Annotated in this window: 48 protein-coding genes, 2 pseudogenes and 1 riboswitch; of the genes and pseudogenes, 22 read left to right on the forward strand and 28 right to left on the reverse strand. The window is 69.8% G+C overall.

What is annotated here, in order from left to right; translation table 11 throughout:
- Positions 1-413 precede the first annotated feature (413 nt).
- Complete coding sequence (locus tag AB0L53_RS32660) at positions 414-698, reverse strand: hypothetical protein (protein ID WP_358544845.1); 285 nt, start codon at positions 696-698, stop codon at positions 414-416.
- A 302-nt stretch (positions 699-1,000) separates the two neighbouring features.
- On the opposite strand from AB0L53_RS32660, the gene AB0L53_RS32665 reads away from it, so the two are divergent.
- The 7 genes from AB0L53_RS32665 (at position 1,001) to AB0L53_RS32695 (ending at position 8,539) form a co-directional block, all read left to right on the forward strand.
- Entirely contained in the window at positions 1,001-2,527 is a 1,527-nt protein-coding gene (locus AB0L53_RS32665) for an XRE family transcriptional regulator (protein WP_364002079.1), read from the forward strand.
- Positions 2,524-3,045 carry a GNAT family N-acetyltransferase gene (locus tag AB0L53_RS32670; RefSeq protein ID WP_364002082.1) on the forward strand — a complete coding sequence of 174 codons (522 nt, stop codon included), beginning with the start codon at positions 2,524-2,526 and terminating at the stop codon, positions 3,043-3,045. The genes AB0L53_RS32665 and AB0L53_RS32670 overlap by 4 nt, the downstream gene beginning before the upstream one ends.
- Before the next feature lie 227 nt (positions 3,046-3,272).
- Positions 3,273-4,520 carry a DMT family transporter gene (locus AB0L53_RS32675; protein ID WP_364002085.1) on the forward strand — a complete coding sequence of 416 codons (1,248 nt, stop codon included), beginning with the start codon at positions 3,273-3,275 and terminating at the stop codon, positions 4,518-4,520.
- A gap of 195 nt (positions 4,521-4,715) precedes the next feature.
- On the forward strand, positions 4,716-6,440 hold the full coding sequence (locus AB0L53_RS32680) for a tetratricopeptide repeat protein (RefSeq protein WP_364002088.1): 1,725 nt from the start codon (positions 4,716-4,718) through the stop codon (positions 6,438-6,440).
- 22 nt (positions 6,441-6,462) lie between these two features.
- Complete coding sequence (locus AB0L53_RS32685) at positions 6,463-6,918, forward strand: hypothetical protein (RefSeq protein ID WP_364002091.1); 456 nt, start codon at positions 6,463-6,465, stop codon at positions 6,916-6,918.
- Between the two features lie 73 nt (positions 6,919-6,991).
- Entirely contained in the window at positions 6,992-7,774 is a 783-nt protein-coding gene (locus AB0L53_RS32690) for a hypothetical protein (protein ID WP_364002093.1), read from the forward strand.
- A 21-nt stretch (positions 7,775-7,795) separates the two neighbouring features.
- Entirely contained in the window at positions 7,796-8,539 is a 744-nt protein-coding gene (locus AB0L53_RS32695; protein WP_364002095.1) for an MBL fold metallo-hydrolase, read from the forward strand.
- 7 nt (positions 8,540-8,546) lie between these two features.
- Here AB0L53_RS32695 and AB0L53_RS32700 read toward each other — a convergent pair whose 3' ends face one another.
- Genes AB0L53_RS32700 through AB0L53_RS32710 form a run of 3 tightly spaced genes read right to left on the reverse strand, consistent with a single transcriptional unit; the run spans position 8,547 to position 10,596 of the window.
- Positions 8,547-9,002 carry an NUDIX domain-containing protein gene (locus AB0L53_RS32700; protein WP_364002098.1) on the reverse strand — a complete coding sequence of 152 codons (456 nt, stop codon included), beginning with the start codon at positions 9,000-9,002 and terminating at the stop codon, positions 8,547-8,549.
- A gap of 26 nt (positions 9,003-9,028) precedes the next feature.
- Positions 9,029-9,661, reverse strand: a complete 633-nt coding sequence (locus AB0L53_RS32705) for a DUF47 family protein (RefSeq protein WP_364002101.1) — start codon at positions 9,659-9,661, stop codon at positions 9,029-9,031.
- Positions 9,658-10,596, reverse strand: coding sequence for an inorganic phosphate transporter (locus tag AB0L53_RS32710; RefSeq protein ID WP_364002104.1), 939 nt, complete (start codon positions 10,594-10,596; stop codon positions 9,658-9,660). Before AB0L53_RS32710 ends, AB0L53_RS32705 begins: the two co-directional genes overlap by 4 nt.
- Positions 10,597-10,767: 171 nt before the next feature.
- Here AB0L53_RS32710 and purU point away from each other — a divergent pair, with 171 nt between their 5' ends.
- Positions 10,768-11,619 carry a formyltetrahydrofolate deformylase gene (gene purU, locus AB0L53_RS32715; RefSeq protein WP_364002107.1) on the forward strand — a complete coding sequence of 284 codons (852 nt, stop codon included), beginning with the start codon at positions 10,768-10,770 and terminating at the stop codon, positions 11,617-11,619.
- A gap of 32 nt (positions 11,620-11,651) precedes the next feature.
- On the opposite strand, the gene AB0L53_RS32720 is transcribed toward purU, so the two are convergent.
- Positions 11,652-13,715, reverse strand: a complete 2,064-nt coding sequence (locus AB0L53_RS32720) for a prolyl oligopeptidase family serine peptidase (protein WP_364002110.1) — start codon at positions 13,713-13,715, stop codon at positions 11,652-11,654.
- A gap of 278 nt (positions 13,716-13,993) precedes the next feature.
- Here AB0L53_RS32720 and AB0L53_RS32725 point away from each other — a divergent pair, with 278 nt between their 5' ends.
- The 3 genes from AB0L53_RS32725 to AB0L53_RS32735 all read left to right on the forward strand — a co-directional run bounded on the left by AB0L53_RS32725 (position 13,994) and on the right by AB0L53_RS32735 (position 15,613).
- Complete coding sequence (locus AB0L53_RS32725; protein ID WP_357953539.1) at positions 13,994-14,503, forward strand: HNH endonuclease; 510 nt, start codon at positions 13,994-13,996, stop codon at positions 14,501-14,503.
- Positions 14,504-14,580: 77 nt separating this feature from the next.
- Positions 14,581-15,390 carry a GNAT family N-acetyltransferase gene (locus tag AB0L53_RS32730; RefSeq protein ID WP_364002114.1) on the forward strand — a complete coding sequence of 270 codons (810 nt, stop codon included), beginning with the start codon at positions 14,581-14,583 and terminating at the stop codon, positions 15,388-15,390.
- Between the two features lie 25 nt (positions 15,391-15,415).
- The gene (locus AB0L53_RS32735) at positions 15,416-15,613 is read left to right on the forward strand and encodes a zinc ribbon domain-containing protein (RefSeq protein ID WP_357953535.1); all 198 of its coding nucleotides are present in this window, start codon (positions 15,416-15,418) and stop codon (positions 15,611-15,613) included.
- 106 nt (positions 15,614-15,719) lie between these two features.
- Here AB0L53_RS32735 and AB0L53_RS32740 read toward each other — a convergent pair whose 3' ends face one another.
- The 3 genes from AB0L53_RS32740 to AB0L53_RS32750 all read right to left on the reverse strand — a co-directional run bounded on the left by AB0L53_RS32740 (position 15,720) and on the right by AB0L53_RS32750 (position 19,296).
- A complete protein-coding gene (locus tag AB0L53_RS32740; RefSeq protein WP_358544863.1) occupies positions 15,720-16,214 on the reverse strand; it encodes a WYL domain-containing protein in 495 nt (164 codons plus the stop codon).
- 228 nt (positions 16,215-16,442) lie between these two features.
- Positions 16,443-18,281 carry a dihydroxy-acid dehydratase gene (gene ilvD, locus AB0L53_RS32745; RefSeq protein ID WP_364002119.1) on the reverse strand — a complete coding sequence of 613 codons (1,839 nt, stop codon included), beginning with the start codon at positions 18,279-18,281 and terminating at the stop codon, positions 16,443-16,445.
- A 190-nt stretch (positions 18,282-18,471) separates the two neighbouring features.
- Positions 18,472-19,296, reverse strand: coding sequence for a nuclease-related domain-containing protein (locus tag AB0L53_RS32750; protein ID WP_364002122.1), 825 nt, complete (start codon positions 19,294-19,296; stop codon positions 18,472-18,474).
- Between the two features lie 140 nt (positions 19,297-19,436).
- Here AB0L53_RS32750 and AB0L53_RS32755 point away from each other — a divergent pair.
- A pseudogene (locus AB0L53_RS32755) lies at positions 19,437-20,222 on the forward strand (amidase); the annotation flags it as partial.
- 388 nt (positions 20,223-20,610) lie between these two features.
- Positions 20,611-20,835: pseudogene (locus AB0L53_RS32760) on the forward strand (hypothetical protein); the annotation flags it as partial.
- A gap of 16 nt (positions 20,836-20,851) precedes the next feature.
- Here AB0L53_RS32760 and AB0L53_RS32765 read toward each other — a convergent pair.
- Positions 20,852-22,933, reverse strand: coding sequence for a protein kinase (locus AB0L53_RS32765; RefSeq protein ID WP_364002125.1), 2,082 nt, complete (start codon positions 22,931-22,933; stop codon positions 20,852-20,854).
- Between the two features lie 91 nt (positions 22,934-23,024).
- Here AB0L53_RS32765 and AB0L53_RS32770 point away from each other — a divergent pair, with 91 nt between their 5' ends.
- Positions 23,025-23,315, forward strand: coding sequence for a hypothetical protein (locus AB0L53_RS32770; RefSeq protein ID WP_357953528.1), 291 nt, complete (start codon positions 23,025-23,027; stop codon positions 23,313-23,315).
- A gap of 5 nt (positions 23,316-23,320) precedes the next feature.
- On the forward strand, positions 23,321-23,683 hold the full coding sequence (locus tag AB0L53_RS32775; protein WP_357953526.1) for a DUF5130 family protein: 363 nt from the start codon (positions 23,321-23,323) through the stop codon (positions 23,681-23,683).
- A 149-nt stretch (positions 23,684-23,832) separates the two neighbouring features.
- Here the strand turns inward: AB0L53_RS32775 and AB0L53_RS32780 are convergent, their stop codons facing one another.
- The 11 genes from AB0L53_RS32780 to pepN form a co-directional block, all read right to left on the reverse strand.
- A complete protein-coding gene (locus AB0L53_RS32780; RefSeq protein ID WP_364002129.1) occupies positions 23,833-24,780 on the reverse strand; it encodes a hypothetical protein in 948 nt (315 codons plus the stop codon).
- Positions 24,781-24,840: 60 nt separating this feature from the next.
- Positions 24,841-26,133, reverse strand: coding sequence for a serine/threonine-protein kinase (locus AB0L53_RS32785; protein ID WP_364002132.1), 1,293 nt, complete (start codon positions 26,131-26,133; stop codon positions 24,841-24,843).
- Between the two features lie 49 nt (positions 26,134-26,182).
- Positions 26,183-29,011 carry a TIM-barrel domain-containing protein gene (locus AB0L53_RS32790; protein ID WP_364002135.1) on the reverse strand — a complete coding sequence of 943 codons (2,829 nt, stop codon included), beginning with the start codon at positions 29,009-29,011 and terminating at the stop codon, positions 26,183-26,185.
- Positions 29,008-32,280, reverse strand: a complete 3,273-nt coding sequence (locus AB0L53_RS32795; protein WP_364002138.1) for a TIM-barrel domain-containing protein — start codon at positions 32,278-32,280, stop codon at positions 29,008-29,010. Before AB0L53_RS32795 ends, AB0L53_RS32790 begins: the two co-directional genes overlap by 4 nt.
- Positions 32,281-32,293: 13 nt before the next feature.
- On the reverse strand, positions 32,294-34,546 hold the full coding sequence (locus AB0L53_RS32800) for a TIM-barrel domain-containing protein (RefSeq protein ID WP_364002141.1): 2,253 nt from the start codon (positions 34,544-34,546) through the stop codon (positions 32,294-32,296).
- A complete protein-coding gene (locus AB0L53_RS32805; RefSeq protein WP_364002144.1) occupies positions 34,543-35,670 on the reverse strand; it encodes a glycoside hydrolase family 15 protein in 1,128 nt (375 codons plus the stop codon). The genes AB0L53_RS32800 and AB0L53_RS32805 overlap by 4 nt, the downstream gene beginning before the upstream one ends.
- Positions 35,671-35,679: 9 nt before the next feature.
- Positions 35,680-36,942 carry a sugar ABC transporter substrate-binding protein gene (locus AB0L53_RS32810; RefSeq protein ID WP_364002147.1) on the reverse strand — a complete coding sequence of 421 codons (1,263 nt, stop codon included), beginning with the start codon at positions 36,940-36,942 and terminating at the stop codon, positions 35,680-35,682.
- A 27-nt stretch (positions 36,943-36,969) separates the two neighbouring features.
- The gene (locus AB0L53_RS32815; RefSeq protein ID WP_358183134.1) at positions 36,970-37,776 is read right to left on the reverse strand and encodes a carbohydrate ABC transporter permease; all 807 of its coding nucleotides are present in this window, start codon (positions 37,774-37,776) and stop codon (positions 36,970-36,972) included.
- A complete protein-coding gene (locus AB0L53_RS32820; protein ID WP_364002150.1) occupies positions 37,769-38,698 on the reverse strand; it encodes a sugar ABC transporter permease in 930 nt (309 codons plus the stop codon). The genes AB0L53_RS32815 and AB0L53_RS32820 overlap by 8 nt, the downstream gene beginning before the upstream one ends.
- 23 nt (positions 38,699-38,721) lie before the next feature.
- A complete protein-coding gene (locus AB0L53_RS32825; protein WP_364002153.1) occupies positions 38,722-39,906 on the reverse strand; it encodes an ROK family transcriptional regulator in 1,185 nt (394 codons plus the stop codon).
- Positions 39,907-40,037: 131 nt separating this feature from the next.
- Positions 40,038-42,596 (reverse strand): aminopeptidase N, encoded by a 2,559-nt coding sequence (gene pepN / locus AB0L53_RS32830; protein WP_364002156.1) that lies wholly within the window; start codon positions 42,594-42,596, stop codon positions 40,038-40,040.
- A gap of 220 nt (positions 42,597-42,816) precedes the next feature.
- On the opposite strand from pepN, the gene AB0L53_RS32835 reads away from it, so the two are divergent.
- Both AB0L53_RS32835 and AB0L53_RS32840 read left to right on the forward strand, forming a co-directional pair.
- Positions 42,817-43,320 (forward strand): disulfide bond formation protein DsbA, encoded by a 504-nt coding sequence (locus AB0L53_RS32835; RefSeq protein WP_364002159.1) that lies wholly within the window; start codon positions 42,817-42,819, stop codon positions 43,318-43,320.
- A 167-nt stretch (positions 43,321-43,487) separates the two neighbouring features.
- Positions 43,488-44,891 (forward strand): aldehyde dehydrogenase family protein, encoded by a 1,404-nt coding sequence (locus AB0L53_RS32840; protein ID WP_364002162.1) that lies wholly within the window; start codon positions 43,488-43,490, stop codon positions 44,889-44,891.
- A 31-nt stretch (positions 44,892-44,922) separates the two neighbouring features.
- Here the strand turns inward: AB0L53_RS32840 and AB0L53_RS32845 are convergent, their stop codons facing one another.
- Both AB0L53_RS32845 and def read right to left on the reverse strand, forming a co-directional pair.
- The gene (locus AB0L53_RS32845; RefSeq protein WP_364002165.1) at positions 44,923-45,666 is read right to left on the reverse strand and encodes an SDR family oxidoreductase; all 744 of its coding nucleotides are present in this window, start codon (positions 45,664-45,666) and stop codon (positions 44,923-44,925) included.
- A 9-nt stretch (positions 45,667-45,675) separates the two neighbouring features.
- Complete coding sequence (def, locus tag AB0L53_RS32850) at positions 45,676-46,161, reverse strand: peptide deformylase (protein ID WP_364002168.1); 486 nt, start codon at positions 46,159-46,161, stop codon at positions 45,676-45,678.
- A gap of 104 nt (positions 46,162-46,265) precedes the next feature.
- Between def and AB0L53_RS32855 the strand changes: the two genes are divergently transcribed.
- Positions 46,266-46,733, forward strand: coding sequence for a ribose-5-phosphate isomerase (locus tag AB0L53_RS32855; protein WP_358447749.1), 468 nt, complete (start codon positions 46,266-46,268; stop codon positions 46,731-46,733).
- On the opposite strand, the gene AB0L53_RS32860 is transcribed toward AB0L53_RS32855, so the two are convergent.
- Entirely contained in the window at positions 46,730-46,876 is a 147-nt protein-coding gene (locus AB0L53_RS32860; RefSeq protein WP_357953492.1) for a hypothetical protein, read from the reverse strand. The two genes, AB0L53_RS32855 and AB0L53_RS32860, sit on opposite strands and share 4 nt — an antisense overlap.
- A 118-nt stretch (positions 46,877-46,994) precedes the next feature.
- A complete protein-coding gene (locus AB0L53_RS32865) occupies positions 46,995-48,221 on the reverse strand; it encodes a GNAT family N-acetyltransferase (RefSeq protein WP_364002172.1) in 1,227 nt (408 codons plus the stop codon).
- 118 nt (positions 48,222-48,339) lie between these two features.
- On the opposite strand from AB0L53_RS32865, the gene AB0L53_RS32870 reads away from it, so the two are divergent.
- A complete protein-coding gene (locus AB0L53_RS32870) occupies positions 48,340-49,455 on the forward strand; it encodes a PP2C family protein-serine/threonine phosphatase (RefSeq protein WP_358556421.1) in 1,116 nt (371 codons plus the stop codon).
- 135 nt (positions 49,456-49,590) lie between these two features.
- Here the strand turns inward: AB0L53_RS32870 and AB0L53_RS32875 are convergent, their stop codons facing one another.
- The gene (locus AB0L53_RS32875) at positions 49,591-50,190 is read right to left on the reverse strand and encodes a response regulator transcription factor (RefSeq protein ID WP_364002176.1); all 600 of its coding nucleotides are present in this window, start codon (positions 50,188-50,190) and stop codon (positions 49,591-49,593) included.
- A 157-nt stretch (positions 50,191-50,347) separates the two neighbouring features.
- On the opposite strand from AB0L53_RS32875, the gene AB0L53_RS32880 reads away from it, so the two are divergent.
- The 3 genes from AB0L53_RS32880 to AB0L53_RS32890 all read left to right on the forward strand — a co-directional run bounded on the left by AB0L53_RS32880 (position 50,348) and on the right by AB0L53_RS32890 (position 54,236).
- Positions 50,348-51,652 (forward strand): site-2 protease family protein, encoded by a 1,305-nt coding sequence (locus tag AB0L53_RS32880; RefSeq protein WP_364002179.1) that lies wholly within the window; start codon positions 50,348-50,350, stop codon positions 51,650-51,652.
- 212 nt (positions 51,653-51,864) lie between these two features.
- Positions 51,865-53,403, forward strand: a complete 1,539-nt coding sequence (locus AB0L53_RS32885) for a serine hydrolase domain-containing protein (RefSeq protein ID WP_364002182.1) — start codon at positions 51,865-51,867, stop codon at positions 53,401-53,403.
- Between the two features lie 50 nt (positions 53,404-53,453).
- Entirely contained in the window at positions 53,454-54,236 is a 783-nt protein-coding gene (locus tag AB0L53_RS32890; protein WP_364002185.1) for a MerR family transcriptional regulator, read from the forward strand.
- A gap of 31 nt (positions 54,237-54,267) precedes the next feature.
- On the opposite strand, the gene AB0L53_RS32895 is transcribed toward AB0L53_RS32890, so the two are convergent.
- The 3 genes from AB0L53_RS32895 to AB0L53_RS32905 form a co-directional block, all read right to left on the reverse strand.
- Positions 54,268-55,233, reverse strand: a complete 966-nt coding sequence (locus AB0L53_RS32895) for a hypothetical protein (RefSeq protein ID WP_364002188.1) — start codon at positions 55,231-55,233, stop codon at positions 54,268-54,270.
- A 4-nt stretch (positions 55,234-55,237) separates the two neighbouring features.
- Positions 55,238-55,378: riboswitch (cyclic di-AMP (ydaO/yuaA leader) on the reverse strand.
- 69 nt (positions 55,379-55,447) lie between these two features.
- On the reverse strand, positions 55,448-56,518 hold the full coding sequence (gene galT, locus AB0L53_RS32900) for a galactose-1-phosphate uridylyltransferase (RefSeq protein WP_364002191.1): 1,071 nt from the start codon (positions 56,516-56,518) through the stop codon (positions 55,448-55,450).
- Positions 56,515-57,294, reverse strand: coding sequence for a DeoR/GlpR family DNA-binding transcription regulator (locus AB0L53_RS32905; RefSeq protein ID WP_364002194.1), 780 nt, complete (start codon positions 57,292-57,294; stop codon positions 56,515-56,517). Before AB0L53_RS32905 ends, galT begins: the two co-directional genes overlap by 4 nt.
- Positions 57,295-57,317: the final 23 nt, after the last annotated feature.

Consider the following 57,317-nt stretch of genomic DNA (forward strand, 5'->3'; position numbering starts at 1 on the left):
GTTCGGGCGACGGACTTTTCGAGCGGAACGCTCAAAAAGATACCGCCGACCGAACCGGCCGCAGTCACATCACGCCGGGGAAGACGGGGACATCAGGCCCCTTGGGCCGCGGAGGGCGAGGCCTGACGCTCCGGTGACGTACGGCTCGGCTGGGACACACACCCGGAAGCATGTCCCAAGCCGTTTCCGGGAGGGGTCCCCCGAACACCCTCCAGGCGGACCTGGAGGGCATCTCCTGTGTACGGCTGGCTCGCCGTACAAGCACGAGTCCCGCGAGAAGCGGAACCGGCGGGATGGCCAGAGCCCCTGCGGTGTGCAGGAGACCCTCCGCACCGACCACCCCGCCGGCTCCGAGAAGCCGCCATGGATGCGGTGAGCCGTGGTGGCTGCGCTCCACCCGGACCACCGCGTCATCATTCCCCCACGGCGGCGAGTACGCGTGCGACCTTGGTCGCCGCACCAGCCGGGTCGTCGGCCGTATGCATGCGCTCACCCCAGGACCAGCAGTACCACCAGTCCGGAAGCTCAGCGACCGCAGTGGGCCGGCAGGTGACGCTCTCGGTCAGGCTGGTCGCGTTCGGGTTGATCACCCGGACGAACATCCGCCCGTTCTGGGTCCGAACCACTCGTGCGAGCAACCCACGAGCGTCGAGTTCCGACACCAAACGCTCCAGGTGCCCGAAGTTGTCGTCCCCCACCTTTCGTCCCTCCCTTGAATCGTTGCTGGTGGGCCAAAGATGACTCAAGTCAACGGACTGCGCAACGCGAGGTTTCTGCTCACGGGGCGCCGGTTCTCACTCATAGGTGATAAGAAACAGTCCGCCGGAGGACGATCCTTAACCGGAACCTCCAAGAAGGCGTTTCCAACCCCTCATCAATGCGCCATAGTCATTGGTAGGCGCAGCGCGACCTTAACGCTACGCTCAGTTAGCAGTTTCGGACCGGCGGGACTTGCGTGAGAGGGGCCGGGATGTCCGGCAGGCAGCACAGAGAGACGGAGATGGCGCGGCGGATCCGGGCCAGAGGGCTCGCGACCGGGCGCACCTCCGCTCAGATCGCTGAGGAGATCCACGAGCACTGTGGACCCCAGTTCGGCACGACCAGGATCAAGGGACATCGCCTCTCGCACGGCATCGCCCTGGCCGACGTCATCGAGCAGGTCAGAGCCCTGTTCGAGCGCGATGGCAAGACCCAGCCCGGCATCGGCGAAACTCTGCTGTCCGCCTACGAGAGCGGGCTCAAACGGCCCGGCCCCGAATATCTCCACTACCTCTGCACGGTCTACCGGGTCGAGCCGGGCGCGCTCGGTTACGAAGGGCCGTGCATCTGTGGCCACGGCCACCGGATGCCCGGGGTGGTCGCCGCCGACGTCAAGGAGCGGCTTCCCGCCGCGAGCCCGCAGCGCGAGCTGCTGGTGCCGCCGGAGAAGACGACGCCGGCCCCCTCCGACGAGGAGGACGAGAACATCCTGCGCCGCACGCTGCTGAACATGCTGTCCAAGGGCCCCCAGGCCGGCCAGTTCGAGGGCCCGGTGCTGGGCGCCTGCGAGGGCATCAGACGGCGGATGGACGCCATGCTGGTGTCGGCCACCGTCTCTCCCGCCATGCTCGATCAGTGGGAGGAGGCCACGCTGGCCTTCGGGCGCCAATACACCACCACCGCGCCGCTACGGCTGCTGTGCGACGTGCTGCTCGAACTCAGCTCCGTCCACAGCGCCATGTCCTGCCGCCAGCCCATCGACCTGCAGGAGCGCCTGTGCCGCATGGCCGCGCAGCTGTCCGGGCTGAGCGGCATGATCATGATCAACCTCGGCGACCACCGGCTGGCCCGCTCCTTCTTCCGCACCGGCCGCACGGCCGCCGACGAGACCGGCGACCGCGCGCTGCGCGCCTGGGTGACGGCTCGTGAGGCGCTCGTCCCGCTCTACTACGGCGACGCCCGCGAGGCGCTCAACCTGGCCAAGAAGAGCCGCGACCTGGCCGGCCAGACACCGTGCGCCGCGCAGGCGATGGCGCCGGTCGTCGAGGCCCGCGCGCTGGCGATGATCTCGGGCGTCGACAGTAAGAAGGAGGTCGTCGACCAGGCCAAACGCGCTCTGGCGCGGGCCAGGAACGCTTTCTCGCACATGAAATCGCACGAGCGTGAGGACATGGCCTTCGGTTACACCGAACGGCAGCTCTACTTCTACCAGGGCGACGTGCTCACGAAGCTCGGACAGACCCTCGAAGCCGAGGTGGTGCTCGACCAGGCACTCGACAAATATCAAGATCACATCATCGACCAGACGCTGATCAGGCTGGACCGCGCACAGTGCCGCCTGATCGAGGGGGACGTCGATGAGGCCATCGCCATGGGCAGGGCGGCGATGCGCCTGCTCGGCCCCGAATACCGCACCGATTTCATCATGCGCCCGGCTGTCGCGCTCGCACAGGCGATCAAGGCGCGCGACGCGAATCATCCCGACCTGGCCGCGTTCCTGGAGGAACTGCGTCCTTCTGAGCTGGCCACCGGGGAAGGGAGTGCATGAAGCTGAAGATCCGACGTTATCGTTGGTCTGACCTCGACACCATCCTCGCCCTGCACCGGATCTCCCTCGCCGAGGTGGGACTGGCGCCGGGCGACGGTGTTTACTACGACGACGACTTCCCTCGCATCCAGGAGCTCTACCTGGCGTGCGGCGGTGACTTCCTCGTCGGCGAGCTCGGCTCGCGGGTCGTGGCCATGGGCGGCCTGAGACCCATCGACTCGCAGACGGCCGAGGTGTGCCGGCTGCGGGTCCATCCGGGCTTCCAGCGGCGCGGGTTCGGCGCCACCATGCTGCGGGCCTTGGAGAAACGGGCGGTGGAGCTGGGATTCCACCACGTCCGCGGAGACACGACGCTCAACCAGGGGGCCGCCCTGGCGCTGTACGAGCGCCACGGCTGGCGGGAGATCGCCCGGCGGCAGGTCGGCGACCTCGTCGTCGTCTATGGCGAGAAGCGCCTGGTGCCGGAGGAGGATGACCTCCGGCGGGTCGTCGAGTCGGCCGACGCGCTCGAATCGTAGTGCCATAACCCTGTGCCTGCCCGGGCCGAAGTGCGCGGGCAGGCACACTCCGTAGTCGCGAGGTCGGTCCGGGCGAGCGGATGTGACGGAAATGGTGCTCTGGAGACTCCTGCGGATAGGGATGTACGCACCCGCGGGTGAGGCTCGTTCCTCTCGGTGGTAGAGGAACATCACCGGCTGCTGCCTGTACACCGATGGCTGCTGATTGTAGTGAGATGCTTTTTGGCATGGCCGTTGTGCCCGCTCCCCGGCCCCTCCTGGGAGCCGTGCTCCTGTTGTTCGTCAGCGCCGCCTGGGGGTCGGCGTTCCCGCTGATGAAAGATCTCATCCTCCGGTTACCTGTCGAGGATCTGCTCGCCGAGCGATATCTCCTCGCGGCGCTCACCCTCCTCCTGCTCCGGCCGCGCAGCCTCCGGCGCCTGCCGCGGAGGACCTGGGTCAACGGGGTCATCCTGGGGGTCATGTTCGGCGTCGGGCAGTGCGCCCAGGCCATCGCGCTCGACAGTCTCCCGTCGGCGGTCTCGGGATTCGCCGTCGGGTGCAACGTGGTCATCACCCCGATCCTGGCCCTGGTGGTGTTCCGGGCCAAAGTGCTCAGCCGGGTCTGGGTGGGCGTGGGACTCGCCTTGGCGGGCATGACCGTATTCACGTTGATGCGCGGCACGGAGGGCCGGGAGATCTCCTTGCTCGCGCTCGGAGTGACGCTCGGTGCCGCCGCTCTCTACTCCGGTCACACGCTGTACCTCTCGCGGCTCTCGGGCGGCGAGAAGGTCTTCGACGCCTACGCGCTCACCGTCATCCAGCTCGCCACGATCGGCGCCATGGCCGGCGTGCTGGCCGTGCGCGGCGGGTTCGCGGTGCCGGCCACCCTGTCCGACTGGGGGATACTCGCCCACCTCTCCGTCGTCTCGTGCGCTCTGGGCTTCCTGGCCCGCTCGTACGGCCAGGCGCACGTGCCGGCCATCCCCAGTGCCGTGCTGATGTCGTCCCAGCCACTCTGGGTGACGGCGATCGCGGTGATCTGGTTCCACGAGCAGGTGGGCCTGAGCATGATCGTGGGCGGCGGGCTGATGGCGGCCGCGATGCTGCTGGCCGTGCCCAGCAGGGGCTCGCCGCGAGAGGTGGGCGACCGGGCCCTGGTCATGGTGACCAGGAGGGCCAGGAGGGTGCTGGCCGACCTGAAGATCAAGCGGGACGATCCGCTGAAGCTGGAGCGGCGCGCCGTTTCGTACCCCGCCAAGACCGCCTGTACGCGCCCCGAGGCGTGCCCGTGGAACGACCGTTCGCACAAGGGGGCGAGGGAGCCCAGCCTCGATCGGCTGATCGAGCAGGCCACCGACATCGTCCGAGCGAAGAACCTTTCTCACGACGGTTGTCCATCGGATGGTCTCGTCGGCCGTTGTTTGTGCGCGTTGGTCGAGGAATCTGGACAGAAGAGGTCGGTGTCAATCTCCCGCTGGTTTCGGTCCCAATAGGCCCCTAATCGCAGTCAAAAAACCAGGGGTTCTTATTGATTGACCGCTCACTTATTCGCCAGAAATCTTGATATTCGCTGAGGTGTCCGATAATGGTGAGTAAACCCAAAGTGAGAGGTTCATCATGAAGCGCATCGCCGTCCGCAAGCCTGGCACCGCGAGGCTTGCCGGGACCTCCAGCGTCATACATAAGGGGTGATCGAGGGGAGATCCCATCTCAGGGCTCGGGGGGGCCCGCCCGACCGATGGGAGGCCGTACACCTGCTGATGCCGGTGATCGACGGGCACAGACGGCCCCTGGGCCCCTACACCGTCGGATCCGCGCTGCTGCACCACCTGGTCCCCGCCGCCTTGGACAGCTCCAAGGAGCTCGTGGCGGCCCATGACATCGAGATCCGAGCAGTGGCACCCGGTCTGTGCGACCGGGTGCCCCTCCGCAGGATGGCCCTGGACGCGGGGCTGTCCGACGACGAGCGCATTCTGGTGCCCGCGCCGCGCCGCTCACTGCGGCTGGCCAACGGGATCGCGGAGTTCGTCCGCGCGGTGGTGCCGCCCGGCTGCACGCTGGCCGTGTGCAACGCCGACGCGGCCGATCCCACCGATGCCGAACTGCTCGACGTGCTGACGCGCAGGATCCCGCCGGACATCCTGACGATCATGGTCTACTCCGGCGGGCCGGAGCCGCCCGAGGATTCGCGCGATGCCGAGGAGCTGTGGGAGCTGGTCGATCGCTGTACGAGGGAGGGCTTCCTGCACGCGCTGGTCGAGCTGGGCCAGCTCGGCCTCGCGCGCACCGAGCCCGGCAGCCACCGGTGGTGGCTCTTCGCGCAGCGCACCGCGACCGCGCTCGGCGCGCTCGGCCAGACGCTCGAGGCCCGCGTGCTGTGGGAGGCCGCCCGGCGTTCCAGCCAGGATCCCGCCGTCCACTCCGCCAGCGCGTACGGCACCGCCATGCTCGACGCCCGCCACCCCGACGCCGCCCAGCGCGACCTGGGCCGGGCCACGGGCTGGATCAACCAGGCGATAGCCATCTCCAGCCTGCTGCCTGACCCCATGGAACGCGCCTTCAAACTCGGCTTCGACCGCAACGGGCTCGCGCTGATCGAGTTGCGCCAAGGCCGTCCCGAGGCCGCGCTCGCGCTGGTGGACTCCGCCCTCGACCTGGCCCGTGAGCTGGGTGAGCGGCACCCGGTGCACCGGATGGTGCTGCTGGCCAACCGTGCCCAGCTGCTGGCCTCGCTCGGGCGGGTCAAGGAGGCGCTGGAGGAGTACGGGGCGGCCATCGCGATCGACCCGATGTTCCCCGACTACTACCTCGACCGCGGCAACCTGCTCTTCCGGCTCGGGCGGCACGGGGAGGCGCTGGCCGACTACGAGTGGGCGATGCGGGCCGGGCCGCCGCTGCCGGAGGTGTACTACAACCGGGCCGAGCTGCGCGTCGTCTGCGACGATCTCGACGGCGCCCTCATGGACCTCGGCCGGGTGATCGAGCTGGACCCGGACTACCTCGACGCCTACATCAACCGGGCGGGCCTGCTGGCCATGCTGGAGCGGGATGAGGAGGCCAGGGCCGATGTGACGGTCGGGCTCGGTCAGTCGCCGGGCAACCCGTACCTGCTGGTCGTGCTGGGCCAGCTGGATACCGCGGCCGGTCGGCTGGGCGAGGCCCGCCGGGCGCTGGACCTGGCGGTCGGCGCGGCGCCCGAGCTGGCGTCGGCCTGGGGCAACCGCGGCGTGCTGCGGTACGAGTCGGGGGACTGGGCGGGCGCGCTGGCCGACCTGACGCAGGCCATCACGCTCGAACCCCAGCAGCCGACCCTCTACGACAACCGCGCCGTGGTCCATCGCGCCCTCGGCCACGCGGCCGAGGCGGCGGCCGACGACGAGCGGGCGGCCCGTCTCCGGTCGGCCAGCGTGTAGGGCATCGGCCAGTATGGAGGACATGTCGAAGCAACGGGCGGCCAGGGCGGCGGCGGTCTACGCGGCCCTGGGCGTTCTCTGGTGGGCCACCGCCCGCATCGGATGGACGGCCGTCGGCTGTGAGGCGTGGAACTGCTTGCCTCCGGCGCTCGGCACCCTCCTGGTGATCACCGTGGGCACGTTCGCCCTGTCGGCCGTGGCGCTCAACCGGGTGGAGGTACGCCCGGGCTTCCGCGTGGCCTGGGTGACAGCCGCCATGCTGGTGGTTTTCCGGGTGGCGGGTGAGATGCTCCCCTCCTCGTCGTCCAGGTTCGCCCACGTGGTGATGTCGGCGGTGGCGTTCGCGGTGGCGGGCGCCGTGGCGGCCTTCGCGACGGACACGGAGGTCGCCAAGAGGAGGCGGCTGCTCGTGTCGCTCGGTGTTCCGGCGCTGGTGCTCGTCGGGATCATGGCGGCCTGGTGGTGGCGCGGGCCTTGATCCGGCGACCCGCCGGACGCGGAGTGGCACGAAGGGCGCTGGCAGAGCCCCTCCTACGGCTACGGTTGGACCCGTGGCCTTTGACGAGCTGTTGCGCGACCTCCAGGAAGGAGCCAGCGCTCAGGCGGCGGGCATCAGGCGCGGCTATGGTGGCCCGCCCGCCCGCGCGGTGAGCGTCCGCTCCGGCCTGGCCCGGCTGCGCTGCGCCTCGCTGCTCAAGCCGCTGTACGCGTGGGTGGCGGCCGCGCACATCCCCGACGCCGAGCGCTGGCGCCGGCACGCAGAGCCCGCGGTGGTCGTCTCGTCCAACGCCGACACGCTCAACCTCTGGCTCGCGGTCGGGCCACGGGTCATCCTGGACGACATCTACCAGCGCACGGGCGTCGTCTGGGCGCCGCCCAACGGAGATCCGTCGCGCTTCGGCTCGGTCGAGGTGGCGGCCGACGAGGTCGCCACCGCCTACGCGGCGCTCGCCCAGACCGCCGCCGCCGGCGACCCGGTGGCGGGCACGGTCCTCGACTGGATGCGCCAGGTCACGGGCCAGCAGGCGTTCGGCGCCCGCGAGGCGCTCAGCTCTCCGGAGGCCGGGGTCAAGTGCGGCTGGTACGGCGCGCCGGATGAGAGCTGCCTGCGCACACATGCCGTGGCCGTGCTGCCCAGAGGCGGCACCCGGGCGACGGTCGTGGTGGGGATGACGGCGCAGCCCTACACCGACCCGGGGGAGCGGGAGGTCTACCAGGCTCGGGTGACCGAAGGGCTGCCGGTGGAGGGCGAGCACGAGAAGGTGGCGGGCGAACTGCTGCGCGGGCTGATGCTGGCAACGCTGACGGAGCTGGGCCACCGTTACCCGTCCTGAGCCCGCTATATTTCCCTGTTCATGGTGAGAATCACGGTGCTGGGGGGCTGCGGGGCATGGCCGGCGGCCGGGCAGGCGTGCAGCGGCTACCTGGTCGAGCACGACGGGTTCCGGGTGCTGATCGATCCCGGTTACGCCATCCTGCCGAGGCTGCTGGTGTCGACGGCCGCCGAGGAGATCGACGCGGTGCTGGTCACGCATGGCCACCCCGACCACTGCGCCGACCTGAACCCCCTCCTGCGGGCCCGCGCCCTGGGTGACGCGCCGCCGGCCGCGCTGCCGGTGTACGCGCCGCCTGAGGCCCTCACCGCCGTGCTCGCGCTGGACAAGGCCCGCATGCTGGCCGGCAGCTTCGTGTCGTACGACCTGGCTCCCGGTAAGCCGTACGAGGTCGGGCCCTTCCGTCTGGACACCTGGTCGCTCCCGCACCATGTGCCCAACGCGGGACTCCGGCTGACCGGCGGCGGCCGGGTGGTCGCGTACACGGGAGACACCGGGCCCGCCCCCGAGCTGGCCGAGCTGGCCCGGGACGCCGACGTGCTGCTGGCCGAGGCGACCTATCCCGAGCGGGTGCCCGACGAGGACGCGCCCTACCTGTCGAGCGCTCTGGACGCGGGACGTACGGCGGCGCGCGCCGGTGTGGCCCGGCTGGTGCTCACCCACCTGTGGCCGGACACCCCGCCCGAGCCCGCGCTGGCGGCGGCCGCCAGGACGTATGACGGCGAGCTGGCCGTGGCCGCGGGTGGCCTCACACTGGACCTGTGACCGTGCGTCAGGCCGGTCCCGTCAGCTTGGCGATCACCTCGGCCAGTTCGGGCGGCTCGACTTCGTGCGGCAGCTCGTCGGCGGCGAACCACCGGTAGCCGAGGTAAGCCCGAGCCTCCTCGTCCGTGAGCTCACCCGGGTCCACCTCGGGGGCTTTCCCGGGGAAGCGGGCCAGGTAGAACGGCTCGGTCTTCACGTACCGCACACCGAGCCAGGTGAAGTCCCGACGGACGGGCACCCACTGATCACGTACCGCCGACCCCGGCAGGCCGGTCTCCTCGGTCAGCTCCCGGGCGGCCGCCTCCAGGGGCGTCTCGCCGGGGTCGATCCCGCCGCCCGGCGGCTCCCAGATCGCCTCGCCGCTGACGTGGTCATGCCATCGCACGAGCAGCACCCGGCCCTCGGCGTCCACGCAGACCACCCGCGCGGCCGGACGGTCACTGCTGATCTGGTGGGACTCCACGCGGCCTCCTCACCCACATACCGCGGTCAGCGTTTCATGGAACCGTCGGCGATGGCGTCGGCGGCCTCGCCGATGGCCATGCCGACGATCTCCAGGCGGCGTACCAGCTCGCGTTGCTTCATCGCGTCGGAGCTCAGCTCGCCCGAGAAGATGCGGGCGATCTCGTACTGGTACATGCGCCTGATGGACCTGCCGGTCTTCTTCGCCTCCAGCGCGTCATGGAGTACGGCCGAGGGGCGCGAGGCGAGGTCGCGGACGGCGTTCTCCAGGGCGTCGATGCCGTCGATGACCTGGTCGAGCAGCGGCGCGAAGCGGAGCTGGTCCGGCACCCGATACAGGTGCGACTCGCGCACGAAGTCGCGCAGCGAGTCCAGGACGTCGTCGATCGAGCGGGAGAGCCGGTAGAGGTCCTCCCGGTCGATCGGGGTGACCAGGGCCGACTTGAGCTCCTCCACCAGGGTGCGCCGCTCCTGGTCGCCGAGGTGCTCGATCACCCGCATCTTCTCGTGCGCGCCCGTCCGGCCCACCTCCCCGCCGATCATGGCCATCGCCAGCCAGGCGCCCTCCTTGGTCGCCGCCAGCTGACCGAGCAGGGCCTCGGTGAGCGCGCTGTCCATGCGTCCCGACAGCAGCGCCTGAGCCCTTCGCAACCGCTTCATGCCGTCACCCCCCTCACCGCGTACGACGCGAGCGCGGCCACCAGCGCGCTCATCGGAAGCGTCAGCACCCAGGCGACGACGATCTTGACGGCGGCGTGCCAGCGGACCCGGCCGGCACCCTGTGCCACCCCGGCGCCGATCAGCCCGCCGGCGATGGCCTGGGTCATGCTCACCGGCATACCCAGGGCCGAGCTGCCGATCACCGCGAGGCCCGAGGCCAGTTCGGCCGTCACGCCGTGCAGGGGGCGGAAGACGATGAGCTCCCGGCCGAGCGTGCGTCCCGCCTTGGGCAGGCCGTACACGGTGCCGAACCCGAACAGCACCGCCACCAGCGAGGTATAGGGGAGCGGCGCGTTCGAGAAGTTCCCCGCGACCATCAGGACGGCCAGCACCTTCTGGCCGTCGTTGGCCGAGTAGGCGACGGTCTGCAGCAGGAAGCCGGCCCAGTGCCAGCGTGGGAGCCCCTTGCCGGTCGTCACCAGGAGCAGCAGCCGGATCACCACCCAGCCCAGCAGCCCGCCCACGACGGGCGCGGCCAGGGCGAAGGCCAGCACCTGCGCGACCGACCCGGCCGAGACCGGCAGCCCCCAGCCCAGCCCGGCCCCGGTGAGGCCGCCGACGACGGCCAGAGTGAGGCTGGTCGGCAGGCCCTTCGCGCTCAGCGCCATGACCACGCTCAGCGCGGCGACCACCGCGATCGACATCGAGGTCTTCGCGCCCGGCCCCTGGAACGTGGCCAGCCGGGTCACGAACGTCCGCGCGACCTGATGGGTCACCAGCGGTACCAACGCCATCAGCACCACCAGGGTGAGGGTGCCGACCGCCGGACGGATCGCGGGCAGTTTGAGCCCGGTCGCGAGCAGGGCGCCGCCGTCGTTCATCCCGGACACGAACGCGAACACACAGGCGATCGCGATCAGTACGGAAGCATCCAAAGGCGGGCACTCCATCCCGTTTGGGTCGGTCTAGCGGGAGAGGTGCTCCACGTGCGCTGCCCGCCGGCCGTGCGGCCCGCTGGACGGCGATGTGGAGTCCGCCGCTGAGAGGTAGTCTGCCCAGGTCAACCCTAAGCCACCCAGTGATCTCCTGCCCGCGAGAGTGAAAAGATGAGCTCTGCCGAATACATCCTGACCTTGTCCTGCCCCGACCGGCCCGGTGTGGTGGCCGCCGTATCGGGGCTGCTGGCCGGGCACGGGTGCAACATCATCGAGAGCCAGCAGTTCGGGGACCGGGAGGCGCAGCGGTTCTTCATGCGGGTCCAGTTCGCGGCGCCGCTGCCGGAGGACGAGTTGCGCGCGGCCTTCGCCGCCCTGGCGCCGGAGTTCGGCATGGAGATCAAGCTGCGCGACGTGGCCAGGAAGCCGCGGGTGCTGATCATGGTCAGCAAGTTCGACCACTGCCTCAACGATCTGCTCTACCGGGTGCGCGCCAAGGCCCTGGACATCGAGATCGTCGCCGTCGCGTCCAACCATCCCGACCTGCGGCCCCTGACGCAGTCGTACGGCATCGACTACCACCACCTGCCCGTCACCCCCGAGACCAAGACCCGGCAGGAGGCGGAGGTGCTGGCGCTGGTCGAGCACTACCAGGTGGAGTTGGTGGTGCTGGCGCGCTACATGCAGGTGCTGTCGGAGGACCTCTGCGAGAAGCTGGCGGGCCGGGCGATCAACATCCACCACTCGTTCCTGCCGTCGTTCAAGGGCGCCCGGCCCTACCACCAGGCGCATGACCGGGGCGTCAAGCTGATCGGCGCGACGGCGCACTATGTCACGTCCAACCTGGACGAGGGGCCGATCATCGAGCAGGAGGTGGCCCGGGTGAACCACAGCCACTCCCCGGCGGACCTGGTGGCGATCGGGCGCGACGTGGAGTGCGTGGCGCTGGCCAGGGCCGTGAAGTGGCACGCCGAGCAGCGGGTGCTGCTCGACGGCCACCGGACGGTCATCTTCCCCCGCTGACGCCCCTGTTTGCGGCTATAGGCCTGTCGCGGCTACAGGCCGGTATGCCGGGCCAGGAACGTCAGCGTGTCAGCCGACAGATCGACCGACCTGCTGATCGAACGGGCGCCATGGCCCACCTCGGTCTCGTTGCGTAGCACGATCGGCCCCTCACCCGTGGAGGCGTGCTGCAGCGCCGCGCACATCTTCCAGGCGTGCAGCGGGTGCACGCGCGTGTCCGACTGGAAGACCGTGAACAGCGTCGCGGGGTACGCAACGCCTTCGCGGACCTGGTGATACGGCGAATAGGCCGACAACCAGCCGAACCCCTCGGGGTCGGCGGCGGAGCCGTACTCGACGTTCCAGGTCGCCCCCAGCCCGAACTGCTCGTAACGGATCATGTCCAGCAGCGGCGCGGAGCAGGCGACGGCCGCGTACAGCTCGGGACGCTGCGTCAGCGCCGCCCCCACCAGCAGCCCGCCGTTGGAGCCGCCGGAGATCGCCAGCTGCTCGGACGTCGTCACGCCGGTCGCGATGAGGTGCTCGGCCGCGGCGTGGAAGTCGTCGAAGACGTTCTGCTTGTTGCCGAGCATGCCGGCACGGTGCCAGTCCTCGCCCTCCTCGCCGCCGCCGCGCAGGTTGGCGATCACGTAGACGCCGCCCGCCTCCACCCAGGCGAGCACCGAGGCGGAGTAGCCGGGGGTCATGGACAGCCCGAAGCCGCCGTAGCCGTACAGGATGGTCGGGCGCGGCCCGTCGCCGTCGACCGGCGAGATGACCAGCATGCGGACGTCGGTGCCGTCCTTGGACTGATAGACGACCTGGGACGTACGCACCTGCGGCACGTCCACCACGCCCGGCGAGGCGGCCCAGAGAGTGGTCTCGCCGGTCCTGGCGTCGTAGCGCTGGATGGTCGGCGGCGTGGTGTTGTCGGTGTAGCCGAACCACGCCTCGTAGCCGCCCTCGGGACGTTCGGCGATGCCGCCGATCGAGCCGAGGCCGGGGGCCGGCACCTCGCCGATCCGTTCGCCGGTGGCCAGGTCGTGCACCGTGATCTCGCTGATCGCGTGGCGGGTCCAGCCCACCAGCATGACCGGGCGCTCGAGGTCGTCGAGGATCGCGAAGTCGGACAGCACCGCTTCGGAGTCCTCCGGGATCAGGTCGCGCCAGTTGTCGACGCCGGGCGTCTCCGGGTCGGTGACGCAGATCCGGACGCGCGGCGCGTCGCGGTCGGTGTGGACGTACAGCCTGCCGTCGCGGCCGAACGAGAGCCCCGTCTGGGCGTCCACGCCCTCCTGCACGACCTGGAGGTCGGGCCTGTCGGGCGAGGACGCGATCAGGTCGGCCACCCACAGGTCGTTGCGCGGCGCCGTGCCCTCACTGGCGGAGATCTGGAGCCAGCGGCCGTCACGCGAGACCGAGACGCCGTAGTAGTTGGTCATCTTCAGGCCCTCGCCGAAGATCATCACATCGTCCTCGGTGGACGTGCCGACGCGATGCAGGTAGACGCGGCGGTGGAACTGCGACTCGCCCTCCGGCAGCTCCGTGCTCGGCAGCCGGCGTACGTAGTAGAACGCCTCGCCGCCGGGCAGCCACGCGATGGGGGAGTAGCGGCACCGGTCGATCGGGCCCTCGACGCGGGCACCGGTGGCCACGTCCATGACGTAAAGGACCGACTCCTCGTTGCCGCCCACCGAGATCTGGTAGGCGAGCAGGCGGCCCTCCTTGTCGGGCTGGACGGCGTCGAGCGTGGTCAGGCCCGACGGGTCGATGGCCATGGGGTCGATCAGGACCCGCTCGGTGCCGCCGGACTCGTCGTTTTCTGCGACGTAGTAGACCGCGTGCTCCTGGTCCGGCGTGCGGCGGCTGAAGAAGTGGCGGTCGCCGCGCCACGCGGGCACCCCCACGGAGCCCGACCTAAGCAGCTCGGCGATGCGGTCCCCGAACCGCTGCGGCTTGCTCTGCCGCTTGAACAGGTCGGCCTGCGCGAGCAGCCATCCCTGCGTCTCCGGGCTGTCGGGATCCTCAAGCCAGCGATAGGGGTCCGCGACGGGAGTGTCGTGCAAAATCTCGGCGCTTTCCTCGCGGCGTGCTGTGGGGTAGGGCTCTCGCGTCATGCCCGAACCTTACTGCCAAGCAGGGCGCGTAAAGCCCTGGTGAAGTGGGCATAAAACGTACCGTGCGTCCCTCTGGTCATTCCGGCTGGGGGTTATGGGGTGGCGGGGACCACGCGGTAAACGTCAGACTTGGTGACAGGACGGTGCCGTGGTGACCATCCGCTGGACCGTCCGGCGGAGGTCCACGTGACGGAAGCACCAGTGCCCCAGGAGGGGCCGACAGCCGGGACATGCCACGGCATGTCCCCCTTGATACCCATGCAGCAGGGAGAGGCCCGATGACGCGCCAAGTCCTGCTGCTCAACGCTACTTACGAGCCACTCACCACTCTGTCGCTGCACCGAGCCATCGTGCTCGTGCTGCGGGAGAAGGCCGACATCGTCCACCGTGACGGCGGGGGCGCGGTCCTGCGCTCCGCGACGTGCACGCTGGAGGTGCCCTCGGTGGTCCGGCTGCGCAGATACGTCCGTATTCCCTACCGGTCTCGCATCCCCCTGACCAGGGCCGCGCTCATGCGGCGCGACGATTACCGCTGTGCCTACTGCGGCCTGCGGGCTGAGACCATCGACCATGTCGTCCCCCGGTCGAGGGGCGGCCCCCACACCTGGGAGAACTGCGTCGCCTCGTGCACGCCGTGCAACCACAGGAAGGCCGACAAGTTCCTGGAGGAGCTGGGGTGGACGCTGCGCGTCGCCCCGGCGGTGCCACGGGGCGCTCACTGGCGGCTCATCGGCGCCTCGCTCGTCGGCGATCCCCAATGGGCGCCCTACCTGGAAGCGGCTGCCTGACCTTCGGGCCCGGATCCCTGGATCCGGGCCTGAAATGTCTTTGTCGTGCTTCAAGGCTCCTGGCAGGATTCCAGGGCATGTGGACCTTCACCACCGACGTCGAGGAGTACGCGAGCGCCGCCGAGGCGTTCCTGCTCGCCGACCCCGTGGGCAACACGGTACCGCTGACGGTGCTGGCCAACATTCGCGCCGGGATGCCCGCCGATGACGCCTCCTTCGGCTGGTGGACCACCGACGGTGAGGTCCGGGGGGCGGTCTTCCGTACGCCGCCGCATCCGATCGGCCTGGCCCGCATGCCGGTCGAGTCCATCGGGCCGTTCGTCACGACGTGGCGGGGCGAGATCACGGAGGTCCTGGGCCCGCTGGAGCTGACCGGCGCGCTCTCCGAGGTGCTCGGCGAGCCCCGCTCCGTACTGTCGGAGCGCCTCTACCGTCTGGGCACCCTGATCGTCCCCGAGACGGCGGGCCACGGCCGACTGGCGGGTGTTGCCGACTTTCCGCTGCTGGTCGCCTGGTTCCAGGCGTTCGGCGAGGAGGTGGGTCTGGGCGTGGGCGGGGATCCCGTTCAGCAGGTCGAGCACCGGCTGGCCGGGCGGCAGCTGTTCATGTGGGAGGCGGACGGGGTCCCGGTGTCGATGGCCGCCCTGTCGCCCGCGGCGGGCGGCGTCTGCCGCGTCGGGCCGGTGTACACGCCGCCGTCCTGCCGCAGACGGGGGTACGGCGCCGCGGTCACCGCGTTCGCCAGCCGGGTGGCGCTGGAGACGCGCTGTGAGCAGGTGGTGCTCTTCGCCGACCTGGCCAATCCGACGAGCAACGCCATCTATCGGTCGATCGGCTACGAGCCCGTCTACGACTACGCCCAGGTGACCTTCAGACCTTTGCCGTAGTCTTGTTTGCCGTAGTCTTGGGGGCATGCCGCGCTATGACTTTCGCTGCCGTGCCTGCGGGTCGACCTTCGAGGTGACCCGCCCGATGGCCGCCTCCGACGAGGCGGCCGCGTGCCCCGAGGGGCACGACGACACCGTCAGGTTGCTCTCCACGGTCGCAATGACCGGCGGCGCCGCCGCGCCGAGCTCGGGTGGCTGTTGCGGCGGGGGATGCTGCGGCTGACGCCCGGGTAGACCGGCCGCCCAGGCTTGGCCTGCGGTGCCGAAGACCACCAGGCCGATCCGCCGCGCCAACGGCTGGGGCGCGACGGGTTCCGGCAGGGCATTTCTTAGGCGGCGCGGGCCCGCTTGCGTCGCTGGAACGGCAGGAACCGGTCGGCCAGGTGCGGCCGGGACGGGGTCAGCGTCGGCTCGACCGCGAGAATCCGGTCGAACCGGAACGCCCGGATGGCGCGCCGCATCCGGCAGACCCCGACGAGATACCAGTATTCGCGATGCACCAGACACGTCACCGGTTCGACATCCCGAGCCGTGACATGCCCTGAAGCATCCCGATAGTGCAGACGAATCATCAGCCTGCTGGTGATCGCGTCCGCGATGAGCCTGGCCCGCGACGCGATGTCCACGGGCAGCGGCTCGGTGAGCGTCGTGAGGGTGGTGGCGATGACATCATCGTCGAGCTCCAGGTGCTCGAGCGCGTGCTGCAGACCGCGCCTGGCGGTGACGGCCTGCGGACCGGACCCCAGATGAGCGAGGGACAGGGCGAGGGCAGCGATCTCGGCGGTGGTCAGCGGGCGAGTGTGGGAGTTCACGCCTGTAGCCATACCCCCACAATAGAGACGACCACCGACAGTTTTCGAAAGCCTGTACGGCTGGTAAGCACCCTGTATCGAACGAATAAGGCTCGTCAGCCGCCACGGCACCACTGACGGAAGCCATGGCCAGCAAGACGCACGTCACGGAGCTCAGCCGGTGAACCGGAGGAGCGTGCCCCTGGACAGACCTCAGCAGGCACGGCGGGTGGGGCCCACCGTGCCTGCCGTAAAGAAGACTTATCGCGACAGCTGAGAGAGATCGCGCGACGCGCCCGTGGAGGCCGACGTCGTCATCGCCGCGTACGCCTGCAGGGCGGCGCTGACGGGGCGGTTGCGGTCGCGGGGCCGGTAGCCGCCCAGGTCGGCGAGCAGGCGCGTACGGCGCTCCGCCAGCTCGGCCTCGGGGACCCGGAGCTCCATCGACCGGTTGGGGATGTCGATCTCGATCGTGTCGCCGTCCTCGACCAGCGCGATCATGCCGCCCTCGGCCGCCTCCGGAGAGGCGTGCCCGATCGACAGCCCGGACGTGCCGCCGGAGAAGCGGCCGTCGGTGACCAGCGCGCACGCCTTGCCCAGGCCCCGGCCCTTGAGGAACGACGTCGGGTAGAGCATCTCCTGCATGCCCGGCCCGCCCTTCGGCCCCTCGTAGCGGATGACGACCACGTCGCCCTCCTTGACCCGGTCGCCGAGGATGCCCTCGACCGCCTGCTCCTGCGACTCGAACACCACCGCCGGCCCGCTGAACTTCCAGATCGACTCGTCGACCCCGGCCGTCTTCACCACGGCGCCGTCACGCGAGATGTTGCCGTAGAGCACCGCGAGCCCGCCGTCCGCGCTGTAGGCGTGCGCCAGGTCGCGCACGCAGCCCTCGGCCCGGTCGAGGTCGAGGGAGTCCCAGCGGTTGCCCTGCGAGTATGGCTTGACCGTGCGGACGTTGCCCGGCGCCGCGTGCCACAGCTCCAGGGCCTCGGGCCGCACCGTGGGCGACTGGGGGTCCCAGGCGGCGATCGTCTCGCCCAGTGTGGCGCCGTTGACCGTCGGCACGTCGCGGTGGAGCAGCCCGGCGCGGTCGAGCTCACCCAGGATGGCCGGGATGCCGCCCGCGCGGTGCACGTCCTCGACGTGGTACTTGTTCGTCGCCGGAGCCACCTTGCACAGGCACGGCACGCGCAGGGAGATCTCGTTGATCTCCTTGAGCCCGAAGTCGACCTCGGCCTCGCGGGCCGCGGCCAGGATGTGCAGGATCGTGTTGGTCGAGCCGCCCATCGCCACGTCCAGCGCCATCGCGTTCTCGAAGGCCTCGCTGGTGGCGATCGAGCGCGGCAGCACCGACTCGTCGCCGTCCTCGTAGTAGCGGCGGGTGATCTCCACGAGCTGGCGCCCGGCGTCCTCGAACAGGTTCTTGCGCGCCTTGTGCGTGGCCAGGATCGTGCCGTTGCCCGGCAGCGCGAGGCCGATCGCCTCGGCCAGGCAGTTCATGGAGTTGGCGGTGAACATGCCCGAGCACGACCCGCAGGTCGGGCAGGCGTTCTCCTCCATCTCCAGCAGGTCCTCGTCGGAGACGCTGCTGTCGGCGGCGGCGACCATCGGGTCGATCAGGTCGAGCTTGCGGCCGGGCGTCTTGCCCGCCTCCATCGGCCCGCCCGAGACGAAGATCGTCGGGATGTTGAGCCGGAAGGCGGCCAGCAGCATGCCCGGTGTGATCTTGTCGCAGTTGGAGACGCAGATCATGGCGTCGGCGCAGTGGGCGTTGACCATGTACTCGACGGCGTCGGCGATCAGCTCGCGCGACGGCAGCGAGTAGAGCATGCCGCCGTGGCCCATCGCGATGCCGTCGTCGACCGCGATCGTGTTGAACTCACGCGGGATCGCCCCCGCCTCGCGGATCGCGGCGGACACCACGTCGCCGACGTCGCGCAGATGAACGTGGCCCGGCACGAACTGCGTGAAACTGTTGGCCACGGCGATGATGGGTTTGCCGAAATCGCTCCCGGCTACGCCGGTCGCCCGGAGGAGGGCGCGGGCGCCGACCATGTTCCTGCCATGGGTGACCGTACGAGACCTGAGGGCGGGCATTGAACTTCTCCCATCGTTGCGAGTCCTCACATCGTACGACCATTTGCCCGGTTGCTGAGACAACTGTCCACCGCTCGGAACGCGTACGGCGGCGAGCTGGGTGGATCCCGGCCACGCGGGGCGCGCCTCCGGAACTGCCGAAAGCACGCCCGTCGGACTGTCGGCGGGCGTGCCTTCAGAGCTCGGTCGGTCAGTCCTCGCCGTATCTCGCGGGCAGGACCCGGGCCGCGATGTCGTGCAGGCGGTCGATCTCCGCTTTGGTGAGCGCCCGCTCCCGCTTGGTGATCCACTTGCGGGCACGGCCGCCCTCATAGACGTCCACGCCGCGGATCGTCATGATCTTCCACGGCACGGGCGGCCCGTAGATGGCCAGCGAGGGCACGACGGAGATCTCCTTGCCGTAGGCCTCGCTGATCAGCTCGCTGGCCCGCGAAGCCTCCCATTTGGCCTCGGTGAGACGTGGCTTCATGTCGAACGGCCCGTGGAAGAGCTTCTTGCCCATCTGGACGCGTACGGGCAGCCGTTTGTCCCACTTCTCGGAGTCGACCGCGTAGACGCCCGTCGGGCCCACCACGAGGTGGTCGATCTGGGCCTCGCTGTCCGGTATCGCCCGCGCGTGGAGCGTGCGATAGCCGTTGCGTTCGAGTTTGCGCAGTTGGGCCTCGGTGCGGCGCTCCGCGATGGAGGCACGGCGCCAGGCCGGCACGGTCGAGTTGGACCGCGCTCGGTAGACAGTGTCGAGGATGGCCGCGATCACGCCCGCGGTCACGCCTACCCGCCAGTCGCCCACGAGGATGCCCACGACCACGCCAACGGGGATCGCCAGCAGGGCGCGGTTGCGCATGCGGCGGAAGCGTGGCTGTTGGAGCAGGCTGCGCAACGACGCGCGCTCGATGGGCGCGTAGGTTGACGTGGGCGCCGATTGCTTCGCGGGGGCCGGCTCGCCTTCGGGTCGGTCACTCACCCAGATGGGTGAGGAGTTGTGACCGTCTTCTCGCTGATGGTCGGAGTCCACGTAACTCACCGTAGCCCGTGGTTCTTGTCGATTCCTAGTGCTGCCTTGTCCATAGTTTTATGGCCCAGCTCACCGTGTTCTACGCCCGTTTTCCGGGTATCTATTACGTTCTTCTCTAGAGATGCCTAGTGTGCGGTAGCGTGCGAGAACTTCACGAGCTTTCGGCGCTCGAGCAGGCGCAAGCCATCCGTGACCAGGAGATTTCGCCGGTCGAGCTCACGCGGCACTACCTCGATCGGATCGAGCGAATCGATCCACAGGTGGGTGCGTTTGTGACGGTGACCGCCGAGAGAGCCCTCGAACAGGCGCACCGTCTGGCCAAGGAGCTGCCAGACGGACCCCTCGCCGGAGTGCCGATCCCCATAAAGGATCTTAACCTGGTGAAGGACGTGCCCATCATGTTCGGGTCGTCGACATACCGGGGTTTCGTCGCCCCGGTGGACGACACGGTGGTCGAGCGCCTGCGTGACGCGGGCACAGTGATGCTGGGGAAGACCGCGACACCGGAGTTCGGCCTGCCCTGCTACACCGAGACCGCCCTCTCCCCGCCCGCCCGCTCGCCATGGGATCCGCGTACCTCCGCGGGCGGGTCGAGCGGCGGCGCCGCCGCGGCCGTGGCCGCCGGGCTGGCGCCGGCCGCGCAGGGCAGCGACGGGGCCGGTTCGATCCGCATCCCGGCGTCGGTGTGCGGGCTGTTCGGCATCAAACCCACCCGTGGCCGGATCAGCTTCGCGCCGATCATCCCCGACCTCGCGGGTCTGTCGACGAACGGCCCCCTCGCTCGTACCGTCGCCGACGCCGCGGCGCTGCTTGACGTGATGGCGCACAACAATCCCGGAGACCTCTATCTCGCGCCGCCGCACGAAGGCACGTTCCTGGCCTGCGCCGGACGCGATCCGGGCCGGCTGCGCATCGCCCGCTACGCCCGAAGGGGTTAGCCGCCTTCCCCGCGATCTACCGAGATGCAGGCCGGCGCTCCCGTCTCCAGGCGGGGTGGTGGAGGCCCGCGCGCCAGTGCCCTTTGGGGCGTGAGCGGGCAGCGATCGGAACTGCTTGCGACATCTCAATCACGTACGGTAAGGTTTTCGTGATCGAACTGGCAAGCGATAACCAAGCTGGCTGTGAGATCACTTCCTGGATTCATCGGTATGACGAGGCCGCCGGGCGGGCGGTGACAGGACGTGGAGACTTGCCGGTAGGCGGGTCGGTGAAGCGTCAAGCATCCTGTTCCACGGCTCGTGCTGTTTACGCGGCATGGACTGCTGCGTAAGCAGCACGGGAATCCTCGCCTCTTCAGGGCGAGGAGCGCGTCAAAACGTGACCGGCCAGCCCGCCGCGAACCTGCCACTGCACTGGACCGCCGACGGGCTGACGATCGGCGTCATGCTGGCGGGCCGCCTGGGCGCCGAACGCACGTTGATCTCCCTGTCGGCCCAGGTTGGGGCGGCCAGGGGCGGCTTCTGGGGCGACCGGCGATCTGGTGGCCCTGGAACCTTATCGTTGCCGGTGTGCGGCCTGCTGTCGTTGTCGCTGGCGTGATGGTCGGTGGTGGCCGTCAGGACTGATACTGGTCCCGATATTTCAGGACCTGCTGTACGTGGGCCTTCCACTTGGCCGGCACGCCCTGTTCCCGCCTCACCGGCACCACGCCGGACACGTAGAGAGCGGCCAGCTTGGCGGCCGGATCCCCTGGCACGTCGGCGATCTGAGGGCCGAGCCCGCAGAAGAAGCGGCCCATCGCGGGCAGGGACAGCTCGGGGGAGAAGGGCGGCTTCGGCATCGGGTCGTTGATTCCGTTGGGCTGCCAGTACTGGAGGACTCTGGGGGTCCATCTGGCGATGCCGAACTCGTCGGCGGCCGGGTCGCTCAGGTCGGGGTCGAAGTCGCTGGCCGCCTTCACTACAGCGGCCACGAGCGCCGGCGACAGACCCGCGACGTCGTGGCACCAGGTGCCCGCCTGAATGATCAGCGCCCGGTACTGAGACGGGATATCCGCATCCGCCCGCAAGCCCATCCCCGCCTTTGGAGGCCCTGGCTCGGACGCCTGTGGAGTCCCGGCCGCGCTCGGAGATCTGGACGGCTGTGCGGATGCGGACGGTCCTGCGGATCCGGAGGGTCCCGTAGATCCGGACGGTCCCACGGACGCGGACGGTCCTGCGGATCCGAGCGGCGCTGAGGATCCGGATGGTGAGCCGGTCACTGTGGACGACCGGTCGGTGGGACGCAGCGTGAGCACCGCGGCGACCACCGCCAGGGCGACAGCCACGGCGCCCACCCCGGCCAGCACCGCCTTGCCCCGCTCCGCGCCCGCGCCGAGATCCGCACCAGGGCCTGCGCCCGCGCTTGCCCTCGGGCCTGCGTCTACCCTCGGGCTTGCCCCACCACCTGTGCCTGCTCCCGGGCCTGCGCCTGCGCTTGCCCCCGGGCCTGCGCCAACACCCAGTCCGGCCCCACCCCCTGTGCCCGCTCCCGCGCCACCACCGTGGTCTGCGCCTCTACCTGGGCCTGCACCTGCGGATGCGTCTGCACTTGCGTCCGCTCCCGCATCTGCGATCGCATCTGCACCTGCGGCCGCACGGCCGCTTGCGTTCTCGCCGGTGCCCGTGCTTCTGTACGCGGCGGTCTCCTCGTCCGCGCGTCCGGGGGGCGAGGTTCCCGGTCGCCGCTCCGAATCCGCCCCGCCCGCCGGGAACGCCCTCTCCGGGAGTTCGCCCTCCGGGGGTCGGACGTCCGGGAACGCCCTCTCTGGGGGGCCGTCGCCCACGGGCGTCTCCTCTGGGAGTCCGTCGCCCACGGGCGCCTCGTCCGGGAATGCGTAGCCCAGGGGTGCGTCGTCCGGGACTGCGGCGCCCACGGGCGCGTCGTCCGGGGCGTTGAGGGCGGCGGCGAAGGAGGTGATGCTTGGCCAGCGGCGGTCCGGGTCCGGGTCGATGGCCTTCATGATGGCCGCCCCCACCTGTACCGGCACCTCCGGCCGCAGCCGGTGCGGTGCCAGCCGTACCGAGCCCGAGGCGGGCAGCTGGCCCGTGAGCAGGTGGTAGGCCATGGCGCCCAGCCCGTGCACGTCGGCCCGCTCGTCCGGGGCGCCGTCCAGGCGCATCTGCTCCGGCGCCATGTACCCGGGCGAGCCCGCCGCGATGGTGTGGCTGGTGGCGTCGGCCAGCGAGCGGGCGACCCCGAGGTCGGCCACCATGAGGCGCTCGCCACCGCCCGGGAGCGCGCGAAACAGCACGTTCGACGGCTTGAGGTCGCGGTGCACGATGCCGAGCCGGTGCAGCACCGTCACGCCCTCGGCGATCTCGCCGAGGACGCGGAGCGCTGCGGGTATGGGCAGTGGGCCGTCGAGTACGCGCCCCGCCAAAGACCCCATGTCGGCATAAGTCATGACGAAGTACGGGCGGCCATCCGGAAGTTCGCCGATGTCGTGGACTTGGACGATGCGCGGCGAGTCCGCCTGGCGCAGCAGTCGGGCCTCCTTGACGAACCGCTCGCGTACGGCCGGTTCGGCGGACCAGTTGTCGGCCAGCACCTTGATCGCCACATAGGAGTCGAGCCGGTCGTCCCGGCCGAGCCACACTGTCGCGAACGCGCCCGAGCCCAGAACGCGCTCGACGGGATACCTTCCGATCGCATCCACAGTTGAGTTGACCTTGTCTGGGGGATCTTGAGTCAGACTCTCTCACGACCGGGTCTGGCCGGACAGCCGAACCGGGATTACGTTCTTGGGTGTGGACAGCGCGCTAGAGATTCTGGCTTTTCTCTTGGGGGTTTCGCTCGCTCTGTTCGTGCTGATCAGCCTGGCGGTCATGGTGCCGGGGCGGGGTTCGGCGCGGAGGATGGAGACGGGCCCGGTGTGGCTGGGCGGTCCGTCCGGGAGCGAGCACGGCGTGAGCACCTCGGGCCTGGTGCTGGCCGACCGGGTAGCTCATTGGGCGCCGGCGCCCGAGTCCGACTGGGTCGCGATGGCGGAGACGGCCGAGCCCGGCAGGCGCGTCGGCGGCGCTTCGGCGGGATGGTGATGGCGATGCGCGGACTGACCTCGGCCCAGGCCGACGACATCAGGCAGGCGCTCCACGTCGCCGAGCGGCGCAGCGGCCTGCGCTTCGGCGCCTTCCTCGGCGCGCCGGTCGGCGGCCGGCGGCACTTCGCCGAGCGGCTGCACGCAGCGCTCGGCGAAGAGGCCGACGAGGCCGTGTTGATCTTCGTGGACGTCGCCGGACGGGCGCTGGAGATCGTGACCGGCGAGAACGCCCGGCGGCGGCTGCCCGACACCGCGTGCCGGCTGACCGCTATGTCGATGGCCACGGCGTTCAGCGCCGGCGACCTGGTGGGCGGGCTGCTGTACGGCATCGGCATGCTGGGCGAGCAGGCCACCGCCAGGCGGTAGAACGGGCGTCGCCTGCGCCCCCGCGGTAGGCGACGCCCACCCCGTCTTTGTAAGCGAGGCGGGCGGCGGGGTCACCCTGGAGGCTTCCAGGGGGCAACCCAGGCCCAGAGCGTTGAGGCCCTAGCAGGCCCAAAGAGCAGGCCCAAGCGTCAGCGTTGGAGCAGGCCGGCGACGTGCTCGCTGACGCCTGCCAGCAGTGTGGCGGGCACGATCGGGGCGCGGCCGATGGCCGAGAACAGCGCGGGCAGGCCGGGCAGCGGGAACCCGTCATCCTGGAGCGCGGCCGAGCCGATCTCGTTCTTGTCCAGCGCCGACCGGCTGCGCTGCCAGGCGTCGAGCACCTCTTCCGGCGAGGGCACGCCGAAGCCGTGGCCGACAGGCGCCGCGTGCCGCAGGCGTACGAGCGGCGTCTCCGCGAACGCCAGCGCGGTGCGGGCCCGTACGTGCAGGTCGGCGCGTTCTTCCGGCTCGATCCAGTGCATCGCCGTGCACGGGTTGCGGCAGTCGGCGACGCAGACGGCCATCGCGCCCGCCACCTGGCTGTGCTGCCGGTCGAAGTACGCGCGCCAGCCCTCGGGCGGCTCGCTCGCCACCCGCAGGGTCCGGTTGGTGGCCGACTGCTCAGACTTGGTGTGGTCGCACTCGCGGTCGCCGATCACGCCGAACCTGCTGCCCGGCGCGCTCAGCCCCGCGGGCCAGCGCGCGGGGTCGCCGGCATGGCCGAGATGCGGCTCGTAGGCCAGCAGCGGCAGGTATTCGCTGGCGATGTGGACGGCGGCGATCATCGGGCTCAGCTCGCGGCGCTCCCAGCGGACGGCGATGACCTCCAGCAGCAGCCCGTAGGCGGGCCGCAGCGACTCCAGCGCGCCGCGTGGCTGCTCGCGCGGGGTCTGCGGCATGTGGCAGGCCCGTGCCCGCCGCCGCAGGTCCGCGGGCACGGATTTCGCCTCGACCGCGAAGTCCTCGGCGTCCAGCGAGAGCAGTCGGCTGCCGAACTCGCACACGTCGGCGATCTCCTCGGATGAGGCCAGTGCTCCGAGGTCGGAGAAGGCGTAGCGGCGGGCCAGCGCTACGAGCAGATCGCGAGTGGTATCCACCCGATCACCCTACTCACGACCGGATAGTCGCCTGTCCGGCCGAGACCGGTAGGAGGGCGGCTAGGTGTGGCAGGGCGCCTTGATGCATTGGATGTCGCCCGGTGGCTCGCTGACCGTCGGCTCGACCGTGGGCGTCGTCGGCTCCGGCGTGGTGGGCGGGTCCGTGGGCTCGGGCTTGTGGGTGGTCGGGGTGGCCGTCGGCGTGGGCGTGGTCGGGCGGACGGTGGCCGTGGCGGTGGGGGTCGGCTTGTGCGAGCCGCTCGGCCGCGATACGGGAAAGGACTTCGACGGGGGAGCCAGGGGCTTCTTGCTCGGGGTGACGGCGCTCGTGGGCGTGCCCGAGTCCTGCGTGACGGGCGGCAGGACGCTGCCGCTCTGCTCGGTCGCCTGGTCGTCGCGGATCCACACCGACCCGGCGACCGCCAGGGTCACCAAGACCGCGACGGTCACGGCCAGCGCGGCGGCCAGCGCGCGGCGGCCGCGTGGCGTGGGCGGCAGGTCCGGCGTGGGCGGCAGGTCCGGCAAGTCCGGCGAGTCATGGGCCTTCCTCGCCGCCTCGGCCATCAGCGTGGCCGTCGGCCAGCGCCGGTCCGGCGTCTTTTCCAGCGCTCGCGTCACGACCTGGCGCGGCCCCGGCGGCACGTCGGCGGGTAGGTTCGGGACGGGGGCGTGCAGATGCTTGTAGATGATCTGGACAGGAGTGTCGCCATCGAACGGCAACCGCCCGGTCAGGCACTGGTAGGCGACCACGCCGAGCGCGTAGACGTCGACGGCCGGGGTGACGTCGCTGGCGGTGGCCATCTCGGGGGCGCAGTAGCCGGCCGAGCAGAGCATGGCGCCGGTGGCCGTCAGCTGGACCGCGGAGACCGAGTGGGCGATGCCGAAGTCGGTGAGCGCGACGCTCCCGTTGGGCCGGACCATCAGGTTGGCCGGTTTGACGTCGCGGTGCACGATGCCCTGCGCGTGGGCGGCGGCCAGCGCGTCGCCGACCTCGGCGACCAGCCGCATGGTGGCCGCCGGATCGAGCGCCTCGCGGCGCAGGACGCGGTCGAGCGACTCGCCCTCGACGAACTCCATCACCAGGAAGCTCACCTGGCGCCCGTCGACCTCGGAGGTGCCGTAGTCGTAGACGTCGACCACGCCGGGATGCCGCAGCGTGGCCATCGCCCTGGCCTCGTTCTGGAAGCGCTGGGCGAACTTCGGATCCTCGGTCAGGGCGGGGATGAGCACCTTGACCGCCACGGTCCGGCCGAGCACCGTGTCGGTGGCCCGCCAGACCTCGCCCATGCCGCCGCCGCCCACGCGGCTGATCAGCGTGTAGCGATCGTTGAGGCTGGTCCCGGATCCGAGCACGTCTTCGAGGCTAACACCGCGACCTCGATGGACGCGCCGGATCCGGCGCTCAGAACGCCCCTGTGGTAGTGCCTCCCGTTCCCGAGGCGGGGCTGGTGAAGGTGCTGTTGCCACCGGGTTGCCACTGGTCGGCGGTGTCGGGGAAGTTCGTCTCCTGGCGCTTGACGCACTTCCACTCGATGGCGGTGTTCGGCGGCAGCTTGCCGATCGTTCCGGTCCAGGTCGGGTAGGCGGTCGGCGACAGTTTGACCGCGCTGGCCACCGACCAGCCGCCGAGCTGCGGGACGCTGCCCACGGCGTAGACGGACTGCCCCGTGGTGGTCGTGCCGTTGTCGCATCTGAACGTCATCGACGCCGGAGCCTGCCCGAGCGTGAACGCGAACGTCTTGGCGGTCGTGACGCTCGTGCTCGCCGACTTGGCGACGATCAGGTTCCCGCCCGCGTTGTACCAGCCGCTGGTCGCGGCGTCGAAGGCCGCCTTGGTGGCGTGCTGGGTGAGCGCGGTGCCGTTGAGCGTGACGGCGGACGCCTGGGTGTCCGAGACCAGCTCGACCACGTTCGTCCTGCTCGCGGGCGCGCCGGTGTAGGTGCCGCCGGCCGCGGCCACTGTGACGGTCGCCGCGCCGCCGCTGAGCTGCTGGCTCAACAGCGTCGTGCGTACGGCGCCGCTCTGGTAGCCGGTCGTCGCCCCGTCGTCCTCGTACAGGGTGAAGTTCGAGGCGGCCGGGTCGGCGTAGACCCGGGCCACCAGCTCGTTCCTGGTGGTGGAGTCGGTCCGCTTGCCCACGACGTTCATGGTCTTGTCGTCCACGTACATCTTCGGGATGATCGCCCCCGCCCTGGCGAACGCCGGCAGCCGGAACGCGCCGCCGACCCAGAGCGGCCGATCGGTGAACCACTGGCCGGTGCTGGTGAGCTTCTCGCCCGTGGCGTAGTCGAACCAGGAGCCCGCCGGCAGGTAGACGTCCCGCTTGCGCTCGTTCGCGCCCGCCACGACGCCGACGAGCAGGTCGCGGCCGATGAGCTTCTCGTGCCCCATCTCGCGGACGTTCGCGTCGTTCTGGTACTGGTACACCAGCGGCGGCACCACCGGCTCGCCGTACAGGTAGGCCCGGTGGGCCAGCGAGTAGTAGTACGGCGCCAGCTCATACCGCTGCCGGAGGTTGGCGAGGTTGCTGGCCGTGTGCCCGATCGCGTCCGGCGAGGTCTGCGCGCAGTTGCACAGGTTCTCGGTGTGCGGCCGGATCGGCACCTCGAACCAGGCGCCGTCGGCGAACCACTGCGTGTAGAGCTCGTTCAGGTCGGAGTCGAGCATCTCGCGGCGGAATCCGCCGATGTCGGAGCCGTAGTAGTCGATGCCGGACATCGACATGTGCAGCTGCGCGTTCTGTTGCTGGGCCAGCGCGGTCAGCTTGGAGCCGATGTCGGCCGACCACATGGCCACGCCGTAGCGCTGCATCCCGGCGGCGCCGGAGCGGGCCAGCACGAACGGCCGCTTGGTGCTCGACGCGTAGCCCCTGGCGATGCTCTCGGCCCACTTGAGGTTGTAGACGTTGTGGTAGTCGGCGTGGGCGTGCTTGCCGGGCAGTACGCCGGACGTCCAGTCGGACGCGTCGTACATCTCGGGCTCGCCCAGGTCCAGCCAGTGGCCCATGATGCCCTGGTCGATGAGCGGCTGGCGCTTGGTCGTCTGCCAGTAGTCGGCCGCGGCGTCCTGCGTCCAGTCGATCATGCCGCCGCGGCCCCACCAGTCGTTGGAGGTGAGGTAGACGGGCGAGCAGGTCGCGCAGCCGGATCTGACGAGGTAGCCGCGGGTGGCGAGGTCGGCGTGCTCGGCGAGGTTCTTGCCGACGTACGACTCCTCGATGGTCATCAGGCCGATGCCCTTGTTCGCCTGATAATCGGAAATAGTGGTCGCTGGGTTGGGGAAGTTGGCCGTGTCCCAGGAAAGCATGCCCATGCGGGTGTTGTCGGACCCGGCCGTAACCCCGCCGAACCAGGGCAGATCCAGGACGAACCCATCCACGGGGAACTTCGCCGCCCGCAGCCCGTTCAGCCGGCTGTCGATCTCGGCCCAGTTGTCATAGCCGAACTCCGACACCCACATGCCGAACGCCTTCTTCGGCGGCACCGGCGGCCGGCCGGTCAGCTCCATGTAGTCCTTGCGCAGGTCGGGCAGGTCCGGTCCGGTCATCGTGTACCACCTGAGCTGGTCGCCCCAGGTGTCGACCGTCCACGGGTCGCCGGTCAGGTTCCACTCCTGCTTGTAGACCTGGTCGAGCAGCAACCCGTAGTTCAGGTTCGACGCGCCGACCCCGAACAGCACGGGGATCTGCGCGTTGCCCACCGGTCCGTTGTCGGTGTCGTAGGCCATGGCGTTGCCGTACGGACCTCCCGGGGTCCGGCTGCGTCCCACCCAGTCGCCGTCGGAGCTGCCGCCCATGAAGAACTGCTCGCCCAGCCCGTACGCGTTCTGGATCGAGCCCTTGGTGATCGTCAGGCCCTTCCACGCCTGGGTCAGGTTGCGCGGGCACGCCTCGTACAGCTGCCTGACCGGGTCCGAGACCCGCACGCACAGCGTGCCGGCCGTGACCTCGACCTTCATCGAGGCCGTGGTCAGCGTGTTGCCGTTCTGGCTGAATGAGGACGGACCGGTGTAGTCCTTCTTCGCCACCTGCGGCGTGGTGAAGAGCGCGGAGCCGGTGCCGGGGCTGGTCCCGGAGGCCAGCTCGAAGTGGACGAGGTCGTCGTCGAGGAACTCGACGATCAGATAGACCGATCCGCTGGTGAACTGCACCCGCTGGACCGCCGCCCGCGCCTCGCCCGCGACGAGGAAGGTGCCTAGGAGAACCGTCAGAAGGACGAGAGCACGTTTCATGGCCGGCCCACCACCAGGTTGTCGAGGTTGATGCCGCCGGTGTTGGCCGCGTCATAGGCGATCTTGACGGTGTGCGCGCCCGCGGTGAGGGTCGTGGTGAGCGTGGCGGTGCCCCAGGTGTCCCAGTTCGCCTGCGCGGGCAGTGTGAGCGTGCCCGCCGCGACGCCGTCGACGTAGACCGTCCTGGTGCCGGCCACCGTGGTCGAGTAGCGGAACTTGAGCTGGTGACTGCCCGCCGCGTCCGCCTTGACCTGGAAGCTCACCGCGTCACCCGAGCTCGCGAAGTTGTCGACGAACCCGGTGCCGGTGTAGCCCGCGTGGTCGGTGTTGGTCGTCGTGCCGGTGCCCGTCCCGAACTCCGCCTCGTACGCGGCCTTGTCCACGCCGTTGAGCGTGACGGTCCTGCTGGAGGCACTGGCGGCCAGCTTGACGTAGGTGAGCTGCCGCACCGGGTCCCACCACCAGCCCTCGGCCGCCGCCTGGAGCGCCGCCAGCGTGGCCCGCGCGGTCGCGCCGGTCACCGATGTCGGCTTGGTACTGGCGACCTGGAGCGTGCTGGTCGTGGCGAGCGTGGGCACGGTGAGCGTCACCGAGTGTCCGGCCCAGTTCTCGGCCGAGCTGATCGTCCGGTTGGCGTTCGCCGAATCCTCGAAGTAGGAGTACGAGGAGCTGCCCGACGGGTAGATCCGGAAGACCAGGTTCGGATAGCTCGTGACGCTGTTGCCGATCTCGCCGCCGATCTCGTAATCGGCGTTGAGGTTGAGCGGGATGATCGCGCCCGGCCGGGCGTAGACCGGGATCGTGTCGAGGGCCGTGGCGTAGGACTTGGTGCCGGGGCCGGTGAAGCGGCCGCCGTTCCACAGGTCGTACCACTCGCCCGCGGGCAGGTAGACGTTCCTCGTCGTCGCGCCCTGCGTGGTCACCGGCGCGACGAGCAGCTGGGAGCCGAACAGATACTGCTGGTCCTGCGCCGCGGCCGTCGCGTCGCCGGGGAAGGCGAAGCTCATCGCCCGCATCATCGGTGCCCCGGTGGTCGAACTGGCCTTGGCCTCGGTGTACAGGTAGGGGATCAGGTTCATCCGGACGTTGGCGAACTTCCGGAAGGTCGGCACGACCGTCGTGTCGCCGCTGCGCGCCTGGACGTTCCACGGCGTGCGGGCCTCGGACGTGCCCGGGTTCGACTTCTCCGAGTGATACTGCATGACCGGCGAGAACGTCGCCTGCGCCGCCGCCCGCAGATAGAGCTCGGCGCTGGGGAAGTCGCCGGTGAAGCCCGCCAAGTCCCAGGCCGTGTACGGCACGCCGGACTGCCCGGCGCTGAGCTGGGCCCTGACCGCCTCCTGGAAGGCGGAGAAGCTGGAGTTCTGGTCACCGGCCCAGTAGATCGAGTTCTTCTGGCCGCCGGACGTGGCCGCCCGGCTGAAGATGACGTTGTCCGCGCTCTCGGCCTTGACGTAGTCGCTGTACGCCTTGGTGTAGCTGTTGGGGTAGGCGTTGTGCATCTCGTCGCCCTTGCGGCCGTCGGCGAACGTGACGCCCCTGCCGAAGATCGCCTCGCTGCCGTCGGTCTTGAAGCCGTCGATGCCGACCTCGTTGATCAGGTAGTCGCGCTTGCTCATCCACCAGTTGGTCGCCGCCGTGCTGGTGAAGTCGGGGACCATGCTGTCGCCGAACCACTGTCCAGTCGGAATTCGATACGGCGCGTTGGACGGATTTTTCGCGACAAAGCCCTGCGCCTGGGCGTAGCTCTTGTCGTTGAGATGCTGCTGTGGCGCGGTCGGGGGATTGGTGTCGAAGTTCTCCTTGAAGACCGGGATCTGCCAGAGAATCATCTTGATCCCCTTGCCGTGGGCGCTGTCGACCATGGCCTTCGGGTTCTGCCACTCGCCGCCCGCCGGGAAGGTCAGGTCGCCGTAGGCGAGCTTCCCGCTGCCGGCGCTCGGCGTGTACGTGGCGCCGTGCCACAGGTAGAACGTGGCCTCGTCGCTCCACTGCTCCAGCACCATCGCGGTGTGGGGAATCTTGTACGTACCGACCTTGTCCAGCTCGCTCTCGACCTCGGCCTGGGTGTTCCACTCGTTGGCCGACATCCACACACCGAACGCCCACTTGGGTGGCAACTGCGGCCGGCCGCTGACCGCGGTGTAGTCGTCCACGATCTCCGCGGGGGTGCCGGCGAAGAAGTGGTAGTCCAGCGTCGAGTCGAGCGCGCCGCTCGTGTCGACGGTGAACCCCGCCAGGTCACTGAGGTGGGTGTTGAGGTTGAAGATCGCGTAGCGGGTGCTGGGGAGGTAGACCCCGTAACCGGCCGAGTTCAGGAAGAACGGCACGCTCAGGTAGGTCCGCCGGGTGCTGCCCTGGTCGCGATACTGGTTGTAGACGTAGTTGTGCACGTCGGTGCCGCGCTGGTCGAGGCGGTCATAGCGCTCGCCGAAGCCCTCGAACCGCTCGCCCGACGGCGACATGAAGTGGTCCTCGATCTTGGTGACCGTGGTGGCGCCGTCGCTGGCCCAGCCGATGTTCCTGAACGTGGCGGGGTCGTACTGCCGGGTGATCAGCGTCGTCCCGTCGCCCTTGTAGACCGACAGGCGGTAGGGCGACTTCTGGATCTTCAGCACCAGGCTCGTGGTGGAGATGGTGAGGGTGCTCGCGGAATCCGTCACCGTATAGCCGGAGACTCCGGAAATATTCAGACCCTGGCCGCTGGGGGCGATCTGCGTGCGGAAGCGGTCGAGTGCCGGGAAGGCGAAGCGGATCTTCGGCGTGAAGCTCCCCGCGCTGTCACCGGTCGTGACATCTACCGACGTGCTGTTGTTGGTGTAGCCGGTCACGTTCGTCACCGTGCTCCACGAGGTGACCGTGAACGCGAACGGGCCCGTGCTCTTCTGCCCGCCGCCGTTCACGTCCGCGTTGACCGTGTAGGAGATCTTGTCGCCCCGGGCGAAGGTGCCCAGGTTGATCTTCCAGTAGCTGTTGTTGCCGTTGTTGTGGTCCCAGGCGGCGCCGATCGGCGTCTGGGCGGTCCCGTTCTTGGTCCAGGTCACCCAGACGGTCTGGCCGGACTCGATGGGCCAGGTGGTGGCGTTGATCTGGACCGCGTCCCCGGCCATCGGGTCACGGGGAGCACGTTCGGTCGGCTCGCTGGAGTAGAGGTCGTCGATTCCGGTCGGGTTGTGGAAGATGCCGTCGAGCGCGTACGCGGGGACGGTCACGAGGGAGGCCAGCAGGGCGATCACCGCGACGATGACGCCCGACCGTAACCGGATCACGGGGGAGCTCCTATCAGGTGGCGAACACGGGTGAGAGATGAGGCCAGTGCTCCGCCGCGCAGAGGACCGGCGGACGGTCGAGCGGCGCGGGCAGCGTGACCTCGCGCCCGCCGCGATGGGCGCGGCCGGTCCAGACGTCGACCCAGTCGCCTTCGGGCAGGTAGACCGGTTGCTCCGCGACCCCGGGCGCCGTCACCGGGGCCACCAGCAGCGCGTCGCCCAGCTTGTACTGCAGCGGATGCTTCCAGACGCGCGGGTCGTCCGGGTGGTCGAAGAACAGCCCGCGCATCAGCGGCGCCCCGCCGCCGACCGCCTGGCGGGCCTGCCCCGCCAGGTACGGCACGAGCCGCTCGCGCACCTTGGCCAGCCGCCTGAAGACGGGCAGCACCCGGTCGTCGCCGGTCTGCTCGGCCACGTTCCACGGCGTGCGGTCCCTGAGGGGCAGGCGGTGGTGGTTGAACTCCGAGTGGTACTGCATGATCGGCATGAACGCCGCCGCCCCGGCCGCCCGCAGATAGAGCTCGGCATCGGGCAGGTCACCGGAGAACCCGGCCAGGTCCCAGCCCCAATAGACGATCCCGCAGGCCGAGGCGGTGATCCCGGCCCTGATGGACGACCGGAACGCCGCCCAGGTCGAGTCCTCGTCCCCGGCCCAGAACGCGCCGTGCGGCTGCGACCCGGTGAACCCGGCCCGGCTGAACGTCACCGGCGCCTTGCCGTGCCGCTCCAGCAGCTCGCCGAAGGCGCGCGCGTAATGCACGGGGAACAGGCCGTTGCCGTCGTCGCCCCTGCGCCCGTCGGCGTAGCGCAGGTCGTGGCCCCACGCGTGCTCGCCGCCGTCGGTCTTGAACCCGTCCACGCCCACCTCGTCCACCAGGTAGGCGCGCTTGGCCGTCCACCAGTCGCGGACCTCGGGCGAGGACAGGTCGGGCATGAGCGCCAGCGGGAACCACCAGCCCCGGTTCCGGTACGGCCGGCCGTCGGCCTCCCTGACCCCGTAGCCGCGCTCGACCAGCTGCCGGGCGTCCACGGCCGCCTGGTGCCGGGGGTGCGGACGCATCTTCTGCAGCGGGATCTGCCAGAGCAGCACCTTGACGTCCCGCTGGTGCAGCTCGTCCACCATGCCCTTGGGGTCCGGCCACGGCCCGTCCGGCGGGAAGGCGTAGTCCGCCAGCCGGTGCGGCTCTTCCGACGGCTCGTACACGGCCCCTCGAAACGCCGTGAACGTCGTCTCGTCACTCCACGCCTCGATGACCAGTGCCCCGACGGGGATGTCGTGCTCGCGGTGCCGGTCCATCTCGGCCAGCACGCGTTCCTGTGTGTTCCATTCGTTGCCGCTGGCCCACAGCCGGAACACCCACGAGGGCAGCTCCGTCGGCCGCCCCACCTCCTCCAGGAAGTCCCGCAGCACCTCGGCCGGGGTCGCGCCGTCATAGAGCCGGACCGAGGGCTCGCCGTCCGGCCCCACCTCCGCCTCCACGACCAGCCGGTCCGGGGTGGACGCGCCGACGTCGTACCAGGTCCGCCTGGACGTCTCGACGTGGAACCCCCAGCTCGCCGCCCCGCCGACCACGAGCGCGAACGGCATCGGCAGGTACGTCCTGCCGTGCGCCCCCTGCGCCTTGTACTGCTCGAACACCACCGCGTCCAGCCGCCGCCCGCGCTGGTCCACCGCGTCGAACCGCTCGCCGAAGCCCACCACGTGCTCACCATCGGCCAGCGCCAGCTCGAACCGCACCCGCCGCGCCCCGTCGCCGCCGACCAGCCACCGCACGCTCCCCGGCACCACCCGGTCGGCGCCGCGCACGACGAGCTTCCCGCCGGTCCGGCCCCACGCCGCCGCCGTCACCTCGAACCACCTGCTGGTACGGCTCCCACCGTCGTCCAGCGCGGCCCGGAACCGGTAGGCGTACCGATGCCCGGCGCGCAACACGGGCGAGCGCGCCACCCACGATCCGGCGGCGGCCCGCGCCGCCCTGGCCTGCGCCGCGGCCAGATGCCCGCCGTCAACGGTCTCCGCCTCCGCTGCCTCCGCCGGGTCCGCTGTTTCCGCCGCGTCCGGGTCCGGTGCGGCACCCGACCTGGCCAGCGGCAGTTCGACGGGTGCCTTCCCGTCGGTCGCCCACTCGCACACCACCGAGACGACCTTCGCCGAGGCTCGCACCCGTAGCTCCACCGCCTCGCCGTCCATCGGCCAGGCGGGCACGCGCTGGTCCTCGGTCGTGGCGTACGGGTGCCCGGACCCGTACGGCCGATGCCGGATCATGCCCGCACCCCCAGCCCGTCCCGCTTGTTTTGATCGCCCAGCTCGTCGGCGAGGATCAGGTACATCCCGTGCGACCACAGCAGCGGCGTGGCCACGGTGCCCCATCGGTCCAGCCACTCCTGGAACCGCTCGGGCGCCAGCAGCCGGTCGGACACCTGCTCGGGCAGGTCACCCTCGGCCGTCGCCTGGGCCGCCATCCAGTCCAGGTACCGCCGGGCTTCCGCACGCCGCCCGGCCCGCGCGTGGTTCCAGCCGAGGAACCCGGCCAGCAGCACCCAGCGCCCGCCGCCGTAGAAGGTGTCGGCCAGGTAGCGGTACACGCCGCCGTCGACGGCGAGCTGCCGCTCCACCTCGGCCACCGTCGCCGCGCCGACCGGGTGATCGGCCGCGTAGAGCCCGAACGGCTCGACGCACGCGAGCAGACTGGCGTCCACGGCCTGACTGCCCAGCCATTTCGTGAGATATCCGGACTTCAGAGCGGCGGAGCCCGAGACGCCCTCGGCCGCCACCAGGGCCGCGATGCCCTCCACCGCCCGCCCCGCCGCCTCTGACTCGGCCCCGCTCAGCACGCCCAGCGCGACGGCCGCCCGCAGCCCGGCGTGCACCGCGCCCAGCGTCGCCACGTGCCGCTGCTCGACGTGCTCCTCCCACCAGTCGTAACACGGCATGTCCCAGAACGAGGTGAGATACCGGGCCGCCGTCCGCACCCCCTTCTCCACCCCCGGGACCGCCCGGCCATGCCGGAAGGAGTGCTCGCGCAGGGCCCACAGCCACGTGCCGTACCCGTCGAGCTGGAAGTCCCACCAGTCGACGTCCCCGTCCACACCGTCGAGTGTGAACCGCGTCGGCAGCATCTCGGCGGGCGAGACCGGTTCACCGCGTCCCGCGCGTGAGACGAGCGAGTCGACCTGTCCCGCCCGGTCGCCGATCACCCTGGCGCACCAGGTGTGAAAGGCGTCCGCACCGGCGGCGTCGCCGTGCCTGCTCACCCCCTCGGCGATGAACGCCCCATCACGCAGCCACGAGTAGCCGCGGTAGGCGGAGAAGGTGGGCGAGGCCGGGTAGGCGCCGGTGGGGGACTGGAGCCTCTGGATCAGGTCGAGGCTGTGCGAGACAAGGGACAACGAACTCTCCTAAGACAACAGGGCGTCTACGTCGGCGGCGGCGGTCTTGAGCGCCTCCTCCACCGGCTTGCGCCCGGCGGCGGCCTCGGTCAGCTGCTTGGTCACGGCGTCCTGCATCTCCTGCTGGCGCTTGATGACCGGCGGCAGCGCGATCGACTTCAGCGAGTCGAACACCGCCTGACGATTGGCGGGCTTGGGGTCCTTGAGATAGCCGGACAGCACCGCCTGGTCGGCGACCGGCGGCAGCTCCCACGACGACTCGACGCGGGTGGTCGCCGCGGTGTTCGACGACGACAGGAACCGGGCCCAGGCCCAGGCCTCCTTGCCGTGCTTGGTGCCGGAGGAGGCGGCGACGGCGTTGTGGAAGACGGCGCTGGCCTTGGCGCTCTCACCGGGCTCGACGACCACGTCCCAGGTGAAGGCGGCGTCCTTCAGCCCGGCGAACTGCCAGATGCCGTTGTGCCACATGGCGAGCTTGCCGGACTTGAAAAGGTTCGTGTCGTAGTCGGCGGTGCCGCCGATCTCCGCCTCGGTCGGCATCGTCTTGCCGACCTTGGAGACCAGCCACTGCGCCGCCTTGACCCCGGCCGGGCTGTTGAACGCCGACTCCTTGCCGTCGGCCGACAGGAACTCGCCGCCCGCCTGCTTGAGCGTCTTGTAGAACTCGAAGAACTGCACCGGCTGGAAGTCGCCGAACACGCCCTTCTTCTTGTCGGTCAGCTTCGCGGCGGCGGCCTGCTCGTCGGCCCACGTCCAGTCGGCCGTCGGCGGGGCCACTCCGGCCTTGTCGAACAGGTCCTTGTTGTAGAAGAGCACGACCGTGGAGAACGAGGCGGGCAGCGCGTACTGCTTGCCGTCGCGCTTGAACGCCTCGAGCGACTCCTTGGCGTACACCGACGGGTCGCCGTCGCCCTTCACCGTGTCCAGGTCGAGCAGGGAGCCCGCGCTGGCGTAGGTCACGAAGTTCTCGTAGTTGAGCTCGAAGGTGTCGGGCGCGGTGCCGCCGGCGATGCTGGTCTGGAGCTTGGTGAAGTACTCGTCGAAGGGGGCGGTCTCCACCACCACGTCGACCTTCGGGTTCTCCTTCTCGAAGGCCTTCTCGATCTTGTCCAGGTCCTTCACGTGGTCGGGGGCGGCCGAGAACGTGAAGTAACGCAGCGTCACCTTGCCGCCCTCGCCGGACGGGGCCTTCGTCGCCGAGCCCTGGGAGCAGGCGGTGGCGAGTAGCGCGGCTGCCGCCAGAGAGGCGGCGACCTTGATCTTCTGTGACATGGGGGGACTTCCTTTACTTGTGCACAACTACTTGAGCCCGCTCTGCGCGACACTGGCGATGACGTGCTTCTGCGCGAAGACGTAGAGGATGAGGATCGGCACCACGCTGATCACCGAGCCCGCCATGACCACGTCCCACTCAGTGGTGAACTGACCGTGCAGCGTGGCCAGGCCCAGCGGCAGCGTCATGAACTCGGGCGACTTGATGATGATCAGGGGCCAGAGGTAGCTGTTCCAGCTGGCCATGAAGCCGAAGATGGCGAACGTCGCCAGGGCCGGCCTGATCAGTGGCAGCACCACGTACACAAAAATCCGGAAATGTCCGGCGCCGTCCAGCACGGCCGCCTCGTCGAACTCCCTCGGCACCTGGTTGATGGCCTGCCGCAGCAGGAACACCCCGAACGCCGACGCGATCGTCGGCGCCAGCAGCGCGAAGTACGTGTCGACCAGGTTGAACGTGCGCATCTCGATGAACAGCGGCACGACCAGCACGGGCAGGGGCATCATCAGCGTCGCCAGGTAGACCGCGAACAGCGCGCTCCGCCCCGGGAACGGCAGCCTGGCGAAGGCGTAGGCGGCCATCGCGCTGGTGAGGAGCTGCAGCGTGGTGGAGGCCGCCCCGATCCAGGCGCTGTTGGCCACGATCCGCCAGAAGGGCAGCGTGTCGAGCAGCTTGCCGTACGCGTCGAGGCTCGCGTTGTCGGGCGTGAAGTCCGGCGGTACGGCCAGCACCGCGTCGCTCGGCGTGATCGACGTGATCACCGCCCAGGCGAACGGGAACAGCATGACCACCGCGCCGAGGCCCACCAGCAGATAGCGGATCGCCTTACCCATAGGTCACCCACCGCCTCTGCCCCCGGATCTGCACGATCGTCACGAGCAGCACCAGGGCGAACAGCAGCCACGACAGCGCCGAGGCCGCGCCCGCCCGGCCGTACCGGAAGGTGAGGTCGTAGATCTGCGACACGACGACCTGCGTCGCGCCGCCGGGCCCGCCGCCCGTCATGATCTTCACCTGGTCGAAGACCTGGAAGCCGTTGATCAGCGAGATCACCACCACGAAGAACGACGACGGCGACAGCAGCGGCAGCGTGATGTGCCTGAACCGGCGAAAGGCGCTCGCCCCGTCGACCATGGCGGCCTCCTGGAACTCCTTCGGGATGGCCTGCAGCCCCGCCAGCAGGATGATCATCACGAAGCCCAGGTCCTTCCAGGCCGAGGCGAAGATGATCGACGGCATCGCCCAGTCGGGATCGGTCCACCAGCCGGGCCCGCTGACGCCGAACAGCCCCAGGGCCCAGTTGACGACCCCGCTGGCCGGGTTGAGCAGCCACTTCCACATCAGCGCCACGACGACCCAGCTGGTGATGACGGGCAGGAAGTAGACGCCGCGCAGCAGCCCGCGTCCCGGCATCGCCCTGTTCAGCAGCAGCGCCAGCCCCAGCCCGCCCAGGTAGACGAGCGGCAGGTAACCGGCGATGAAGTACAGCGTGTGCAGGAACGCGGCCTGCGTCCCGGCGTCGCCGAGCAGCTCGATGTAGTTGCCGAGACCGACCCAGCGCATCTCTGTGATGAGGTCCCATTCGTGGAGGCTCGTCCAGAACGAGGCGACCATCGGGATCAGCGTGTAGAGCGTCAGCGGGATCAGGCTGGGCAGCAGGAACACGGCCACGGTCCCGGCGTAGCGCCATCGCCGCCGCGGCGCCCGCCGCTCCTGCGTGCCCCCGGCCTGCGGCCGGACGGCGGTGAGGGTCATGCGCTCGCTCCTCTGTAACTGGCTCATGGCGTCGTCCCGATCAGGCGGGCCCGTACCAGGCGGCCCTGCTCCCCGGCGGCCCCGGCGGCGTCGAAGGGGGTGGCCAGTACGAGGGCCGCCGCGCCCTGGGCCCAGCTGGTGTCGTCCCAGCTCTCCACCTCGATCGAGATGTCCCTGCGCCCCGGATACAGCTGCGCCCTGACGGCCGGGTCGAAGCCCACCTGCCAGAGCGGCCAGTCGGCCGTCCCCTCGCCGAGCACCACCACGACCTCGGGATCGACCACGTTGATCAGCCCCGCCGCGGCCCGCCCGAGCACGGCCCCCGCCTCGGCGAACACCTGCTCGTCCGGCTTTCCTGATGCGGCCCGGGCCGCCAGCAGCCCCGCCGCGCCGACGTACGCCTCCAGGCACCCGCGCGCCCCGCACCCGCACACCGGCCCCGCCGGATCGACGGGCACGTGCCCGAACTCCCCGGCCCCGCCCCTGGCGCCCCGGTAGACCCGCCCGTCGGCCACGATCGCCGCGCCGACGCCGCGCCCGATGGTCAGCACCAGGAAGTCCCGATGGGTGCGCCCCCTGCCGTAGAGCCGCTCGGCCGCCGCCAGCGCGTTCACATCGTTCTCCACCAGCACGGGCAGCTTGAGCCGCCGTCGCAGCCGCTCGCCCACCGGCATGGCCTGCCACCCCAGGGTCGGCGCGTTGACCGTGCCGACCGCCTGGTCCTCCACGCTGCCGGGCACCCCGACACCGATCCCGAGCAGCGGCGGCGCCTGCCCGTGGTCGGCCGAGGCGGACGTACGCGCCGTCAGCCCGCGCCCGCTGCCCGAGACCACCGCCTCGACGGCGTCGGCCAGCCGGTCCAGCGCCTCAGGGGAGGACGGGTCGAACGCGCACTCCCAGGCCCCCAGCACCTCGCCGTCGAGCCGCACGTCGACCAGCACCAGATGGTCGGCCGTCACCTTCACGCCGAGCGCGCGCCCCGCGCTGCCCACCAGCCCGAGCCGCTGGGCCGGCCGCCCGCCGCGCGACGGCTTGAGGTCGAGCTCCTCGAGCATGCCGTAACCCATGAGCTCGCGCGTGAGCTGCGTGACGGTCGCCGGGCTCAGGTCCAGCTCGCGCGCCAGCTCGGTGCGGCTCAGCGGCCCGACGGTGCCGAGGAGCGCGAGGATCGCCGTCCTGGTGAGATCACCGCGATCAGTGCCTGCCATGTGATGAGAACGACTTTCTTTAGAAATAAAGTTAGTGGTGAAAATATGAAGCCGCAGCACGTCGCTGTCAAGAGTCCGGGAACGCGAAAAGGGGCCCCCGTCACCGGAGACCCCTTCTCACGAGCTGTGCGCTAGGAGGCGTCCTTCGCGCGGTTGCGCAGCGCCCGGCTGACGCCGTCGGCGCCCTCCAGGATCATCCGGCGCAGCGCCTGCGGCGGCTGCTCCTTCGCCAGGTAGGACTCCGCCGCCTGCACCGTCTCCGGCTCGATGAGCAGCGCGGGGAAGCAGCCGACCGTGAACGTCTGCGCCTGGTCGAACGTCCACTCCCGGTAGATCCGGCCGATCTCTGCGAAGTACTTCTCCCGGTAGGGTGCCAGCAGCTCCGGGTGGTGCGGATCCTGGAAGCCGTTGACCGTCGTACGGGCGATGTGGTTGGCCAGCTTGCCGCCCACGATCGAGGCCCACGCGGCGGCCTTGCCCTCGGCCGTCGGGATGGCCGCCCGGCACAACGCCGCGGAGCGCTCGCCGGTGGCGGTGGCGTCACGCGCCAGCTCGGCGTCGATGTCGGCGCCGTCCAGCCGGCCGCCCACCACCAGCGCGTGGACGAGCGTCCAGCGCAGGTCGGTGTCGACGGTCAGCCCCTCGGGCACGGCCGAGCCGTCCAGGATGCCGGCGATGATCGCCAGGTCGGCCTCGGCGGTCGCCGTGGGCGCGAACGCCTGCAGGAAGGCGAGCTGGTGGTCCGAGCCCGGCTCCGCCGTGGCGAGCAGCGTGCGCAGCTCAGTGGCCAGCAGCGACAGGCCCTCGGCCCGCCACGCCGGGTCGGCGTACTGCTGAATGGCCATCCGCGCCTGCCGGAGTACGGCCTGCAGGACCGTGATGTCCTTCACCGTGCCGACGCCCGAGACGACCAGCTTGACGTAGTCGTGGGTGGACATCTCGCCGTCGCGGGTCATGTCCCACGCGGCCGACCAGCACAGCGCCCGGGGCAGCGACTCGGTGAAGCCGGCGATGCCGCCGTCGACCAGGGTACGCAGCGACCGCTCGTCCAGCCGGATCTTGGCGTAGGTCAGGTCGTCGTCGTTGACCAGGACCAGGTCGGGCTGCTCCACGCCGATCAGCTCAGAGACCGTCGTACGGGCGCCCACCACGTCCAGCTCGACGCGCTTGGTACGCGTCAGCACGCCGTCGGCCAGCGAGTAGAGGCCGACCGCGACCCGGTGCGAGCGCAGCGTCGGGTAGTCGGCCGGCGCCTCCTGCAGCACCTCGAAGGTCTCGAAGCGGCCGTCGGCGACCGTGAACGACGGGCGCAGCGTGTTGACCCAGGCGGTCTCCAGCCACTCCTTGGACCACGACGACAGGTCGCGCCCCGAGGTCCGCTCCAGCGCCCCGAGCAGGTCCTTCAGCTCGGTGTTGCCCCAGGCGTGCTCGCCGAAGTAGTCGCGCACCCCGGCCAGGAAGTTGTCCAGCCCGACGTACGCGACCAGCTGCTTGAGCACCGAGGCGCCCTTGGCATACGTGATGCCGTCGAAGTTGACCTCGACCGCCTGCATGTCGGGGATGTCCGCGGCGATCGGGTGCGTGGACGGCAGCTGGTCCTGGCGGTAGGCCCAGGACTTCTCCACGTTCGCGAACGTCGTCCAGGCGCCCTTGCCCCAGCGGGTCGCCTCGGCCTGGGCGAGCACCGACATGTAGGTGGCGAACGACTCGTTCAGCCACAGGTCGTCCCACCAGCGCATGGTCACGAGGTCGCCGAACCACATGTGCGCCATCTCGTGCAGGATCGTCTCGGCGCGCCGCTCGACGACGGCGTCGGTGACCCTGGACCGGAAGACGTAGTCCTCCAGGAAGGTCACGCAGCCGGCGTTCTCCATCGCGCCCGCGTTGAACTCCGGCACGAACAGCTGGTCGTACTTGCCGAACGGGTAGCGGACGCCGAACACCTTGTGGAAGAAGTCGAAGCCCTGCCGGGTGACCTCCAGGATGTTGTCGGCGTCGAGGTGCTCGGCGAGCGAGGCGCGGCAGTAGATGCCCAGCGGGATGCCGTCGTGCTCGGAGGTCACCTTGTAGTACGGCCCGGCCACCAGCGCGGTGATGTAGGTCGACATGACCGGCGTGGCGGGGAACTGCCAGCGCCTCGCCGCCTGCACCGTGCCGTGCTTGCCGGTCTGCTCGGGCAGGTGCTCGACCGACGTGGCCGCCGCGTTGGAGACGACCTCCCAGTCGGCCGGGGCCAGTGCGGTCAGCTGGAAGGTGGCCTTGAGGTCGGGCTGGTCGAAACAGGCGTACATGCGGTGCGCGTCGGCCGTCTCGAACTGGCTGTGCAGGTAGACCTTCTGGTCCACCGGGTCGACGAAGCGGTGCAGCCCTTCGCCGCTGCGCATGTAGACGCAGTCGGCGTCGACGCGCAACTCGTTGGACTCGGCCAGCGAGGGGAGCGGGAAGCGACCCTTCTCCGCGTCATAGGTGGAGACATCCAGGTCGGCTCCGTTGAGCGTGACCTTGCGCACGTGCGCGCCGTGGAGGTCGATGAACGTGGCCGAGCCCGGCCGGGTGCTGCTGAACCGGACGGTCGTGACACTCTCGAAGCGCTCGTCTCCCTCGGTCAGATCGAGTGCGACCTCATACGACTCGACCTTCAACAGCCGGGCGCGCTCGCGAGCCTCGTCCCGGGTCAGGTTGCCTGCCAAGTTCCACTCCTTTTCGCACTTCTTTTCGCCACTTTATGGAGGTTTGTCGGTATCCTGCCACGCGGGGAATAGGACATCGACACCCCAGGTTATGGCCCTCGTGACTGACACGACCCCCGTAGACCTTTGGTTCGATCCTTTCTGCCCATTTGCCTGGGTGACGTCACGATGGCTGCTCGAAGTCGAGAAGGTTCGGCCGATCGAGCCTCGCTGGCGCATCATGAGCCTGCAGGTCCTCAACGAGGACAAGGACGTCTCCGACGAATACCGTGCGTCGTCCGCCCGGGGCGCGAAGCTCATCAGGGTCATCGCCACCGCCGCCGACCGCTTCGGCGAGGAGTACATCGGCCGCCTCTACACCGAGTTCGGCACCCGCCTGCACAACGAGGGCCGGGGCCGGGACATCGATACCCTGCGCGCGATCGCCGAGGAGTCGCTCGAGGCCGTGGGTCTCGACAAGGGCCTGGCCGCCGAGGCCATGGACTCGACCGAGTACGACGACGCCATCCGCAAGTCGCACAACGAGGGCATCACCCTGGTCGGCCAGGAGGTCGGCACCCCCGTCATCCGCGTCGGCTCCAACGCCTTCTTCGGCCCGGTGGTCACCACCATCCCCCGAGGCGAGGACGCGGGCCGGCTCTGGGACGGCGTGCTGCTGGTCACCGAGTTCGACGACTTCTTCGAGCTCAAGCGCTCGCGCACCCGGCGGCCGAGCTTCGACTGACCCTCACCGCTGATTTTCACCTCGCAGTGACTTGTAGCGGCGCAATCCGCGCCTATCCGGTGTGTCCGGCCGTACTCTTCTGAAAGAGCAGCACTCTTCTGAAAGATGCAGCCGCACGAGGCGCCACGCCCTCGCTCAGCGACGGCCGGCGCGCAAGGATGGGGGCTATGCGTCAGCTGTACATCGGTGGTGCCTGGACCGCTTCGGTCTCCGGCGAGCCCATCGAGGTCGTCAACCCAGCCACGGAACAGATCATCGATCGGGTGCCGGCCGGTGCCCCCGACGACGTCGAGGCGGTCGTACGCGCGGCGCGGAACGCCTTCCCCTCCTGGTCCGCCACGTCCGCAGCCGAGCGCGGCAAGCTGCTGGCCGCCGCCGCCGAGCTGCTGACCGAGCGCGCCGGCGACATCGCCAAGACCATCGCGACCGACATGGGCTCACCCCTGGGGTTCGCGCTCAAGGTGCAGACGCTGATGCCCGCGGGCGTGCTGGCCGGCTACGCCCGGCTGGCCGAGAGCCATCCGCGCGAGTCGCGTGTCGGCAACTCCCTGGTGCTCAAGGAGCCGGTCGGCGTGGTCGCCGCCATCACCCCGTGGAACTACCCGCTGCACCAGATCGTGTGCAAGGTCGCCCCGGCTCTGGCCGCCGGTTGTACGGTCGTGCTCAAGCCGTCCGAGGTGGCGCCGCTGGCGGCGTACGCGCTGACCGAGATCTTCCACGAGGTGGGCCTGCCCGCCGGCGTGTTCAACCTGGTCAGCGGGCGTGGACCGGTGGTGGGCGAGGCCATGGCCGCGCACCCGCAGGTCGACATGATCTCCTTCACCGGCTCGACGGCCGCCGGGCGCCGGGTGGCCTCGCTGGCGGTCGAATCGGTCAAGCGGGTGGCGCTGGAGCTCGGCGGCAAGTCCGCCAACCTGATCCTGCCCGACGCCGACCTGGGCGCCGCCGTCAAGGTCGGCGTCGCCAACTGCTTCATCAACGCCGGCCAGACCTGCTCGGCGTGGAGCCGCATGATCGTCCACCGCGACCAGTACGACGACGCGGTCCACCTCGCCGTCGACGCGGCGCGCCGCTACACCGTCGGCGACCCGTTCGACGAGGCCACCCGCATTGGCCCGCTCGTCTCCGAGGCCCAGCGCGACCGCGTGATCCACTACATCAATCGGGGCCAGGAAGAGGGCGCCAGGCTGGTGGCCGGGGGCACCGAACGCCCGCACCCGCGCGGCTACTACGTCGAGCCGACCGTCTTCGCCGCGGTCGAGCCCGGCATGACGATCGAGCAGGAGGAGATCTTCGGCCCGGTCCTGTCGATCATCCCCTACACCAGCGAGGACCAGGCCGTCCGCATCGCCGACGACACCCCCTACGGTCTGGCCGGCGCGGTGTGGGCGGGCACCCAGGAGCGGGCGGTCGCGGTGGCGCGCAGGCTGCGCACCGGGCAGGTCGCGATCAACGGCGGCGCCTTCAACCCGCTCGCCCCGTTCGGTGGCTACAAGCAGTCGGGCATCGGCCGCGAACTGGGCGAGCACGGGCTGGAGGAGTTCCTCGAGATCAAGTCCCTACAGCTCTGAAGTCTCTCCGTATCTCAGAAGTCGTCGCGGCTCAGAGGAGCAGCCCGCCGGCCGCCAGCAGGTTCTGGCCGGTGATCCACCGCCCGTCGGGCCCGGCCAGGAACGCCACCACGGCCGCGATGTCGTCCGGCTGCCCCAGCCGTCGCAGCGCGGTCATCGCGGGGATCTGCTCGAGCGCCTCCGGCGGATTGCTGCCGTGCAGCATGTCGGTGTCGGTCGCGCCGGGCGAGACGATGTTGGCCGTGATGCCGCGCCCGCCCAGCTCACGCGCCGCGACCTTGGTGAACTGCTCGACGGCCGCCTTGCTCCCCGCGTAGAGGGAGATCCCTGGGCCGGGCACGCGCGTGTTGAGCGTGGAGATGTTGATGATCCGCCCGCCGTCGCGCATCACTCGCCCGGCCCATTGGATGGCCAGGAACACCGAACGCGCGTTGACCGTGAACACCCGCTCGTAGGACTCGTCCGTGACGTCGGCGATGAGCCCCTGCCCGGTCTCCGCCGCGTTGGCGACCAGGATGTCGAGCCCCGGCAGCAGCTCCTCGGCCGTGGCGAACAGCCGGTCGAGATCCGCCCTGCTCGCCTGATCGGCTCGCACGGCATGCGCTCCGGTCGCCGCGGCCACCTCCTTGGCCAACTCCGCGTTGCCGCGATAGGTGAAGACCACCTCGGCGCCGTCGGCGGTCAGCCGCTCGACGATGGCCCGGCCGATGCCCCGGGAGCCACCTGTGACCAACGCGCCTTTCCCCGAAAAGACCTTTCCCGAAGATTCACTCATAGCGCCAACCTACGTTCTGAGCATGATCTTGCGCGCCTCCGGTTTCGGCAGCCGGTCGACGTACAGCTTCCCGTCGAGGTGCTCGGTCTCGTGCTGGAAGCAGCGGGCCAGTGAGCCGCGTGCCTTGACGCGCTGCGGGCGGCCGAGCCGGTCGAACCCCTCGACGGTCACCCCCGCCGCCCGCGCCACCGGGGCGTAGATCGGCGTGCCCGTCTGCCGGTCGGGCACCGACAGGCAGCCCTCCTCGTCCAGCACCTCTTCCGGATCGTCCACGGTCAGCACGGGGTTGATCATGTGGCCTTTGCGGCGGTTGATGTCGTAGACGAACAGCCGCCGCGGCACGCCGATCTGCGGACCGGCCAGGCCGACGCCGTCCACCGCGTACATCGCCTCGAACATCTCGTCGATGAGGCGGCGCAGCTCGCGGTCGAAGCCTTTGACGGGCTCGGCGGGTGTACGCAGCACAGGATCGCCGAGGACGCGGATCTCGCGCATGATGCTCTACTTCCGTAAGGACTGGATAACCGATGAGGTCCTTACTCTAGCCAGCTGACGCGCTGGTGCGAGGCCCGTGCGCGGCGCTGTGGAAGACTGGGCGCGTGCGTGTCTATATCGGTGCCGACCATGCCGGCTATGAGTTCAAGAACCACCTTGTGTCCTGGCTCAAGGACAACGGGCACGAGGTGACCGACTGCGGTCCGTTCGTCTATGACGCCGAGGACGACTATCCGGCGTTCTGCCTGCGGGCCGCCGAGGGTGTCGCCGGCGATCCGGGCAGCCTGGGCGTTGTCATCGGGGGGTCGGGCAACGGCGAACAGATGGCCGCCAACAAGGTGCGCGGCATCCGGGCCGCCCTGGCCTGGAGCCAGGACACAGCCAGGCTCGCCCGCGAGCACAACAACGCCAACATCGTCTCCATCGGCGCGCGCATGCACTCCGACGACGAGGCGACCGGCTTCGTGGAGACCTTCCTCGCCACGCAGTTCTCCGGCTCGGAGCGGCACGCCCGCCGCATCGCGCAGGTGGCGACCTACGAGACGATCGGCCAGCTGCCCTCTCTGCCCTAAGCCCGCCGCTTGGGCTCGCGTCTGGGCATCTCGTCACGCAGGGGCCGCCTGTCGGCGGCCTCCTGCTGCTCCTTCGAGGGCCGCGACACGTCGCGGGCCCGCATCGCGGTGATCGCGGTGATCTGCAAGCTCTGCAGTGCCATGCCCGCGAGCCTACGTCAGAGAGGCCCGCTTGAGCGGCCTACGTCAGACGGGACCCCGTCTGACCGGCCTATGTCTGACGGGACCGCGTCTGACGGGCCTATGTCTGACGGGACGGCGTCAGAAGGACAGTCCCGCCCATGGCTTCGGGCTCCACGCCATGGCGGCGTCGAGCCTGCGTACAGAGCCCGCCGAGTGCTCGCGCAGCAGCCCCGCGCCGAGCTGCGCCGAGAGCAGGCCGTCGCCCATGTACGCCGAGCCGAGCGAGGAGACCCGCAGCGACATGTCGGGCTCGTCCTCCACCGGCTTGCACTCCGCGCCGGAGGTGTCGGCGCTCAGCCGCCAGCGACGGGCGTTCCACGGGCACACGTCGTCCTCGACCTCGATCACCACGTCGACGGCCGACGAGTACGCCCGCGAGGTCAGCGCCCGGTCCACCTCCACGAGGCGTACCCACAGCTCGTCGGCGCAGCTCGCCCGGAGCTGCCGTGGGTCGGCGAGGAGCGCGAGGAGCGCGTCGTCCATCGGCAGGCTGCCCTCCACCCGGGAGACCAGGTCGCGGTCGAGCACGCTGCGCCACAGCAGCGCGCGGGCGGCGGGGTCGGCCGCCTCCAGCTCCGCCAGCTTCAGCAGGCCGTTGGGCACGCCGTTGTCGTCCCAGCTCGCCTTGACCCTGAACAACGCGTAACCGCGTACGCCCCGGTCGTCCTCGGCGATCACCGAGCGGAGCGCCCCGTCCCCGTGCCGGTCGAACTCCTCGTCGGCCAGCAGACCATCCCAGAAGTGCTCGTTACGGATATAGCGCCCAGGACGGGCGGTCACGACGGAGGCGAACAGCCGCTCGAACTCGGCTCGGGCCTCGGCCGGTTTGGCCACCCTGAGGCGCAGCCCGGGGTCCGTGGGGGCGTTCGCCACGAAGGCCGAGCCGTGCTTCGCGACGCTGAATCCCATCTCGGTCGACGCCCTGCCGTAGCCGAACCTGCCGTAGATGACGGACTCCGAGGCGTACAGGGCGGCGACGGACTCGCCCCGATCGCGCACGTCGGACAGCTGCCTGCGCATCAGGCTCGACAGGACGCCGCGACGGCGGTGGGAGGGGAGCACGCTGACGGCCGTCACTCCCGCGACGGGGATCTGCGCGCCGGGGACCGTCATGGTGAAGGAGAAGACTGCGGTGACACCGGCCATGAGATCGCCGTCGAACGCGGCGAGCGTCCGATCGAACTCGGTCTGCGCCTTGGCTCGTTCGAATTCCTGGGGATGCGGCGTCCAGTTGAAGCCTTCGGAGAGCACATCGGCGAACTTCGGCCACTCGGCCTCGTCCACCGGACGGATCGGATACGTCATCCGTCCACGGTAGGAGCGGGCAAAGGGGAGGGGCCACCCAATATACGTGCTTAATGATCAAGGGCTTGGTCAAGTGGGCTGCCCAAAGGGAGGCCAGAGCGCTACAGTCAGGCGCATCATGAGTTCCCGTTCGGCGCTGCAGATACCGCCACGGCTCCGCGCGCTCCTGGTGCGGGTGCCGTTTCTGGTGTCCGTCGTCCGGTTCCTCAGGAGGGGCTCCTTGGCCCGAGACCGCAACCTGCTGGTCACGTTGACGATGCTCACGCTCGTCATCGGACTGCTCGCCGCGCAGATCTCGACCGAGTGGTTCTCGCCCTCGCTGCTCATCCTCGTTCTCCTGGTGGGCGGCCTGCAGCTGCGGCTGAACAGCCTGATCAAGCTGCTCGTCGCGGTGATCATCTCGCTCGGCTACATCGCCGGCACCCTCGGGGTCGGCCAGATCGGCCTCGGGCTCATGGTGACGATCGGCTTCACCACGGTGCTGGCGCTGCTGATGGCCCGCACCCGGGGCAAGCTCGGCGTGCAGGGGCTGCGTGGCGACGCCATGCTGCTGGAGCTGCGCGACCGGCTCAGGAGCCAGGGTGAGCTGCCCGCGCTGCCCAAGGACTGGGGCGGCAAGGTCGTGCTCAAGCAGGCCGGCGGCTCCTCCTTCGGCGGCGACTTCCTGGTCTCCATGCGCGACGAGGACAAGGTGGAGATCGCGCTGGTCGACGTGTCGGGCAAGGGCGTCGACGCGGGCACCAGGGCGCTGCTGCTGTCCGGCACGTTCGGCGGGCTGCTCGGCTCGGGCGTCGACTTCCTGCCGGCCTGCAACACCTACCTGCACCGCCAGCGCGGCGACGAGGGGTTCGTGACGGCCGTGCACGTACGCCTCGACCTGGCGACGGGCGACTACACGATCACCTCGGCCGGCCACCCGCCGGTGGTCAAGTTCGACGCGGGCACGGGCAACTGGCAGGTCGCCACGGCCAAGGGCGTCGTCCTCGGCGTGGTCCCCGACCTGCACTGCGAGCCCGACAGCGGCACCCTGCGCAAGGGCGACGCGCTGCTGCTCTACACCGACGGGCTGATCGAGCAGCCGGGGCGCGACATCGACGCCGGGCTCGACAAACTGCTCGGCGAGGCCGAGCGGCTGCTGCCCTCGGGCTTCCGCGACGGCGCGCGGGCCCTGGTCAACGCCATGGCGTCGGGCCACAACGACGACTGCGCGCTGGTGCTCATCTGGCGCCCGTGACGAATCACACGGGTCAAGGGGTGAACAAGGTCACTGGCAGTGCTTGATCGCCCTTGAGATCCTCGAAGGGTTCACCACTCCGGGTCCCGGCGGAGCGGCGCGGCTTCACCGGGATCCGGTCTTCGCCTCCGGCTCTCAGAGCCAGCCTGAGTCGCTCGCGATGCGTACCGCGTCGAGGCGATTGCGAGCCCCGGTCTTGCACATGATGCGTGACAGATGGTTGCGTACGGTGCCCACCGACAGGAAGAGCTGGTCGGCGATCTCCGTCGATCGGGCCCCGCCCGCCGCGATCCGCAGCACGTCGAGCTCGCGCCTGGTCAGCGGGTTGGCGACCGACTGGAGGGCGGCGATCGCCAGGTCGGAGTCGACCGCTCGGCGTCCGGCGGCGACCAGCCGCAGGCTCTCGGCGAGCTGCTCGGGCGCGACGTCGAGGCTCATGAACCCGAGCGCGTGCGTGGCGAACGCCCTGCGCACCTGACCGGGATTGGGCTGCGCCGACAGGATGAGTACGTGACAGCCCCGCTCGCGCAGTCGCGCCGCGGGGAACAGGCCGCCCCCTCCGGGCAGGTCCAGATCGACGATCGCCGTGTCGGGCGCGCACGCGGCCGCTGCGGGCAGGACACCGTCCGCGTCTCCCACCTCCGCGACCACCTGCAGATCGGGCTCCGCGTCGAGCGACGCCACCAAACCGCGCCGGACCAGCGGCAGATGCTCGGCGACCAGAATCCGGATCAAGGCTCCCACCTCCGTCATCCCCCAGAGTGATCGCCCGACCGCGTACTGTCAACGGAATGTGGCGCTGCGGCAAAGGGTGCGCAAGCCATCGAGGTGTGATGACTTCGACTACTCTGGGGGCTGTCGGGACCTTCTGTCTGCCCTGGAGCGGGACTAGATGAACTGGCTTTACCTCGCGGGGATCGTAGTCTTCCTGATCGGGCTGATGGCGTCTGTCGCGTTGCACGAGCTCGGTCACTTCGTGCCCGCCAAGATCTTCGGTGTCAGGGTGCCCCAGTACATGGTCGGCTTCGGCTCGACCGCCTGGTCAATCCGGCGAGGTGAGACCGAGTACGGCATCAAGTGGATCCCGCTGGGTGGCTACATCCGCATGATCGGCATGCTGCCGCCACGGCCCGGCGACGATCCCACCAAGCTCAGAGGTTCCTCCACCGGCCCGTTCCAGGGGCTCATCGAGACCGCCCGCGACGCGGCGCAGGAAGAGGTGCGGCCGGGCGACGAGGAGCGGGTCTTCTACCGGAAGAAGTGGTGGCAGAAGGTCATCATCATGTCCGGCGGCCCGTTCATGAACTTCGTGCTGGCCTTCATCCTCTTCTCGGTCCTGCTCGTCGGCATCGGCCTGCCCGCGCTGACCCCGGTGGTGTCCCCGCAGACCAACACCTGCGTGATCCCGATCAGCGAGCAGCGCACCGACTGCCGCGCCTCCGACCAGCCGACGCCCGCCGCCAAGGCCGGCATGAAACCCGGCGACCGGCTCGTCTCCTTCGGCGGCCAGAAGATCGCCTCCTGGGACGACGCAACCCGCCTGATCCGCTCGCACGGCGCCGGTCCCGTCGCCGTCGGCATCATCCGCGACGGCAAGCCGATGACCCTCAACGTGACGCTCATCGCCCAGGACCGGCCGTCGCCCACCGACCCGAAGAAGATCGACAAGAACGTCGGCTTCCTCGGCGTCATGCCCACCGAGGTCATGGAGCAGCAGAGCCTCGGCGTCGTGATCGGCTACATGGGCCAGCTCACCGGCCGGGTGGCCGACTCTCTGCTGAACCTGCCGCAGAAGATGGTCGGCGTGTGGCACGCCGCGTTCTCCGGCGACAAGCGCGACCCCGAAGGCCCGGTCGGCGTCGTGGGCGCCGGACGCATGGGCGGCGAGATCCTCTCCTCCGACCTGTCGGGCGAGAAGAAGGTCGCTTTCCTGGTGAACCTGCTGGCCGGGTTCAACCTGGCGATCGGCATGTTCAACCTGATCCCGCTGCTGCCGCTCGACGGCGGCCACATCGCGGGCGGCCTCTGGGAGGGCCTCAAGCGCGCCTACGCCCGCGTCACGCGGCGTCCCGAGCCCGCGTACGTGGACATCGCCAAGGTGCTGCCGCTCACCTACGCCCTGGCCTTCGTCATGATCATCATGGCCGGCCTGCTCGTCTACGCCGACCTGATCAACCCGCTCACGCTCACCGGCTGACCGTCGCAGAGCACCCCCCTCACGAACTTCTCCAACGCCTTCGAGAACACCCGCCCCACGTCGATCTCGGCGTCCCCACCGGTCGGCGGGCTGCCCCCTCAGCATTGCTGTGAGCTAGATCACAGTTGAGGTTGACCTTGGGTCAGGGTGGAAGCTCGGCGCAGCGGCACGACGCCGCCCCGGACATAACACACTCGAAGGATCGAACCACCATGACGATCACCCTTTCCGACCAGGACAAGAGCACCCTGAGGACTGCCGCGTACGGCGCCGTATCGCTGATGGCCGCCGCCGGCGCCGCCGGCAAGCCCCACAAGATCGCCGCCAACGGCAGCATCGCGCTGGGCTCGGCCACCGGTCTGATCGGGCACGTGCTCGCCGACTACCCCAAAGGCAAGGACCTGGCCGGCAAGTCCGTGGCCGAGATCGCCGACCGCGTGCTGCCGGCCCTCACCGCGGCCATGAACCTGTTGAAGAAGCAGGACCCGGCCGAGGCCGACAACTTCCGCGGCACCGTTCTCATCGCTGTCGAAACCGCCCAGATTCACCAGGACCAGCCGAGCCCTGCCGCGGCCGAGATGGCCCGCAAGATCACCGCAGCCCTCGACGCCGCCAGGGTAGCCGCTGCCGACAACGGTGCGGCTGTCAGGCAGGATCGCCCGGAGCTGCGGAAGGCGATCGAGGCGATCGTCGATTCCGGATTCGTCGGGGTGTCGCTGCGCGTGCACGATGAGCGGGGCGACTGGGCCGGCAGCGCCGGGGCGGCCGAGCTGGGCGGGACCGCCAAACCGCCGATCAACGGACATGTCCGGATCGGCAGCACCACCAAGACCTTCACCGCGACCCTGGTGCTGCAACTGGTGGCCGAGGGCAAGATCGAGCTGGACACCTCGGCGTCGCACTACCTGCCCGAGTTCGGGCTGGACGAGCGGATCACGGTGCGGATGCTGTTGCAGCACACCAGCGGGGTGTTCAACTTCAGCGGCGAGGTCTACGACGACGGGACGGTCGTCATGGGGATCCCCATCCCCTACGGCACCACGGGCAAGGAGTGGGTGGACAACCGGCTCAAGACCTACCGGCCGGAGGAACTGGTACGTCTGGCGTTGTCCAAGCCGGCGCGGTTCAAGCCGGGCTCGGGCTGGAGCTACTCCAACACCAACTACGTGCTGGCCAGGCTGCTGATCGAGAAGGTCACCGGCCGTTCGGTCGCCGAGGAGCTGCGGCGGCTGATCCTGGAGCCGCTCGGGCTGTCGGGCACCATGGTGCCCGACGCCTCGCCGGAGATCCCCGCGCCGCACGCCCACGCCTACTACCGCTACGAGGACGCCGGCGAGCAGAAGACGATCGACATCACCCGCCAGAACCCCTCATGGATCTCCGCCGGCGGTGACATGATCTCGACCCTCCAGGACCTCCACACGTTCATCTCCGCGCTGCTGGGCGGCAAGCTCATGCCGGCCCCGCTGCTGGCCGAGATGTGCACCCCGCGCCCGACGGGCATCCCGAACATGGACTACGGCCTGGGAGTGTTCGTGGTGACCACGGACGCCGGTACGGTCATCTCCCACAACGGCGCCGCCGTGGGTCACGCGGCGTTGATGTCCAGCACACCCGACGGCAGCAAGACCCTCGTCGCCGCACTGAACTGCGTGGACGACGCCGACCTGTCCATCGCGGCGGCATTCCAGAACGCTCAGCAAAGGCTGCTCAACGAGGTGTTCGGCGGTGGGCAGGCCGCTCCGGCTTAGTCGCCGAGCTCGAGCACAAGGCAGATTTTGCAGCTGACAGGATTTGGCAGATGAACGGAGTCACGATCGGGCAGGCGGCGGCATTCGTCGATGTCACGGTGAAGACGGTGCGGCACTACCACAAGCTCGGCCTGGTGAAGGAGCCGGAACGCGACAGCTCCGGCTACCGGAGATACGGATCGGCCGAGTTGCTGCGGCTGGTGCAGGTCCGGACGCTGGCCGCCGCCGGGGTGCCCTTGGCCGAGATCGGGCCAATGATCGACGCTGACCCCGCGCGGTTCGCCGCCGCGCTCGCCGACGTCGAGCGGCAGCTCGACGAACGGATCGCGGAGTTGATCGCGCGGCGTGACACGCTGCGCCGGCTCGCCGATGGTGACCGGGCGCTGCTGCCCGACCGTGCTGTGGCGCTGCTGGAGCGGCTTTCCGGCCTGGGCTTCTCCGCGGCGGAGGCGGCGGCCGCGAGGGAGGGCTGGGTGCTGGCCAGGGCCCTGGTCCCCGAGGGCTTCGACGACTACCTCACTCATGTCGAGGACGCCCTCGAAGACACCCGGTTCGTCGCTTTGATCAAGCGCGGCGCCGAAGCCGCGGGCTGGGAACCGGACGACCCGCGCATCGCCGAGCTCGCCACCGCCATGGCCGACCACTTCCTCGCCAATCCCGCACACCTGCAGATCGTGACCGGCCTGCAAGCCCGCACGGATGCCGCGACCCGATACGAGCTGATCGCCCACCACGGCGAAGAGCAGGGATCGGCCGCGGCCCAGGGAATCGCGCTCGTCGAGGCCAAGCTCCGCGCCGCCGGCATCCACATCCCCAGACCAGGCACCCACTGACCGCGCCGTGCCCCGGTCCGGGCGCCTAGCTCTAGAACATCGAGATGTGCACGTGGTCGAAGTGGTTCTGGGTGATGCTGCCGCGGTCGGACATCGAGCTCCACCCCGAGCCCTGGTTGATGCGCTGCTTCCAGATCACGTACTTGACCCCGAGCTTGTCCTTGTTCTCCAGCGCCCAGGCCGCCACGCGGTCGCCGAGTGCCTGATTGGCGGAGCTGGGCATGCTGCCGCCGGTGCTCATCATGAAGTCGCACGCGCGCCCCAGCGGGTGCTCGCCGCCGCCGCCGTCCGAGCGGAAGCAGCCCACCTCGTACGGCAGCGCGAAGTCCTTCTGGATCAGCCCGCGGATCACCCGCATCCGGGCGGTGATGTTGTCGGTGCCTGAGGGCAGTTCGGGCGCCCAGCTGCCGTCCGAGCGGCGGCCGGGGCCGAACGGGATGAGGCCCTTCAGCTTCTTCTGGATGTCCTTGATGACGTCCTGCGCGTCGTCGCGCTGCTTGGCCACGTTGGCCGCGTCCTCGCGGATCTTCGCCTCGAGGGCGGTCGCCTGGTCCGCGGCCGCCTTCTTCTCGTCCCGGGCGGTGGCCACGCCCTGCACGATCGCCTGTTGCTCGGCCGCGAGGTGGTCCAGCAACGCCGCGCTGGAGGCATCGGTCGGCAGGGTGAGGTTCGGCAGCGCGCCGGTGCCGTTCTGGTACTGCAGGCGCGCGAGCTCGGTGACGCGTTTCTGGGCGGTGATGAGCTGGGCCTCCGCCGTGGCCAGCCGGTTCTTGGTCGTTTCCGAGTCCTGTTTGGCCTTGGCGAGTTCGACGCGCTTGAGGTTGTAGGTCTCGATGAGCTTGTCGACCTTCTTGTCCAGCTGCTTCAGCTCCGCGCGGAGCTGGGCCTCGCTGGGCTTGGGGGCGGCAGCGGCGGGCGTGGCCGTGAAGGCGCCGAAGGCCATGGAAGCGGTGGTGATGAGAGCGATGGCGAGACTCGAGGGGGACGCAGCCGCCACGAAGGGTTCCTCTCCCTATGCCGGCCGGGTTAGCTGACGGGTTCGGGCAGGGAGATGCCGCCTTACCACCTGAGTGGATTCACCCCAAGACGCGATGGGTCCCCGGCTCCCGGGCCACGCACCCGGGATTAGGCCAGCACCGACCGTTTCGGTCGGCGCTGAAAAGGGATATTAGTGGTAAAACCAAGGTCATGCGACTCCAAGCGGCAACCAATTAGAGATCTACCTGTGATTTAAGCATGCGTGCGGCTTCCTCCGGCAGGACATCGTTGACGAACGCGCCCATGGCCGACTCCGAGCCCGCCAGATACTTGAGTTTCCCGGGCGCCCGTCTGATGCTGAACAGCTCCAGGTGCAGATAGGCCAGGTCACGATCCTGCCGCACTGGTGCCTGGTGCCAGGCTGAGATGTACGGCATGGCGACGCCGAACAGCCCGTCGAGCGCCCGCAGTACGGAGGTGTAGAGCGGGGCGAAGGCGGCGCGCTCCTCCTCCGACAGCGCGGCCAGGTCCGGCACCTGCCGGTGCGGATACACGTGCACCTCGAACGGCCACCGGGCGGCGGCCGGCACGAACGCCGTCCACAGCTCGTTGGCCGCCACCACGCGCACCCCGGCGGCCCGCTCGGCCGCCAGCACGTCGGCGAAGAGGTTGCCGCCCCGATGCCGGGCGGCCGCGCCGAGCTGGAGTTTGGTCCGCGGGGTCACGTACGGGTAGGCGTAGATCTGCCCGTGCGGGTGCGGCAGCGTGATGCCGATGTCCTCGCCCCGGTTCTCGAAGCAGAACACCTGCTCGACACCCTCGATCGCGGACAGCTCGGCCGTACGGTCGGCCCACGCCTCCATGACCAGGCCCACCTGCTCGTCGGAGAGCCGCGAGAACGACGACGAATGCTCAGAGGTGAAGCACACCACCTCACACCGCCCCACGCCCGGCCGGACCTCACTCAGCCCCCCGACATCCCCATAAGTCCCGAAATTTCCGGAAAAGGAGGGGAAGCGGTTCTCGAACACCGCCACGTCATAGTCGTACGCCGGGATCTCCGAAGCCCTCGTCTCGGACGACGGGCACAGCGGGCACTCGTTGGCCGGAGGCAGGAACGTACGCGTCTGGCGGTGCCCCGCCATCGCGATCCACTCCTCGGTGAGCGGATCGTAGCGCAGCTCCGACGCCATCGGCCTGGGGTCGAGCGCCCGCCGGTCGATCGCGCTCCGGTCGGCGTCGTCGCGCCGGTCGAAGTAGATCAGCTCTCGGCCGTCGGCCAGGTGGGTGATGGTGCGTTTCACTGCGAGTCCTCCGCGATGATCAGTTCGCCGGCGCGTTCGCCCAGCTCCATGCGTGCTTCCTCGGGTAGCCCCGCGTCGCTGATGACCGCGTCTGCCTCGGTCAGATCGGCGATCGTGCTGATGCCGACCGTGTTCCACTTGGTGTGGTCGGCCGGGATGACCAGCCGGTGCGCCGCGTGCACCAGCTCCCTGTCGGTCTCCGACTCCAGCAGGTTGGGCGTGGTGAACCCGGCCCGCACGCTCATCCCGTGCACGCCGAGGAACAGCGTGTCCACGTGCAGCCGCCGGATCGCGGCCACCGCGACCGGGCCGACGAGGGCGTCGGACGGCGTGCGTACGCCGCCGGTCAGCACGACCGTGCGGTCGGCGCGCGGGTTGCGGTGGAAGACGTCGGCCACCGGGATCGAATTGGTGATGACCGTGAGCTCGGGCACCGAGATGAGGTGGTGGGCCAGGGCCCAGGTGGTGGTCCCGGCCGACAGGGCGACCGCGGTGCCGGGCCGGACGAACTGGGCGGCGCGGCGCGCGATGGCCTCCTTCTCCTGCTGCTGGCGGGCGGACTTGGCGGTGAAGCCCGGCTCCTCGGTCGAGCCGGGACCCAGCGCGGTCGCGCCGCCGTGCACCTTCTCCAGCAGCCCGCGCTCGGCTAGCACTTCGAGGTCGCGGCGGACCGTCATGTCGGAGACGCCGAGCTCGCGAACGAGGTCGGCCACCCGAACGCCGCCGCTGCTGCGCACGCGTTCGAGAATCGCCTGCTGGCGCTGCTGTGCGAGCACGCCCCCGCTCCTTCCAACAGATT

The sequence above is a fragment of the Nonomuraea sp. NPDC052129 genome (genome assembly GCF_040680095.1).
Classification (GTDB): Bacteria; Actinomycetota; Actinomycetes; order Streptosporangiales; family Streptosporangiaceae; genus Nonomuraea.

What these genes read in the sequence shown, in the direction of transcription:
- AB0L53_RS32665 (WP_364002079.1), top strand. Translation starts at nt 1,001, where the DNA reads ATGGCGCGGCGGATCCGGGCCAGAGGGCTCGCGACCGGGCGCACCTCC.
- AB0L53_RS32670 (WP_364002082.1), top strand. Translation starts at nt 2,524, where the DNA reads ATGAAGCTGAAGATCCGACGTTATCGTTGGTCTGACCTCGACACCATC.
- AB0L53_RS32675 (WP_364002085.1), top strand. Translation starts at nt 3,273, where the DNA reads ATGGCCGTTGTGCCCGCTCCCCGGCCCCTCCTGGGAGCCGTGCTCCTG.
- AB0L53_RS32685 (WP_364002091.1), top strand. Translation starts at nt 6,463, where the DNA reads ATGTCGAAGCAACGGGCGGCCAGGGCGGCGGCGGTCTACGCGGCCCTG.
- AB0L53_RS32695 (WP_364002095.1), top strand. Translation starts at nt 7,796, where the DNA reads ATGGTGAGAATCACGGTGCTGGGGGGCTGCGGGGCATGGCCGGCGGCC.
- AB0L53_RS32705 (WP_364002101.1), bottom strand. Translation starts at nt 9,661, where the DNA reads ATGAAGCGGTTGCGAAGGGCTCAGGCGCTGCTGTCGGGACGCATGGAC.
- purU (WP_364002107.1), top strand. Translation starts at nt 10,768, where the DNA reads ATGAGCTCTGCCGAATACATCCTGACCTTGTCCTGCCCCGACCGGCCC.
- AB0L53_RS32720 (WP_364002110.1), bottom strand. Translation starts at nt 13,715, where the DNA reads ATGACGCGAGAGCCCTACCCCACAGCACGCCGCGAGGAAAGCGCCGAG.
- AB0L53_RS32725 (WP_357953539.1), top strand. Translation starts at nt 13,994, where the DNA reads ATGACGCGCCAAGTCCTGCTGCTCAACGCTACTTACGAGCCACTCACC.
- AB0L53_RS32730 (WP_364002114.1), top strand. Translation starts at nt 14,581, where the DNA reads ATGTGGACCTTCACCACCGACGTCGAGGAGTACGCGAGCGCCGCCGAG.
- AB0L53_RS32735 (WP_357953535.1), top strand. Translation starts at nt 15,416, where the DNA reads ATGCCGCGCTATGACTTTCGCTGCCGTGCCTGCGGGTCGACCTTCGAG.
- AB0L53_RS32740 (WP_358544863.1), bottom strand. Translation starts at nt 16,214, where the DNA reads ATGGCTACAGGCGTGAACTCCCACACTCGCCCGCTGACCACCGCCGAG.
- ilvD (WP_364002119.1), bottom strand. Translation starts at nt 18,281, where the DNA reads ATGCCCGCCCTCAGGTCTCGTACGGTCACCCATGGCAGGAACATGGTC.
- AB0L53_RS32775 (WP_357953526.1), top strand. Translation starts at nt 23,321, where the DNA reads ATGCGCGGACTGACCTCGGCCCAGGCCGACGACATCAGGCAGGCGCTC.
- AB0L53_RS32790 (WP_364002135.1), bottom strand. Translation starts at nt 29,011, where the DNA reads ATGAAACGTGCTCTCGTCCTTCTGACGGTTCTCCTAGGCACCTTCCTC.
- AB0L53_RS32800 (WP_364002141.1), bottom strand. Translation starts at nt 34,546, where the DNA reads ATGATCCGGCATCGGCCGTACGGGTCCGGGCACCCGTACGCCACGACC.
- AB0L53_RS32810 (WP_364002147.1), bottom strand. Translation starts at nt 36,942, where the DNA reads ATGTCACAGAAGATCAAGGTCGCCGCCTCTCTGGCGGCAGCCGCGCTA.
- AB0L53_RS32815 (WP_358183134.1), bottom strand. Translation starts at nt 37,776, where the DNA reads ATGGGTAAGGCGATCCGCTATCTGCTGGTGGGCCTCGGCGCGGTGGTC.
- AB0L53_RS32820 (WP_364002150.1), bottom strand. Translation starts at nt 38,698, where the DNA reads ATGACCCTCACCGCCGTCCGGCCGCAGGCCGGGGGCACGCAGGAGCGG.
- AB0L53_RS32825 (WP_364002153.1), bottom strand. Translation starts at nt 39,906, where the DNA reads ATGGCAGGCACTGATCGCGGTGATCTCACCAGGACGGCGATCCTCGCG.
- AB0L53_RS32835 (WP_364002159.1), top strand. Translation starts at nt 42,817, where the DNA reads ATGAGCCTGCAGGTCCTCAACGAGGACAAGGACGTCTCCGACGAATAC.
- AB0L53_RS32840 (WP_364002162.1), top strand. Translation starts at nt 43,488, where the DNA reads ATGCGTCAGCTGTACATCGGTGGTGCCTGGACCGCTTCGGTCTCCGGC.
- AB0L53_RS32845 (WP_364002165.1), bottom strand. Translation starts at nt 45,666, where the DNA reads ATGAGTGAATCTTCGGGAAAGGTCTTTTCGGGGAAAGGCGCGTTGGTC.
- def (WP_364002168.1), bottom strand. Translation starts at nt 46,161, where the DNA reads ATGCGCGAGATCCGCGTCCTCGGCGATCCTGTGCTGCGTACACCCGCC.
- AB0L53_RS32860 (WP_357953492.1), bottom strand. Translation starts at nt 46,876, where the DNA reads ATGGCACTGCAGAGCTTGCAGATCACCGCGATCACCGCGATGCGGGCC.
- AB0L53_RS32865 (WP_364002172.1), bottom strand. Translation starts at nt 48,221, where the DNA reads ATGACGTATCCGATCCGTCCGGTGGACGAGGCCGAGTGGCCGAAGTTC.
- AB0L53_RS32870 (WP_358556421.1), top strand. Translation starts at nt 48,340, where the DNA reads ATGAGTTCCCGTTCGGCGCTGCAGATACCGCCACGGCTCCGCGCGCTC.
- AB0L53_RS32880 (WP_364002179.1), top strand. Translation starts at nt 50,348, where the DNA reads ATGAACTGGCTTTACCTCGCGGGGATCGTAGTCTTCCTGATCGGGCTG.
- AB0L53_RS32885 (WP_364002182.1), top strand. Translation starts at nt 51,865, where the DNA reads ATGACGATCACCCTTTCCGACCAGGACAAGAGCACCCTGAGGACTGCC.
- AB0L53_RS32890 (WP_364002185.1), top strand. Translation starts at nt 53,454, where the DNA reads ATGAACGGAGTCACGATCGGGCAGGCGGCGGCATTCGTCGATGTCACG.